48 protein-coding genes, 2 pseudogenes and 1 riboswitch (2 of these 51 running past the window's edge) are annotated in these 57,671 nt (G+C 72.0%); of the genes and pseudogenes, 32 read left to right on the top strand and 18 right to left on the bottom strand.

The window, feature by feature from the left end; genetic code table 11:
• Positions 1-914: the 5' portion of a S1 family peptidase gene (locus tag AC0VY3_RS27155; RefSeq protein ID WP_475550806.1), read on the bottom strand. The gene continues 286 nt to the left of window position 1, outside the view; the window shows 914 of its 1,200 coding nt (coding positions 1-914); the start codon lies at positions 912-914; its stop codon lies beyond the left edge, outside the window.
• A 211-nt stretch (positions 915-1,125) separates the two neighbouring features.
• The gene (locus AC0VY3_RS27150; RefSeq protein ID WP_475550805.1) at positions 1,126-2,115 is read right to left on the bottom strand and encodes an ABC transporter substrate-binding protein; all 990 of its coding nucleotides are present in this window, start codon (positions 2,113-2,115) and stop codon (positions 1,126-1,128) included.
• 434 nt (positions 2,116-2,549) lie between these two features.
• Here AC0VY3_RS27150 and AC0VY3_RS27145 point away from each other — a divergent pair, with 434 nt between their 5' ends.
• Positions 2,550-2,873, top strand: a complete 324-nt coding sequence (locus AC0VY3_RS27145; RefSeq protein ID WP_103511984.1) for a hypothetical protein — start codon at positions 2,550-2,552, stop codon at positions 2,871-2,873.
• Here AC0VY3_RS27145 and AC0VY3_RS27140 read toward each other — a convergent pair.
• The 5 genes from AC0VY3_RS27140 to gcvT form a co-directional block, all read right to left on the bottom strand.
• Positions 2,861-5,683 carry a helix-turn-helix transcriptional regulator gene (locus AC0VY3_RS27140; RefSeq protein WP_475550804.1) on the bottom strand — a complete coding sequence of 941 codons (2,823 nt, stop codon included), beginning with the start codon at positions 5,681-5,683 and terminating at the stop codon, positions 2,861-2,863. The two genes, AC0VY3_RS27145 and AC0VY3_RS27140, sit on opposite strands and share 13 nt — an antisense overlap.
• 395 nt (positions 5,684-6,078) lie before the next feature.
• Positions 6,079-7,464, bottom strand: coding sequence for an L-serine ammonia-lyase (locus AC0VY3_RS27135; RefSeq protein WP_103511986.1), 1,386 nt, complete (start codon positions 7,462-7,464; stop codon positions 6,079-6,081).
• A gap of 168 nt (positions 7,465-7,632) precedes the next feature.
• Positions 7,633-8,892 (bottom strand): serine hydroxymethyltransferase, encoded by a 1,260-nt coding sequence (gene glyA, locus AC0VY3_RS27130; protein ID WP_242741052.1) that lies wholly within the window; start codon positions 8,890-8,892, stop codon positions 7,633-7,635.
• Between the two features lie 19 nt (positions 8,893-8,911).
• Positions 8,912-9,289, bottom strand: coding sequence for a glycine cleavage system protein GcvH (gene gcvH / locus AC0VY3_RS27125; RefSeq protein WP_006127740.1), 378 nt, complete (start codon positions 9,287-9,289; stop codon positions 8,912-8,914).
• A 130-nt stretch (positions 9,290-9,419) separates the two neighbouring features.
• Positions 9,420-10,535, bottom strand: a complete 1,116-nt coding sequence (gene gcvT, locus AC0VY3_RS27120) for a glycine cleavage system aminomethyltransferase GcvT (protein WP_103511987.1) — start codon at positions 10,533-10,535, stop codon at positions 9,420-9,422.
• Between the two features lie 176 nt (positions 10,536-10,711).
• A riboswitch (glycine riboswitch) is annotated at positions 10,712-10,809 on the bottom strand.
• Between the two features lie 162 nt (positions 10,810-10,971).
• Here gcvT and AC0VY3_RS27115 point away from each other — a divergent pair.
• The 10 genes from AC0VY3_RS27115 (at position 10,972) to AC0VY3_RS27070 (ending at position 21,570) form a co-directional block, all read left to right on the top strand.
• A complete protein-coding gene (locus tag AC0VY3_RS27115; protein WP_103511988.1) occupies positions 10,972-11,664 on the top strand; it encodes an AAA family ATPase in 693 nt (230 codons plus the stop codon).
• 73 nt (positions 11,665-11,737) lie between these two features.
• Positions 11,738-12,508: an enhanced serine sensitivity protein SseB gene (locus AC0VY3_RS27110; RefSeq protein ID WP_103511989.1), complete on the top strand. Its 771-nt coding sequence runs from the start codon at positions 11,738-11,740 to the stop codon at positions 12,506-12,508.
• 167 nt (positions 12,509-12,675) lie between these two features.
• The gene (locus AC0VY3_RS27105; protein ID WP_030079031.1) at positions 12,676-13,464 is read left to right on the top strand and encodes an enhanced serine sensitivity protein SseB C-terminal domain-containing protein; all 789 of its coding nucleotides are present in this window, start codon (positions 12,676-12,678) and stop codon (positions 13,462-13,464) included.
• A gap of 477 nt (positions 13,465-13,941) precedes the next feature.
• Complete coding sequence (locus AC0VY3_RS27100; protein ID WP_103511990.1) at positions 13,942-15,612, top strand: ABC transporter substrate-binding protein; 1,671 nt, start codon at positions 13,942-13,944, stop codon at positions 15,610-15,612.
• A gap of 85 nt (positions 15,613-15,697) precedes the next feature.
• Positions 15,698-16,702, top strand: a complete 1,005-nt coding sequence (locus AC0VY3_RS27095) for an ABC transporter permease (protein ID WP_103511991.1) — start codon at positions 15,698-15,700, stop codon at positions 16,700-16,702.
• Position 16,703: 1 nt separating this feature from the next.
• Positions 16,704-17,666 (top strand): ABC transporter permease, encoded by a 963-nt coding sequence (locus AC0VY3_RS27090; protein ID WP_103511992.1) that lies wholly within the window; start codon positions 16,704-16,706, stop codon positions 17,664-17,666.
• A 6-nt stretch (positions 17,667-17,672) separates the two neighbouring features.
• A complete protein-coding gene (locus AC0VY3_RS27085) occupies positions 17,673-18,665 on the top strand; it encodes an ABC transporter ATP-binding protein (RefSeq protein WP_242741049.1) in 993 nt (330 codons plus the stop codon).
• Complete coding sequence (locus AC0VY3_RS27080; protein ID WP_475550803.1) at positions 18,662-19,849, top strand: ABC transporter ATP-binding protein; 1,188 nt, start codon at positions 18,662-18,664, stop codon at positions 19,847-19,849. Before AC0VY3_RS27085 ends, AC0VY3_RS27080 begins: the two co-directional genes overlap by 4 nt.
• A gap of 18 nt (positions 19,850-19,867) precedes the next feature.
• Positions 19,868-20,539 carry a trimeric intracellular cation channel family protein gene (locus AC0VY3_RS27075; protein ID WP_030079015.1) on the top strand — a complete coding sequence of 224 codons (672 nt, stop codon included), beginning with the start codon at positions 19,868-19,870 and terminating at the stop codon, positions 20,537-20,539.
• Positions 20,540-20,688: 149 nt separating this feature from the next.
• Positions 20,689-21,570 carry a thioesterase family protein gene (locus tag AC0VY3_RS27070; protein WP_475550802.1) on the top strand — a complete coding sequence of 294 codons (882 nt, stop codon included), beginning with the start codon at positions 20,689-20,691 and terminating at the stop codon, positions 21,568-21,570.
• Positions 21,571-21,683: 113 nt separating this feature from the next.
• On the opposite strand, the gene AC0VY3_RS27065 is transcribed toward AC0VY3_RS27070, so the two are convergent.
• The 3 genes from AC0VY3_RS27065 to AC0VY3_RS27055 all read right to left on the bottom strand — a co-directional run bounded on the left by AC0VY3_RS27065 (position 21,684) and on the right by AC0VY3_RS27055 (position 24,145).
• Positions 21,684-22,514, bottom strand: a complete 831-nt coding sequence (locus AC0VY3_RS27065; RefSeq protein ID WP_475550801.1) for a MerR family transcriptional regulator — start codon at positions 22,512-22,514, stop codon at positions 21,684-21,686.
• Positions 22,515-22,543: 29 nt separating this feature from the next.
• Entirely contained in the window at positions 22,544-23,428 is an 885-nt protein-coding gene (locus tag AC0VY3_RS27060; RefSeq protein ID WP_475550800.1) for a DUF2268 domain-containing putative Zn-dependent protease, read from the bottom strand.
• 90 nt (positions 23,429-23,518) lie between these two features.
• Positions 23,519-24,145 carry a TetR family transcriptional regulator gene (locus AC0VY3_RS27055; protein WP_475550799.1) on the bottom strand — a complete coding sequence of 209 codons (627 nt, stop codon included), beginning with the start codon at positions 24,143-24,145 and terminating at the stop codon, positions 23,519-23,521.
• 138 nt (positions 24,146-24,283) lie between these two features.
• Here AC0VY3_RS27055 and AC0VY3_RS27050 point away from each other — a divergent pair, with 138 nt between their 5' ends.
• From AC0VY3_RS27050 to AC0VY3_RS27040, 3 genes are all read left to right on the top strand, one after another.
• The gene (locus AC0VY3_RS27050) at positions 24,284-24,439 is read left to right on the top strand and encodes a hypothetical protein (RefSeq protein WP_475550798.1); all 156 of its coding nucleotides are present in this window, start codon (positions 24,284-24,286) and stop codon (positions 24,437-24,439) included.
• A gap of 62 nt (positions 24,440-24,501) precedes the next feature.
• On the top strand, positions 24,502-24,882 hold the full coding sequence (locus AC0VY3_RS27045) for a hypothetical protein (protein ID WP_103511999.1): 381 nt from the start codon (positions 24,502-24,504) through the stop codon (positions 24,880-24,882).
• 176 nt (positions 24,883-25,058) lie between these two features.
• Positions 25,059-26,228, top strand: coding sequence for a cysteine desulfurase family protein (locus tag AC0VY3_RS27040; RefSeq protein ID WP_242741043.1), 1,170 nt, complete (start codon positions 25,059-25,061; stop codon positions 26,226-26,228).
• Positions 26,229-26,234: 6 nt separating this feature from the next.
• On the opposite strand, the gene AC0VY3_RS27035 is transcribed toward AC0VY3_RS27040, so the two are convergent.
• Positions 26,235-27,014 carry an N-acetylmuramoyl-L-alanine amidase gene (locus AC0VY3_RS27035; RefSeq protein ID WP_103512001.1) on the bottom strand — a complete coding sequence of 260 codons (780 nt, stop codon included), beginning with the start codon at positions 27,012-27,014 and terminating at the stop codon, positions 26,235-26,237.
• A 61-nt stretch (positions 27,015-27,075) separates the two neighbouring features.
• On the opposite strand from AC0VY3_RS27035, the gene mnmA reads away from it, so the two are divergent.
• On the top strand, positions 27,076-28,212 hold the full coding sequence (mnmA, locus tag AC0VY3_RS27030; RefSeq protein WP_030632699.1) for a tRNA 2-thiouridine(34) synthase MnmA: 1,137 nt from the start codon (positions 27,076-27,078) through the stop codon (positions 28,210-28,212).
• 44 nt (positions 28,213-28,256) lie between these two features.
• Here the strand turns inward: mnmA and AC0VY3_RS27025 are convergent, their stop codons facing one another.
• Positions 28,257-29,060, bottom strand: a complete 804-nt coding sequence (locus AC0VY3_RS27025) for an alpha/beta fold hydrolase (RefSeq protein WP_475550797.1) — start codon at positions 29,058-29,060, stop codon at positions 28,257-28,259.
• Positions 29,061-29,136: 76 nt separating this feature from the next.
• Positions 29,137-29,471: pseudogene (locus tag AC0VY3_RS27020) on the bottom strand (DUF427 domain-containing protein).
• A gap of 107 nt (positions 29,472-29,578) precedes the next feature.
• Between AC0VY3_RS27020 and AC0VY3_RS27015 the strand changes: the two are divergent.
• The 16 genes and pseudogenes from AC0VY3_RS27015 (at position 29,579) to AC0VY3_RS26940 (ending at position 51,493) form a co-directional block, all read left to right on the top strand.
• Positions 29,579-30,118 (top strand): LOG family protein, encoded by a 540-nt coding sequence (locus tag AC0VY3_RS27015; protein ID WP_103507207.1) that lies wholly within the window; start codon positions 29,579-29,581, stop codon positions 30,116-30,118.
• A 24-nt stretch (positions 30,119-30,142) separates the two neighbouring features.
• The gene (locus AC0VY3_RS27010) at positions 30,143-30,832 is read left to right on the top strand and encodes an SDR family oxidoreductase (protein WP_103507206.1); all 690 of its coding nucleotides are present in this window, start codon (positions 30,143-30,145) and stop codon (positions 30,830-30,832) included.
• Positions 30,833-30,877: 45 nt separating this feature from the next.
• Positions 30,878-31,906 carry a methionine synthase gene (locus AC0VY3_RS27005; protein WP_475550796.1) on the top strand — a complete coding sequence of 343 codons (1,029 nt, stop codon included), beginning with the start codon at positions 30,878-30,880 and terminating at the stop codon, positions 31,904-31,906.
• A 32-nt stretch (positions 31,907-31,938) separates the two neighbouring features.
• Positions 31,939-34,170, top strand: a complete 2,232-nt coding sequence (ligA, locus tag AC0VY3_RS27000; protein WP_475551739.1) for an NAD-dependent DNA ligase LigA — start codon at positions 31,939-31,941, stop codon at positions 34,168-34,170.
• 360 nt (positions 34,171-34,530) lie between these two features.
• Positions 34,531-36,711: a putative bifunctional diguanylate cyclase/phosphodiesterase gene (locus AC0VY3_RS26995; protein ID WP_475550795.1), complete on the top strand. Its 2,181-nt coding sequence runs from the start codon at positions 34,531-34,533 to the stop codon at positions 36,709-36,711.
• 292 nt (positions 36,712-37,003) lie between these two features.
• Entirely contained in the window at positions 37,004-37,300 is a 297-nt protein-coding gene (gene gatC, locus AC0VY3_RS26990) for an Asp-tRNA(Asn)/Glu-tRNA(Gln) amidotransferase subunit GatC (RefSeq protein ID WP_003966094.1), read from the top strand.
• Between the two features lie 5 nt (positions 37,301-37,305).
• Entirely contained in the window at positions 37,306-38,808 is a 1,503-nt protein-coding gene (gatA, locus tag AC0VY3_RS26985) for an Asp-tRNA(Asn)/Glu-tRNA(Gln) amidotransferase subunit GatA (RefSeq protein ID WP_103507202.1), read from the top strand.
• Positions 38,809-38,813: 5 nt separating this feature from the next.
• A complete protein-coding gene (locus AC0VY3_RS26980; protein WP_030078978.1) occupies positions 38,814-39,047 on the top strand; it encodes a hypothetical protein in 234 nt (77 codons plus the stop codon).
• Between the two features lie 16 nt (positions 39,048-39,063).
• Positions 39,064-40,572, top strand: a complete 1,509-nt coding sequence (gatB, locus tag AC0VY3_RS26975; protein WP_475550794.1) for an Asp-tRNA(Asn)/Glu-tRNA(Gln) amidotransferase subunit GatB — start codon at positions 39,064-39,066, stop codon at positions 40,570-40,572.
• A 79-nt stretch (positions 40,573-40,651) separates the two neighbouring features.
• Positions 40,652-41,910, top strand: a pseudogene (locus tag AC0VY3_RS26970) (SLC13 family permease).
• A 134-nt stretch (positions 41,911-42,044) separates the two neighbouring features.
• Entirely contained in the window at positions 42,045-44,147 is a 2,103-nt protein-coding gene (locus AC0VY3_RS26965; RefSeq protein WP_475550793.1) for a phosphocholine-specific phospholipase C, read from the top strand.
• Positions 44,148-44,336: 189 nt separating this feature from the next.
• On the top strand, positions 44,337-46,577 hold the full coding sequence (locus AC0VY3_RS26960; RefSeq protein ID WP_475550792.1) for an MMPL family transporter: 2,241 nt from the start codon (positions 44,337-44,339) through the stop codon (positions 46,575-46,577).
• Positions 46,555-47,112 (top strand): GNAT family N-acetyltransferase, encoded by a 558-nt coding sequence (locus AC0VY3_RS26955; protein ID WP_137234551.1) that lies wholly within the window; start codon positions 46,555-46,557, stop codon positions 47,110-47,112. Before AC0VY3_RS26960 ends, AC0VY3_RS26955 begins: the two co-directional genes overlap by 23 nt.
• A 59-nt stretch (positions 47,113-47,171) precedes the next feature.
• Positions 47,172-47,882, top strand: coding sequence for a hypothetical protein (locus tag AC0VY3_RS26950; RefSeq protein ID WP_103507196.1), 711 nt, complete (start codon positions 47,172-47,174; stop codon positions 47,880-47,882).
• A gap of 231 nt (positions 47,883-48,113) precedes the next feature.
• A complete protein-coding gene (locus AC0VY3_RS26945) occupies positions 48,114-48,290 on the top strand; it encodes a hypothetical protein (RefSeq protein ID WP_181010701.1) in 177 nt (58 codons plus the stop codon).
• A 53-nt stretch (positions 48,291-48,343) separates the two neighbouring features.
• A complete protein-coding gene (locus AC0VY3_RS26940; RefSeq protein WP_475550791.1) occupies positions 48,344-51,493 on the top strand; it encodes a helix-turn-helix transcriptional regulator in 3,150 nt (1,049 codons plus the stop codon).
• 59 nt (positions 51,494-51,552) lie between these two features.
• On the opposite strand, the gene AC0VY3_RS26935 is transcribed toward AC0VY3_RS26940, so the two are convergent.
• The 3 genes from AC0VY3_RS26935 to AC0VY3_RS26925 all read right to left on the bottom strand — a co-directional run bounded on the left by AC0VY3_RS26935 (position 51,553) and on the right by AC0VY3_RS26925 (position 54,207).
• Entirely contained in the window at positions 51,553-51,849 is a 297-nt protein-coding gene (locus AC0VY3_RS26935; RefSeq protein WP_475550790.1) for a DUF6191 domain-containing protein, read from the bottom strand.
• 38 nt (positions 51,850-51,887) lie between these two features.
• Complete coding sequence (locus tag AC0VY3_RS26930; protein ID WP_475550789.1) at positions 51,888-53,096, bottom strand: PQQ-dependent sugar dehydrogenase; 1,209 nt, start codon at positions 53,094-53,096, stop codon at positions 51,888-51,890.
• 154 nt (positions 53,097-53,250) lie between these two features.
• The gene (locus AC0VY3_RS26925; protein WP_103507193.1) at positions 53,251-54,207 is read right to left on the bottom strand and encodes an aldo/keto reductase; all 957 of its coding nucleotides are present in this window, start codon (positions 54,205-54,207) and stop codon (positions 53,251-53,253) included.
• 233 nt (positions 54,208-54,440) lie between these two features.
• Between AC0VY3_RS26925 and AC0VY3_RS26920 the strand changes: the two genes are divergently transcribed.
• Entirely contained in the window at positions 54,441-55,559 is a 1,119-nt protein-coding gene (locus AC0VY3_RS26920) for a PucR family transcriptional regulator (RefSeq protein ID WP_475550788.1), read from the top strand.
• Between the two features lie 5 nt (positions 55,560-55,564).
• On the opposite strand, the gene AC0VY3_RS26915 is transcribed toward AC0VY3_RS26920, so the two are convergent.
• Complete coding sequence (locus tag AC0VY3_RS26915; protein WP_475550787.1) at positions 55,565-57,055, bottom strand: carboxylesterase/lipase family protein; 1,491 nt, start codon at positions 57,053-57,055, stop codon at positions 55,565-55,567.
• 24 nt (positions 57,056-57,079) lie between these two features.
• Positions 57,080-57,671: the 3' portion of an alpha/beta hydrolase family protein gene (locus AC0VY3_RS26910; protein WP_475550786.1), read on the bottom strand. Its footprint extends 290 nt past the window's final position; only the last 592 of its 882 coding nucleotides appear in the window; its start codon lies off the right edge, out of view — the gene reads right to left on this strand; it ends in the stop codon at positions 57,080-57,082.

The following is a 57,671-nucleotide window of genomic DNA, read 5'->3' as shown; positions in this document are numbered from 1 at the left end:
GTGGTGGCACCGGACTTGCAGACCGCGGCGCCGGACGAGGCGCGGCTGCCGCCCCGGACGGCGACCGGGTTGGTGTTCCCCCAGGTTCCGACGCTGGTGGTGATGGAGTGACCGGAGTTGATGGTCAGGATGCCCATGTCGACGCTGCGGGTGCCGAGTGCGTACCGGGTCCTGTAGCCCTGGGCGAACGCCGCACCGTCGTAGCGCAGGGTGTTCGTGACGCAGTGCCCGGCGGTCACCAGGTACTGCTTGCCGGCGCTGTCACGGGCGCCGTAGCCGACGGAGCACCACCGGGTGGTGTTGTTGAACGTCATCTTGCTGCCGGGGTAGATGGCGGCCTTGGCCTCCAGTTTCTCCTGGCCCCGCACGATCCGGACGGCGGAGCCGTGTTCGGCGGCCTTGGCGAGGAAGGCCTTGGCGGCGGCGCCCCGGTCGTTGTTGACCTTCACGGTCACCTGGTCGGCGGGCAGGTCCACGGACCAGGCGACCACACCGGAGGGAGTCTTCCCGGCGGCGAGGCGGTCCAGCTCGGCCTTGATCCCGTCGAGTACGGCCTGGCCTCTGGCCGGCACGCGGGCGTCGAGGCCGGCCTTCTCGATCCGGGCCGCCTCGGCCCGGTCGTCGGCGTTGACGGTCAGTCGGCCCGAGGTGTCGAAGAACGCCCCGTCGCCGGCTATGCCGCGCTTCCGCAGTCCGGCGAGCTTGGCCTGCTGGGCGTCCTGCCGGTCCAGCCGGTCGACCGCCGCCTGCTCGCTCACACCGAGCGAAGCGGCCAACGCCCGGACCATCTCGGGCTGGTAGCGGGGAGTGGCCGTCCCGTCCTGCGCCTGGGCCATGGTCTGTGTTCCCAGAACCGTGGCGGCCGAGAGCAGGACGCCCGCGGCGGCAAGGCTGTACTTACGAGTGTTGCGCACGCTGATTCCTTCCGGATGACAGCCAGAGACCCGTATGGGGGGTGAAGCGCCGGGCCCTGTCCGACGGTGAGTTCAGAACTCGCCGCGAGCCGAACTATTGAGGCCCGGCGTCCGGCGGGATACTCGGATCGACGCATTCACGGATACGCAGATAATGCGAGGGGATCCGTATCGGCCCCGGGGTTCAGAGCCGGCGGAGTTCCCACAGTCGTCAGATCGCGTCATCGGCCAGGAGATGCCCGCCCAGGACGGTGGAACGCCCCACCACTTGGCGCTGTCTGTGCCGGACGGGGATCAGGGGAGCGTCCTTCGCGATCGTGTCCTGGACCGCCCGGAACCGCTGCATGGCTTTGCCGCGGTCGGTGAACCGCTGGGTGTCCCTGATGGCGTGGTCGACCTCGGCCGACGTGTAGCCGTTGCCCAGGACGTTGCCGGTCCCCACCAGCGGCTGGACAAAGGTGTCCGCGTCCGGGAAATCAGGTATCCACTGGTAGAGGTTGACGTCGAACTCGCCCTTCTGACCGCGCTTCTGATACGTGGTGAAGTCGCGCTCCTCGACCAGCTCCACCCGGAACAGGCCGTCCTTCTCCCACTGTTCCTTCAGTTCGCGTGCCTCGACGGCGGCGATACCGGTCTGGTGGCCGAGTCTGATGCGCACCGGAGTGGTGACGCCGGCGGACCGCAGGCGCTCGGCCGCATACACGGGATCCGCCTCCGGGTAGGGCCAGGTGGCATCCGCGGTCGCGAGATGGAAGGTCACCAGCGAACCCTTGGCGTCCACGGAGAGAAGGTCCGCGAACAGCGGTCCCGGCCCCAGCGGATCGCGGATGCGCAGAATGCGTTCGAAGGACCGCTCCACCGCCGTCGCGGTGAGGGGATTTCCGTTGGAGAACGTGAGGCCGTCACGGAGCTCGCACCGATAGGTGGTGAGTGCGGCGGAGGTGAAGGCGCAGGACTCGGCCGCGTCGGGCTTCGGGGTGGGCGACCCCGGCTCGAAGGTGAGCAGGTTCTGACAGATGTTCGTGAAGACCGCCCAGGAGCCGGCGTCGTACACCCCGGCGGGGTCCAGTCCCGCCGGAACACTGGACGTCCCGATGGTGATCGGCTTTTCGTCCGCGGTCTCGGCCGGAGATGACTGGCAGCCACTGGCGAACAGCAGTACGAAGGATCCTGCCACGAGTCCGGGGCTGATGAATGTCATGGAGGTGCCCATGGTCCTTGGTCATGGGCATGGCGACGTTGTGCGTCGGTGGGTGGAACCTGGTGACCGAGCGTGCGCATTTTTTATCCGTAGGCGGGAATCACGGATACGGCGTTGTACGCCCCGGCCCGCCGGCTCCGGTACGGGCCGGATGCGGTGGACGCGCCGCCCGCCCGCCGTCGCCGGGCTCCGGTCGCCCGGATGTACGGCGAGCGCGGCCGGGACCGCCCGTGGGGTGCCGGGGTACGTACGGGACGCGCACGAGATACGTATAGGTGATCGGGTCATTCCGGATATTGAGGACCGGACGCACCTCGTACGTTGGGAGAACCTGCCAGGGGCGGATCCGGCGCGAGGAAACAGCCCCGTCGGCGAGCATCCGTCGCAGCCCGCGCCGGAAGGGCAGGAAACCGCGACACCGAGGAGATGGCGTCATGGGCGAGCTCTACTTCCAGGTCAATGTCCCCACCCGGAACGCTCTGCAGCCCGAGCGGTGCGGCCTGCACGTCTTCACCGGGTGCGCGGAGACCGGGTCGGATGCCCTGCGCATCGCACGCGAGGCGTGCGACGCGGCGGTCGCCGCACAGAAGGCCGGCTTCGCCATTCCGCGCCGGCGTCCGGACGGCTGGGGAGCGCGCGGGGTGCGGTCCGGCTGGGTGTTCGACTGGACGGCCGCGACCGTGGCCGTATGGGAGCACGACCGGAGCTTCCGGGCCGGCCGGACCTTTCTGCCCCTGGGGCCTCGTCAGAGCCGGTGAACGAGATCGCGGCGGGAGAGCGCGCCGGTCTTCCGCATGGCACCGGCGATGTGCTGCTCCACGGTCCGCGGGGAGAGATGCAGGGTCGCGGCGATCTCCCGGTTGGTCAGGCCGGAGGACGCGAGCTGCGCGACCTCCGCCTCCCGGGGGGACAGCTGGTCGGAGTGCGACGGGCGTCCGGGCGGCCGGCCCTTCCTGGCCGGCTGCCGGGTGCGCAGCAGGGCTCTGGCCCGCGTCGCGTCCCAGACCGCGCCCAGGTCGGTGAAGTGCTGGGCACAGGACTCCAGTTCGGCGATCGCGGACGCGGTGGAGGAGCCGTCGCCGGCCGGGGCAGCCGCATCGCCCGCCGCTGACGCTCCGGCGCCGTCGGTTTCCGCGCCGCCGGCCGCATCGCCTTCGGTCGATCCCGCACCGCCCGCCCCGTCGGTACCGCCCGCCTCGCCTGCGGCGTCCGCCGCGAGCACACAGCGTCCGGCGCACTCCGTGGCCAGCGCCTGGCTGTAGGGGCGGGGCAGTTCCGCGTAAGCCGCCGCCGCCTTCCGGTACGACTCCGCGGCCGTCAGCAGACCACTCGGATTCCCCTGGGCCAGCGCCTCGCTCTCGGCGAGGACGGCCCGGCTCCAGACCAGCGCGGCCCTGGCCGCGGGCGCGTCCGCCGCCCCGAGACCCTGGGCGAAGTCGCGGACCATGGCGTGCGCTCCGGTCGTGTCGCCCGCGCGCGCCAGCGCCTCCACGGCCCACGGCGCGAGTTCCGCGGCCCAGGGCCACACCCCCTTCTCGGCCACCACCGTCCACGCGGCCCGCGCCTGTTCCGCCGCGTCCGCCACCTCCTGGCGGGCCAGCGTCAGACGGATCACCGCGCCGGCCGCGGTCGCGCCCAGGGGCACCGGCAGATTCTCCGTCCCGAAGGTACCCCGCTGGGACAGCCAGGACCGGGCCTCCCCCCAGTCCCCTTGGGCCACGGCGAGCAAGCCGCGTACGACGTAGGCGTCGGAGGCGAGGAACGGCATGTCCGCGGTGTCGGCGATGAATTCCTCGCACCTCCGTGCCAGGCCCAGCCACTGGCCGGTCCACCACTCCTGGAGCAGCCGGGTCCCCGACGCGCTGTGCTCGGTGTACGGTGCGCCGCTGCGGGCGGCCAGCTCACGCCCCTCGGCCAGCAGCCGGTCCGCGCGCCGGTAGAAGCCGAGCCAGACGGCGGAGTCCGCGGCGTTGCACAGACCGCGCGCCGCCTGCCGGACGCACGCGGGGTCAGTACTCTGCACGGGCAGCCGCTCCACCAGGTCCCACGCCTCGGGATCGGCCCAACTCATGGCGAGACCGACATGGTTGGCGAGTACGGCGGTTCGCATGGCCTCGTCCCCGCTGTCGTCCGCCGCGGCCACGGCCTTGATCAGCCACCCCCGGTGGACGTCGAGGGAGGCGCCCGGCCAGTACGGGGTGACCAGGGCCGCCATGGCGCGGGCGGCCAGCACGGACCGCACCTCGCGCAGTTCGGCGGCGGCGATCTCCAGCACCCGCCAGCCGTCGGCGAACCGGCCCATCTGGTTGGAGAGCATCAGCCCCAGGTCGAGCCGCAGTTCACCGCGTACGGCCGGGGGAAGGTCCGCGTCCTGCACGATCTGCGCGAGCACCTCCACGGTCTGGTCCGAGCGCAGCCCGGTCACCGCGTTGCGGGCCAGCAGCGGCGCCAGCCGGGCCCGGGCCTGCGGCGGGATGCCGGGGGCGGCGAGCGTCCGCTCCAGGAGGGTGATCGCCTCCTGGTGCCGGCCGGACGCGGCCGCCGACTCGGCCGCCTTCTCCACCGCCCTGAGCCACCGGCGGTCGTCACCGGCCGCCCGGTGGTGCTCGCCCACGGCCGCCCAGACCACCGGCTGCCTGCGGCTGAGCACACCGGCCGCCCGCCGGTGCAGATCCTGCCGTACGGGCCCGGGCACGGTGTCCCGTACGGCGGTGGCCGCCAGCGGGGCGGCGAAGCCGTAGCGCCCCTCGCCCAGCTCCGCCAGGGCCGCGCTCTCCAGGGCCCGCAGCAGCGCGTCGCTCCCGGGCACGGCCCCGAGCCCCGACACCGCGATCAGCTCGTCCCGGGCGGCGGGCCCGTCGAGGACGGCGGCCGCCCAGACCAGCGGCCGGTGCGCCGAGGGCAACGCGTACGTACGGCTGAGCACCAGCTCCGCCAGGCGGGTCGGCACCCCGGCCGCGGCCACCTCGGCGGCCGTGCCGGTGAAGGCCGGCCGCTGTTCCCGCAGCAGGGCCAGCAGATCGACGACCACCCGGGGCACCCCACCGGTGCGTTCGTGCAGCGTGCCCACGGCCTCGGCCGTACAGCCGCTCTCGCCCAGGACCTCCGCGGCCGCCTGCCGGACGCGTTCCTGGTCCCAGGGCGTCGGCCGGTGCGTCAGCACCGTCAGCCGGAAGGGATAGGCCATCGCCGCACCGCCCAGCGGCAGGCCGGGAACGGGGAGCTCCTCGGGGCGATAGGTCACCGCGGCCGCCGAGCCCGGCTGCAGCCCTTCCAGCACCCGCCGCAGCCGCCGCAGCTCGTCCTCGTCCGCCCGATGGACGTCGTCCACCAGCAGCAGGGTCGGCTTCCCCCAGGGGTCGTCCGCCATCTGCTGCCCGTCCCCGGCTCCGCACCGCCACCACAGGCGTGCCACATCCGGGGTCTCGGGCAGGCCGGCCAGCTCTCGCAGCAGATGACTCTTGCCCAGCCCGGCGGCGCCCTCTACGTACAACAGCACGGGCCCGGCGTCCGGGTCGGCGAAAGCGCGGACGAGGGACCGCAGGGCAGAACCACACGTCGCGATCACGTCGCCACCCTCGCTCTCCGTCGTCCCGTGGCCCGGACCCACCACAGTGCGCCCAGGCCCATTCTGGGCGAACGACAACGGACGCACCTCTTCACGGACGGTCGCCCGCGGTCACGGCCCGCGCGCGGGGGAGGATGCCGGTGCCGGGCGTACGGAAGGCCTTCGGCGGAACGGCGCGCAGCGGAACGCACCCGGCCGACTGCCACACGCAGGGCGCAGTGCCCTTCCGGCTGGGACCCCGAAGGACGACGCGCGCAGGTTCCCTCCGTAAGCCCGGTCACCGCGGCCCGAAGCTATGCCACGGCCGCGCCCGCCGATATCCGAGGAGGCGGATTCACGGATACCCGATCAATGCCGGGCACCCGGCCGTCATGCTCAGCACCCGGCCTCCACCCTCAGCACTCGATGATGTTCACCGCGAGCCCGCCGCGCGCCGTCTCCTTGTACTTGACGCTCATGTCCGCCCCGGTCTCCTTCATGGTCTTGATGACCTTGTCGAGGGAGACCTTGTGGCTGCCGTCGCCCCGCAGCGCCATCCGCGCCGCGGTGACCGCCTTCACCGCCGCCATGCCGTTGCGCTCGATGCAGGGGATCTGGACGAGGCCGCCGACCGGGTCGCAGGTCAGGCCCAGGTTGTGCTCCATGCCGATCTCGGCGGCGTTCTCCACCTGTTCGGGGGAGCCGCCGAGCACCTCGGCCAGGGCTCCGGCCGCCATCGAGCAGGCCGAGCCGACCTCGCCCTGGCAGCCGACCTCGGCGCCGGAGATCGAGGCGTTCTCCTTGAACAGCATGCCGATCGCACCGGCCGCGAGGAGGAAGCGCACGACGCTGTCCTCCTTCTCCGTCTCGGTGCAGCCGCCCGCCGCGAAGTTCATGTAGTAGTGCAGAACGGCGGGGATGATGCCCGCGGCGCCGTTGGTGGGGGCCGTGACGACGCGGCCGCCCGCCGCGTTCTCCTCGTTGACCGCCATCGCGTAGAGGGTGATCCACTCCATCGCGTGGGCCTGCGGGTCACCCTCGGCGCGCAGTTGGCGGGCCGAGTTCGCGGCGCGGCGGCGGACCTTGAGGCCGCCGGGGAGGATGCCCTCGCGCGACATGCCGCGCGAGACGCAGGCCTGCATGACCCGCCAGATGTCCAGCAGCCCGGCGCGGATCTCCGCCTCGGTGCGCCAGGCCAGCTCGTTCTCCAGCATCATCGAGGAGATGGACAGGCCGGTCTCGCGGGACAGGCGCAGCAGCTCGTCGCCGGTGCGGAAGGGGTGCCGCAGGACGGTGTCGTCCGGGACGATCGGGTTCTCGCCGGCCACCGCGTCCTCGTCGACGACGAAGCCGCCGCCGACCGAGTAGTACGTCTTCTCCAGGACCGGCGCGCCCTCGGTGTCGGACGCGAGGATCGTCATGCCGTTGGCGTGGTACGGGAGCGCCTTGCGGCGGTGCAGGATCAGGTCGTCGTCGAAGGCGAACGGGATCTCGTGCATGCCGAGCAGATTGATCCGGCCGGTGGAGCGGATCGTCTCGACCCGGGCGTCGGCCGTCTCCACGTCGACGGTCTGCGGGGACTCGCCCTCCAGGCCGAGCAGGACCGCTTTGGGCGTGCCGTGCCCGTGTCCGGTCGCGCCGAGGGAGCCGTACAGCTCGGCCCGTATCGACGCGGTGTGCGCGAGCAGGCCCTCGTTCTTCAGGCGGCGCGCGAACATCCGGGCGGCGCGCATCGGGCCCACCGTGTGGGAGCTGGACGGGCCGATGCCGACCGAGAAGAGGTCGAAGACCGAGATGGCCACGGGAGTACTCCTTGGGGTTGGAAGACGCCGTTGTCTGCCTGGATGGTGCGGGACAAGCGGGGCAAGCGGAACAAGAAGGATCATCGGGGACACGGATCGGGGCACCGCGCTCACTCTGTTCAGTGTGCGCGGTGCCCCGTCCGAACGTGCGGAACCGCAGGTCAGCTGTTACTTCAGGCCGGGGTAGAGCGGGAACTTCTCGGCCAGCGCGACCACGCGGGCCTTGAGGTCGTCCGCGTCGTAGGACGGCTTGAGGGCGGACGCGATGATCTCCGCGACCTCTGCGAAGTCCTCGGCGCCGAAGCCGCGGGTGGCCAGCGCCGGGGTGCCGATCCGCAGGCCCGAGGTGACCATCGGGGGACGCGGGTCGTTCGGGATGGCGTTCCGGTTGACCGTGATGCCCAGCTCGTGGAGCCGGTCCTCGGCCTGCTGGCCGTCCAGCTCGGAGTTGCGCAGGTCGACCAGGACCAGGTGCACGTCGGTGCCGCCGGAGAGGACGGAGACGCCCACCTCGGTGACGTCCGGCTGGACCAGGCGCTCGGCCAGGATGCGCGCGCCGTCCAGGGTGCGCTGCTGGCGCTCCTTGAACTCCTCGCCCGCCGCGATCTTGAACGAGACCGCCTTGGCCGCGATCACGTGCTCCAGCGGGCCGCCCTGCTGACCCGGGAAGACCGCCGAGTTGATCTTCTTGGCGAGCTCCTGGGTGGAGAGGATCACGCCGCCGCGCGGACCGCCGAGGGTCTTGTGCGTGGTGGTGGTGACGACATGGGCGTGCGGCACCGGGTTGGGGTGCAGCCCGGCCGCTACCAGGCCCGCGAAGTGCGCCATGTCGACCATCAGGTACGCGCCGACCTCGTCCGCGATCCGGCGGAAGGCGGCGAAGTCCAGCTGGCGCGGGTAGGCGGACCAGCCGGCCACGATCAGCTTCGGCTGGGACTCCTTGGCGAGGCGCTCGACCTCCTCCATGTCCACGGTGCCGCTCTCGTCGACGTGGTACGGGACCACGTTGTAGAGCTTGCCGGAGAAGTTGATCTTCATGCCGTGGGTCAGGTGACCGCCGTGGGCCAGGTTCAGGCCCATGATCGTGTCGCCCGGCTTCAGCAGCGCGAACATCGCGGCGGCGTTCGCCTGCGCACCGGAGTGCGGCTGGACGTTCGCGGCCTCGGCGCCGAACAGGGCCTTGATCCGGTCGATCGCGATCTGCTCGACGACGTCGACGTGCTCACAGCCGCCGTAGTAGCGGCGGCCGGGGTAGCCCTCGGCGTACTTGTTGGTGAGGACGGAGCCCTGCGCCTCCATGACGGCGACCGGAGCGAAGTTCTCCGAGGCGATCATTTCGAGGGTGGACTGCTGACGGTGGAGCTCGGCGTCGACGGCGGCGGCGACGTCCGGGTCCAGCTCGTGGAGGGAGGAGTTCAGAAGCGACATCAGGGGGTCCCTTAAGGTCTCAGTTGCCGGAGAACGCGGTGTACTCGTCGGCGGAGAGCAGATCGGCCGGCTCCTCCGCGACGCGCACCTTGAACAGCCAGCCGCCCTCGAAGGGAGCGGAGTTCACCAGCGAGGGGTCGTCCACGACGTCCTGGTTGGCCGCCGTCACCTCACCGGTCACCGGCGAGTACAGATCGCTGACGGACTTGGTCGACTCCAGCTCGCCGCAGGTCTCACCCGCGGTCACCGTGTCGCCGACCTCCGGGAGCTGGGCGTAGACGACGTCACCGAGCGCGTTGGCCGCGTACTCCGTGATGCCGATCGTGGCCACGCCGTCCTCGACGGCCGACAGCCACTCGTGCTCCTTGCTGTACCGCAGCTGCTGGGGGTTGCTCATGACCTGAATTCTCCTGTACGCGGGGGAGTGCTGATGAACGGTGGTCTTGCGGTGTGAGACGGAGGTACGTCACTTCTGTGACGCCTGCGTGCGGTGAGAAGGCCCGGAAACTACTGGTTCTTCCGGGATATCACTTCTGGCGCTTGTAGAACGGCAGCGCGACGACCTCGTACGGCTCGTGCGTGCCCCGGATGTCCACGCCCACGCCCTCGGTGCCCGGGGCGGCGAAGGCCGCGTCCACGTAGGCCATGGCGATCGGCTTGCCCAGGGTCGGGGAGGGGGCGCCGGAGGTGACCTCGCCGATCACCTTGCCGTCGGCCACGACCGGGAAGCCCGCGCGCGGGACCCGGCGGCCCTCGGCGACCAGGCCGACCAGCTTGCGCGGCGGGGCGGTCTCGGCGCGCTCGGCGGCGGCCTTCAGCGCCTCCCGGCCGACGAAGTCGCCCTCCTTCTCGAACTTCACGACCCGGCCGAGGCCCGCGTCGAACGGGGTCAGCGCGGTCGTCAGCTCGTGCCCGTACAGCGGCATGCCCGCCTCCAGGCGCAGCGTGTCCCGGCAGGAGAGGCCGCAGGGGATCAGGCCGTGCGCGGAGCCGGCCTCGGTCAGTGCCCGCCACAGCTGCTCGGCGTGCTCGGGCGCGACGAACAGCTCGAAGCCGTCCTCGCCGGTGTAGCCGGTACGGGCGATGAGCGCCGGAACCCCGGCGACCGTGCCCGGCAGGCCCGCGTAGTACTTCAGCCCGTCCAGGTCGGCGTCGGTGACGGCCTTCATGATGGCGGGCGACTCCGGGCCCTGGACCGCGAGCAGCGCGTACGCGTCCCGGTCGTCGCGCACCTGGGCGTCGAAGCCGCCGACGCGCTCGGTCAGCGCGTCCAGCACGATCTGGGCGTTGCCCGCGTTGGCGACCACCATGTACTCGGTCTCGCCCAAGCGGTAGACGATCAGGTCGTCCACGATCCCGCCGTCCTCCTGGACGATCATCGTGTAGCGGGCCCGGCCGTTGCCGACGGTGGCGATGTTGCCCACCAGCGCGTAGCTCAGGAAGGCCGCGGCCTCGGGACCGGTGACGGTGATCTCGCCCATGTGCGACAGGTCGAAGAGCCCGGCGCGGGTGCGTACGGCGTTGTGCTCGTCGCGCTCACTGGCGTACCGCAGCGGCATGTCCCAGCCCGCGAAGTCGGTCATGGTGGCGCCGAGCGAGCGGTGCAGCGCGTCGAGGGCGGTGAGACGGGGGGCAGTGCTCATGGATACGGCTCCAGGGCATGACGACGTCAGGACGGAAAATCCTCCCCATCTGTCATCGGAACCTGAGAGGTTCGCCGATAGCCCCTGACGGGGTATGCCCCTGGGGGCGCCCCTGTTCACAGGGCTCGGCTTGCACCTTGGGTGGAGCCGCGGGGCGGCTCGCTTTTCAGATCTGCCTCATCCACGCGGTACGGGGCCTGAGAGATTCAAGGGAGGATCTTGCTCCTTCGGCGCCCGGCTCACACTGTGGCCGGAACTCTCCCGCGCGGATTCGAACGGCCGGTATGCAGTTGGCGGGGTCATCATCGCACGCATCGGGGGAGAGTGGGGGCCCGGTCCCCACGCGGGGGAAGACGGCGAGGTCGGTTGTGCCGTATTGCCTTTTCTTTACACTTCAGGAGCAGGCGTGGGTGACCCGACGGCAGGGGGATGGGCGATGACGTTGCAGCGGTCGGTACCGACCGCGGGGGTCGCGCATGACGCGATGCCCGCACAACCCGGCGCACCCGTAAGAGAGCAGCTCACACGGGGTGCGCCGGTGGTACGTGATCTGCGCGGGCGCGTCCGCTGCGCCCCGTACTGCCTCGATTTCACCGCCGGTGACGTCGTGGTCGTCTCCGGGCTCCCCGGCAGCGGGAAGTCGACCCTCATCCGGCGGGCCGTGCGCGGCCGCGCCATTGACTCCCAGAACACCCGCGACAGCTGGGCCGCGGCCCTGCCCCGCTTACTTCCCTACGCCCTCTACCGCCCCCTGGTGCGCGCCGCGCACTACCTCGGCCTCTGGAACGCCCTGCGCTCCGGTGAATCCGTCGTCGTGCACGACTGCGGCACCCAGGTCTGGGTACGCCGCTGGCTCGCCCGGCACGCGGTGAGCCGGGGCAGCGCCCTTCATCTGATCCTGCTGGACGTGACGCCCGAGGTGGCCCGGCAGGGGCAGCGCGAGCGCGGCCGCGGGGTCTCCGGCTACGCCTTCGCCCGCCACCGGAACGCGGTGGCCCGGCTGCTCCGCGACACCGAGCAGGGGCTGCTGCCCGCCGGCTGTGCCTCCGCGGTACTGCTGGACCGGCCGGCTGCGGGGGCGCTCGGACGGATCTCCTTCACGGAGGCCGAGGCCGCCGCAAGCCGCTGAAGGTTAGGGTGCTGGCCGGAGCACGACGGCCGCCGCGCGCGGCGGCCGAGGGGCGAGAGAGGGCACAGAGGCAGTGGACATTCCGGCACCCGCACCGGCGCACCCCCAGCAGGGGTGGCCCGCCAACGAGCTCGAAGAGGTGCTGACGGCCTCGCTCGGCGTCCCGGACGCGGGCGGCCGCCTCGTCGAGGTGCTCGGCCGCAGCTCCGTCTGGGTGCCGCTGCCGAGCGGCGGCAGCCCCGCGAGCGCGGACCTCGACCTGCCGATGATGGAGATCGACGGCGCGGCCTTCGTCCCCGTCTTCAGCTCCGAGGCCCAGTTCCTCAGCTGCGTCGGCAGCCACATGTCCTTCGCCGTCGCACCCGCCCGCGACTTCGCCCGGGGCCTGCCCCCGCAGGTCGGCATCGCGGTGAACCCCGGCGGCGCGGTCGGCATACCGCTTCCGCCGCCCGCCGTCGCCGAGCTCTGCCGGGCCGGGCGCACCGCCCTGGACGGGCCCGCCACCGGCGGCCGGGTCAAGCTGTACGAACCGGACTGGCAGCACGACCCGGTCGACTTCCTCACCGCCGTGTCCGAGGAGTTCGAGGCCACCGGCGTGGTGAGCACCGCCCGCCGGTCGCTGGCCAGCATCGAGGGCGGTGACCCGGTCCTCTTCGTCGGCGTCGAGTTCGCCACCTGGGACGGTGCGGGCCAGAGCGTGCCCATGGACGCCATCGGCCGGGCGCTGGGCCGGGTCCAGGTGCCCTGGCCGGTGAACCTGGTCCTGCTGGACGTGGCCCAGGACCTCGTCGGCGACTGGATGCGGGAGAAGGTGCGCCCGTTCTACCGGCGCGAGGGCCACTGATCCACCGGTACGAGGCCCGACGGCGGCGACCGGACCGGGTGCCGCCGGACCGTGGCGTCAAGTCGGTGTCAGAAGTGGCGCATAAGCTGGTTTGATGGCGTGGTCGCTCCCGTGTGCCCGGGAGCGGTGGCGCGAACGCGATGGATCGACGAGGGGCGGGACCCAGGGTGAGTGCGTCAGGCACCGCGGCGGCCGGGAAGGTCGAGCACATGCTGCGCCAGGTGACCCCCGGGCGTTACGACACCTACGAGGCGCTGCTCGCCGCGGTCGCCGAGGGCCGGATCTGGATGCTGCTCTGGCACGGCACGGCGGGCTCGCCGGACGCCCAGTACGGCAACATGGAGATCGAGGGCCTGGGGTACGCGCCCTGCGTCACCTCCGCCCAGGAGCTCTCCGCCAGTGGCTGGAACCGTTCCCACGAGCTGGTCACCGGACGCGATATCGCCCGCGCCCTCTTCCCCGACCGCTGGGGCATCTGGCTCAACCCGCACGCCCCGGGCGGCGGCGTCGGCATCCCCTGGCTCGACCTGCGGCGCATCGCCACCGGCCTGGACCGGCTGCCCGCCGGACCGCTCCGGCTCTCCGAACCCGCCATCGAGCTCCCGCAGTTCTACGCCCTGCTCACCCAGAACGCCCACCGCACCCCCGCGATCCGCTCGCTGCGCCGCGCCTGGGTGCACCCGGCGGTCGGCGTCCCGTATCTCGCGATCGGCCTGGACCTCTACGACACCGGCCGCGCCGCCGTCGAATCGGTGCGCGAGATGATGCGGCAGTCGGTCGCGGCGGTCCCCGACGGGCTGCCCGTCTCCACCGTCGCCCTGTCCGACGAGTACGACCCGGTCGGCATGTGGCTGCGCGCGAACGCCCGCCCCTTCTACGACCGCGAGGCCCACGCCCCCGCCGGCCCGCCGCCCCTCGCCGCCCCCGGATACGGCTACCCGCCCCAGCCCCGCTGAGCCCCGGAGCGCCCGGCCGGTCACTCCGGCCGGCCCCGCGCAGGACTCCTCGACGGCGTTCTGACGGGTGACCCGAGCGGCGTGGTCGGCGGTTCGCAGCGTGGATGTGCCCGAGGCGTACAGCGCCGCGCCTGCGGAACTCCCTGTCGCGCACCTGCGCGTGTGAACCGATGAGCGGAAGCGTGCGGCGAAGCCGGCGCAGGCGGGCCGGCCCGGACCAGGGTCGAGCGGTCGGGCGCGCCCGCCGTCTCCGCCCCTGTGTGCCCGCCGTCTCCGTCCCCGGTCACCCTCCGTCGAACACCCCTCGATGTCCGGCTTGTTAACTTCCCCCGGGAGGATGTCCCGGAACTGGACGGTTTGTTAACTGTCCGGGTCTCGACTAGGTCTCACCGCTATCCGGACTGTTCTCTTGCGGCGGGCACCGTCTGTAGTGTGCGGCCATCAAACCTCACCACATGGCGAACCAGGGGTGGACCCATGCGAATATTCAAGTCCCGGGCTGTCCGGGCGATCACGACAGCGGTCGCTGTCGGGCTGATCGCCACGGGCTGTTCCAGCGAGCGGGACGAAGGCGGCTCCAAGGGGGGCGAGAAGGACACCTTCGTCTTCGCCGGAGCCGGTGACCCCGGTTCCCTCGACCCGGCCCTCGCGAGCGACGGCGAGACGTTCCGCGTCACCCGTCAGGCGTTCGAGGCGCTCCTGGAGCACGAGCCCGGTGGGAGCAAGCTCGTCGGCGGCCTCGCCGAGACGTGGGAGAGCGACCCGGCCGGCAAGGTCTGGACGTTCAACCTGCGCAAGGGCGTGAAGTTCCACGACGGCGAGGCGTTCAACGCCGCCGCGGTCTGCGCGAACTACGACTACTGGTTCAACTGGACCGGCACGTACCAGTCCAGCGCGGTCTCCTACTACTGGCAGACCATCATGGGCGGGTTCGCGAAGAACGAGGACCCCGAGACGCCCAAGGCGAACTACAAGTCCTGCACCGCCAAGGACGACAACACGGCGGTCATCGAGGTCAACGAGCCCTCGGCGAACCTCCCGGGCGGCTTCTCGCTCCAGGCCCTGGCGATCCACTCGCCGAAGGCCCTCAAGGAGTACGCGAAGCAGAACGCGACCGCCAAGGGCGACGCGATCACGTACCCGAAGTACAGCCAGGAGGCCGGCACGGTCGCCGGCACCGGCCCGTACAAGATCGTGAAGTGGAACAAGGGCAACAAGGAGGTCTCCCTGGAGGCCTTCGACGGCTACTGGGGCGAAAAGGCCAAGGTGAAGAACCTGGTCTTCCGCACCATCTCCACCGAGGAGACCCGCCGCCAGGCGCTCCAGGCCGGTGACATCGACGGCTACGACCTGGTCGCGCCGGCCGATGTGACGACCCTGGAGAAGGAGGGTTACGAGGTTCCGACCCGTGACGTCTTCAACATCTTCTACCTCGGCATGAGCCAGTCGGCCAACCCGGCGCTGAAGAAGCCCGAGGTCCGTCAGGCGATCACGCACGCCATCGACCGCGAGAACCTCGTCAACACCCAGCTGCCCGAGGGCGGCAAGGTCGCGACCCAGTTCATGCCCGACACGGTCGCCGGCTTCTCGGACAAGGTGAAGACGTACCCGTTCGACACCGCCAAGGCGAAGGACCTCCTCAAGCAGGCCGGCGAGGAGAAGCTCAGCATCGACTTCTGCTACCCGACCGAGGTCACCCGCCCGTACATGCCTGCCCCGCAGGACATGTTCGAGCTGATGAAGGCCGACCTGGAGAAGGCCGGCATCACCATCAAGCCGAAGGCCATGAAGTGGGCCCCGGACTACCTGGACGCCACCGAGGCGGGCTCCTGCGCCCTGCACATGCTCGGCTGGACCGGTGACTTCAACGACGGCTACAACTTCATCGGCACCTGGTTCGCCGGACCGGACAAGCAGTGGGGCTTCAAGGACCAGAAGGTCTTCGACGCCGTGAACGCCGCTTCCAAGGTCACCGACCCGGCCGCCCGCACCGAGGCCTACAAGAAGGCCAACGAGGCGATCGCGGAGTACGTCCCCGGCGTGCCGATCTCGTCGTCGCCGCCGGCCATCGCGTTCGCCAAGAACGTCAACCCGCCGAAGGTCTCCCCGCTGACGCAGGAGAACTTCGCCGAGGTCTCCTTCAAGTAATCGCACACCAGCGGGTCCGCCCGGCCACAGCAACCAGGTGGCCGGGCGGACCCGCATCGACGCACGTGAGAAAGGGGCATGCGGGGTGCTGCGACTCGTCGTAAGAAGACTTCTCCAGCTCATTCCCACCCTGCTCGGCCTGTCGGTCCTGCTGTTCCTCTGGCTGAACCGACTGCCCGGCGGACCCGCCTCAGCGATCCTGGGCGAGCGGGCCACCGAAGCCGAAGTAGCGAGAATCAACCGGGCACTCGGGCTCGACGAGCCGGTCCACGTCCAGTACTGGCGGTTCCTCAAGCGCATCTTCGAGCTCGACCTCGGAACCTCCACCCAGACCGGCCAGCCGGTGTGGGACGAATTCACCCTGCGCTTCCCGGCCACCGTGGAGCTCAGCGTCGCAGCCATCCTGATCGCCGTGGCCGTGGGCATCCCGATGGGCTACCTGGCGGCCAAGCACCGCGGCGGATGGCTGGACGTCGCCTCCGTCTCCGGATCCCTCCTCGGCATCTGCATCCCGGTCTTCTTCCTGGCCATGCTGCTGCGCGGGATCTTCTCCGTGGAACTGGGCTGGTTCCCGAGCCAGGGCCGGCTGACCACCGGACTCAACGCCACCGACATCACCGGATTCTCCGTACTGGACGGGTTGTTGACCGGCGAATTCGACGCGAGCTGGGACGCGATCATGCACTTGATCCTGCCCGCCGTCGCGCTGGCCTCGATCCCGCTCGCCGTGATCGTCCGGATGACCCGCGCCAGCGTCCTGGAGGTGCTCGGCGAGGACTACATCCGCACCGCCGAGTCCAAGGGCCTGGACAAGAAGACCGTGCGCGGCCGCCACGTGCTGCGCAACGCCCTGCTGCCCGTGATCACCGCGGTCGGCCTGCTGACCGGCAGCCTGCTCTCCGGAGCGGTGCTCACCGAGTCCGTGTTCGACTTCGGCGGCATCGGCTCCTTCATCCGTACCGCGATCGACGGCCGTGACTACCCGGTCCTCGTCGGATTCATTCTCTTCATCGCGATGGTGTACGTGCTCATCAACCTCCTGGTCGACCTCGCGTACAGCATCATCGACCCGAGAGTGCGGGTGCACTGACGTGACGATCATGACCAACAAAGCAGACAAGATCGACCGTCTCGCCGAGCTGACCCAGAGCTCCGAGACCGTCACCGGCACCAGCCTGTGGCGCGAGGCGTTCCGCAGGATGCGGTCCAGCAAGATGGCCGTCATCGGCGCGGCGATCATCGCCGTGTTCGTCGTCGTCGCGATCGTCGGTCCCTGGGTCGCCCCGCACGGGCCCACCGCGCAGAACTGGCGCAGTGAAGTCTTCCCCAACCAGGGCAAGTTCGTCGGCATGCGCGGCGAGAACTGGTTCGGCCTGGACCACCTGGGCCGCGACATGTTCTCCCGCTGGCTCGTCGGAGCCCGGCAGACGCTGCTCGTCGGTGTCGTCTCCATGCTCATCGGCCTGATCGTCGGTGCGCTGGTCGGGGTGGGCTCCGGCGCCGCCGCCACCCTCGGCGGCAAGATCGGCCAGCGCGTCGACACCGTGATCATGCGCTTCACCGACATCATGCTGTCCCTGCCCTCGCTGCTGCTCGCCGTCTCCATCGCCGCGGTCCTCGGCCAGTCTCTGACCACCGTGATGATCGCCGTGGGTGTCGTCCAGATCCCCATCTTCGCCCGCCTGTTGCGCGGTTCGATGCTGGTCCAGGGCGGTGCGGACTACGTGCTCGCCGCGAAGGCGGTCGGCATCCGGCGCAAGCGGATCGTGCTCACGCAGATCCTGCCGAACTCGCTGAGCCCCGTGATCGTCCAGGCCACGCTCAGCCTCGCCACCGCGATCATCGAGGCCGCGGCCCTGTCCTACCTGGGCCTCGGCAACCCCGACCCGGCCGTTCCCGAGTGGGGCGTGATGCTCTCCCAGGCGCAGCGCTTCTTCGACAACGAGCCGATGATGGCCGCCTATCCGGCCGTCGGGATCATCATCACGGCCCTCGGCTTCACCCTGCTCGGCGAGTCCATGCGCGAGGCCCTCGACCCGAAGTTGCGAGGCTGAAGTCCCATGTCACTGCTCTCCGTTGAGGAACTCAGCGTCACCTTCACCGCCCGCGGCCGCAAGGACGCCACGGCCGTGGACGGCGTCTCCTTCGAGGTCGACCAGGGCCAGGTCGTGGGCCTGGTCGGCGAGTCGGGCTGCGGCAAGTCCGTCACCTCGCTCGCCCTGATGGGGCTGCTGCCCCGCAAGGGCGCGAGGATCGGCGGCCGTGCCGAGTTCGACGGCCAGAACCTGCTGACCATGAGCGAGCGCAAGCTCCGCGACATGCGCGGCAGCCAGCTGGCGATGATCTTCCAGGACCCGCTCTCCTCGCTGAACCCGGTCGTCCCCATCGGGATCCAGGTCACCGAGATCCTCCAGCGCCACCGCGGGCTGAAGGGCGAGAAGGCCCGCAAGGAAGCCGCGTCCCTGCTCGACCGGGTCGGCATCCCCGACCCGGACCGGCGGCTCAAGGAGTACCCGCACCAGCTCTCCGGCGGTATGCGCCAGCGCGCGCTGATCGCCATGGCGGTCGCCTGCGCCCCCCGGCTGCTGATCGCCGACGAGCCGACGACCGCGCTGGACGTGACCATCCAGGCGCAGATCCTGGAGCTCCTGAAGGAGCTGGTCGACCAGGAGGGCACCGCCCTGCTGATGATCACGCACGACCTCGGTGTCGTCGCCGGCCTCTGCGACGAGGTCAACGTCCTCTACGCCGGCCGGGCGGTGGAATCGGCGGGCCGCCGCGAGCTGTTCGCCCATCCCACCCACCCGTACGCGCACGGGCTGCTCGGCTCCATCCCGCGCCTCGACGCGCCGCGCGGCGAGCCGCTGCACCCGATCCGCGGGTCCATCAACGACAAGATCGCCTGGGCCGACGGCTGCGCGTTCGCACCCCGGTGCGACCACTACACGATGGAGTGCCTCACCGGCACCCCCGAACTGACCGAACCACGCACGGCCGGACACCAGGTGCGCTGCGTCAACCCGGTCCTGCCCAAGGCGGAGGTCCCGGCATGAGCCTTCTCGAACTGGACGACGTCAAAGTCCACTTCCCGGTCAAGAAGGGCCTCTTCTTCGACCGTACGGTGGGCCACGTCTACGCGGTCGACGGCGTCTCGCTGACCATCGAGGCCGGCCAGACGTACGGGCTCGTGGGTGAGTCGGGCTGCGGCAAGACGACGCTCGGCCGCGCGGTCCTGCGGCTGAACGACATCACCGACGGCGGGGTCGTCTTCGACGGCACCGACCTGGCGAAGCTGCCCTCCGAGGAGATGCGGGCCTTCCGCCGCCGCCTCCAGATGGTCTTCCAGGACCCGCTGGGCAGCCTCAACCCCCGGCAGAACATCGAGTCCATCCTGGCCGAGGGCATGGCCGCCCACGGCATCGGCAAGGACGCGGCGGAGCGCCGGGAGAAGATCAAGGACATCCTCGCCAAGGTCGGCCTGCCGTCCAACGCGATGTCCCGCTACCCGCACGAGTTCTCCGGCGGCCAGCGCCAGCGCATCGGCATCGCCCGTGCGCTGGTCCTGGAGCCGGACGTGATCATCTGCGACGAGCCGGTCTCCGCGCTCGACGTCTCGGTCCAGGCGCAGGTCATCAACCTGCTGGAGGAGCTCCAGGAGTCCCTCGGCCTGACCTACCTGGTCATCGCGCACGACCTAGCGGTGGTCCGGCACATCTCGGACGTCATCGGGGTGATGTACCTCGGCGGGCTCGTCGAGGAGGCCCCGAGCGACGCGCTGTACGCGGGGCCCCGGCATCCGTACACCAAGGCGCTGATGTCGGCCGTCCCGGTGCCCGACCCCGAGGTGGAGGACCGCCGCGAGCGGATCCTGCTCCACGGCGACCTGCCCTCCCCGGCGAACCCGCCGGCCGGCTGCCGTTTCCACACCCGCTGCCCGTGGGTGCAGGAGACCAAGTGCGCCACGGAGCGTCCGCCGCTGCTGGACACCGGCGACGGGCACAAGGTGGCCTGCCACTTCACGGCCGAGATCGAGGCCGGCACCGTGAAGCAGACTCTGGCGACCGGCATCGAGGCGGTCACCGCGACGGAGACGGTGGAGGTCGAGGCGGTGGAGGTGTCCGAGAGCGACACCGCGGTCCGGGAGGCCGACAAGGAAGAGTCGGAGGAGCCCGCGGCCGTACCGGCTCAGGCCGAAGCGGACGCGGGGGAGAAAGCGGAGGACGGCCCGAAGGTCTAGTACCGGCACAATTGCCCGGTGCTCACCGAACTGTTCACGCCCTCCGTCCAGCATGCGCTCGATCTCGTCGGGATCTTCGTCTTCGCGATCTCGGGCGCCCTGCTCGCCGTCCGCAAGAACTTCGATGTCTTCGGCATCGCGGTCCTCGCGGAGGTGACAGCGCTGGGCGGAGGGTTGTTCCGCGATGTGATGATCGGCGCGATCCCGCCCGCCGCTTTCACCGACCTCGGCTACTTCATCACCCCGCTCTTCGCCGCCGTGCTGGTCTTCTTCCTCCACCCGCACGTGGAACGCATCCAGGTCGGCGTCAACGTCTTCGACGCGGCGGGGCTCGGCCTGTTCTGTGTGACCGGCACGGTCAAGGCGTACGAGTACGGCCTCGGGCTCACCGCGTCGGCGGCGCTCGGCCTGGCCACGGCGGTCGGCGGCGGTGTGCTGCGCGACGTCCTGGCCAACGAGGTGCCCTCGCTGTTGCGCTGGGACCGCGACCTGTACGCGGTGCCCGCGATCGTCGGCGCGACCATGGTGGTCCTGTGCATCCGCTTCGACACCCTCAACGCCCTGACCAGCGGCCTGGCGGTGATCGCCGCGTTCGTCCTGCGGCTGCTGGCGCTGCGCTTCCACTGGCGGGCGCCGCGTGCGTACAACCGTTCCTCCGCGCGGGCCGAGGAGGGTTCGGCGGCGACCTAGCTAGGACCTGCCGTCGGACTGCCGCCTGCCGGGCGACGGCGGCAGCCTGACGACAGGCCCTGGGGGCGGCTTGGGCCGTGATCCGCCCGCCATGATTCGGCAACGAAAAAGCTACCGCTCAGTAATTCAATGGATGTACCGTGCATGCCATGGCACAGGCAGCGACTGAGGCAGTGACCGGAGCGGCGCGGACCGCACCGGCGACCATCGGCGACAGCGAGTTCGACCGGGACACCGCGGTCACCCTGCGCGAGGAGGGCGTCTACGACGCCGAGCTCTCCGCGGGCTGGACCATCATCCACGCGGTCAACGGCGGCTATCTGCTCGCGCTGCTCGGCCGCGCGCTCGGCGAGGCCCTGCCGCACCCCGACCCGTTCTCCGTCACGGCGCACTACCTCACCGCCTCCGTGCCGGGCCCCGCCGTGATCCGGACCCAGGCCGTCCGCACCGGTCGCACCCTCTCCACGGGCCAGGCCTCCCTCTTCCAGTACGCCGAGGACGGCAGCGAGGTCGAGCGCATCCGGGTGCTGGCCACCTACGGCGACCTGGACACGCTCCCCGACGACGTCCGCACGACGGCCCTGCCGCCCGCGATGCCCGACCGCGAACACTGCCTCGGCCCGAGCGACGGCGCGCCCAGGATCCCCGGCAGCTCCGCCATCACCGACCGCCTCGACATCAAGCTCGACCCGGCGACCGTCGGCTGGGCGATCGGAGCCCCGTCCGGCAAGGGCGAGATGCGCGGCTGGTTCGGCCTGGCCGACGGCCGCGACCCGGACCCGCTGTCGCTGCTGCTCACCGTGGACGCCCTGCCGCCGACCTCCTTCGAGCTGGGCCTGACCGGCTGGACCCCCACCGTCGAGCTGACCACCCACATCCGCTGCCGCCCCGCCCCGGGCCCGCTGCGCGTCTCCATCACCACCCGCAACCTCGCGGGCGGCTTTCTGGAGGAGGACGCCGAGGTCTGGGACAGCGCCGACCGCCTCGTCGCCCAGTCCCGCCAGCTGGCCAAGGCCCCGCGCGCCACGTAGCCGCGGCCGGCGGCAACCGGTGGCGGCACCCGGAGGTCCGGCCATCGTGGGCCGGTGAAATCCGACCGGCTGCTCTCCGTCCTCCTGCTGCTCCGGACCCGGCCCGCCGCCCCTCACTCCCAGCTCGCGGACTCCGGATCGACGCCGTGGGCCCGGGCGTTCGCGGCGATCACCGCGCACAGCCAGTCGTTGAGCCCGGGGGCGATCGCGTCGTAGTACGCGGCGTACCCGGGGTCGGTGACATACGTCCGGCCGATGCAGACCTGCATGGCGTACGTGCAGTCGAAGTACGTCGAGATCTGCGCCCGGTGCCGCTCCGCGAGGGCGTTCGCCCGGTCCGAGCCGACGGCGACGCCGGTCCGGCAGGCCTCCGCGAGGTCGGCGGTCAGGTCCTCGGTGGCCGCCGCCACGTCCCTCCAGTCCTCGGCGCTCATCCCGGCCGCCCGCTCCGTGTACTGCGCCCACTGGTCCGTGCCGCCCCAGCGCTCCTCGCCCTCCTCGGCCCAGCCGGGCTGCCAGTCGGCCCCGAAGATCTCCACCTGCTCCTCGGGCGTCAGCCGGATCCCGGGGTTCGACTCCAGCAGCATCCGGTCCACCGCCCCGACCATCCGCTCCAGCCGGGAGATCCGGTCCGCGAGCTCCCCCCGCTGCCGGCGCAGATGCTCGCGCGCGTCGACCTCCGGGTCGTCCAGGAGCCGCCCGATCTCGGCGAGCGGGATGCCGATCTCGCGGTAGACGAGGACCCGGTGGAGCCGGGCGACGTCGTCGTCCCCGTACACCCGGTAGCCGGACCGGTTGCGTCCGCCCGGCCGCACGAGACCGATCGCGTCCCAGTGGTGCAGCGTCTTCACGCTGACCCCGACGAGCGCGGCGGTCCGCCCGACGGTCAGCCCGTCGGCGTCCCCGGCGGGCGGCTCCCCGGGGCGGCGCTCCTCGTTGCTCACCGGCCCAGTCTCCCGCAGCCGGAGCCGGGTCACGCGGCGGTCGGCACGCCGGCGTCGGCCAGGATCTCCCGTGCGGGCAGGGCCACGCTCGCGGCGGCGGTCAGCCCGGTGGCCGCGAGGTGCGCGTCCACGAAGCGCAGCCCGGCCGCGTAGCCGGCGAAGTCCGGCAGCCCGACCGGTTCCTGCCCCAGCCGAAGGGCGGTGCGGTCGCCGAACACGTACGGAGACAGGTTCGCCATGCCCGCCACATCGATCCCGGCCGCCACCTTCGCGCAGGCCTCGTCCAGCTCCGGGCCGTGCAGCGACGTCGCCCAGGGGCCCATGGCGGCCTCGCCCGCCAGCTCCCGCACGAACGCCTCGGCCAGCCCCTCGGCCACGACCTGCTCGCCGACCGTGACCGCCATCGGGTCCCAGACCACGTTGGCGTAGCGGACGTTGTGGTGCAGCTCATGGGCGGCGGCGTGCCCGATCTTGGCCAGGCCCGTTTCGGTGGGCCACATCATCAGCAGGATCGCGCCCGGGATGCCGCCGAGGCCGAAGTACCCCTGGTTGAGGCCCATCAGCGGGTCGTCCGGGTCGCCGAGCACCAGGACCACCTGCACGGTGTCGGCGGTCCGCGCCCCGGGCGCCGCCGCGCCCAGCCGTTCCTGTGCGGCGGCGAGCGACTCCTCGACCCGCTGCCACACCCGGGCCTCCCGCATCCGCTCCAGGGCCGGCCGAAGGCGCGGGTCGTCCCGGTCGAGCGGGAAGCCGCTGCCCGCGCGGTGCGTCTCGACCAGGTCTCCGACCCCCACCGGGGACATCACCTCCTGCAACGGGGCGTACATCTCGCGCAGCGCGTCGGGTCGTTGGGCCACAGGGCGGCCGAGGAGGTCGAGCAGGGCGGAGGCGGTGTCATGGACGACGATCTTCATACCGGGGGACCGTAGAGCCTCCTGTTGCGGGAGGGTCAAGGGCCGCCGGGGGCGCTCAAGGACGGTCCACGGCCGTCGAGGGCGCCGCGGTCAGCCTTCGTCCAGCCAGTGTTCGCGGCCGATGGAGACCAGCCGCAGCCGACGCCGCGCCACCCGGACGACCTCCGCCTCGCCCTCGGGCCCGGCCTCCAGCAGGGTCGACGTGGTGATCACCATGTGGTCCACATAGAGCCCGCCGAGCATCAGCAGATCCTCCTCGCTCCACCCGGCCGCCCCCGGCTCCTGGCCGAGCGCGCAGGCCACCTCCTCCGCGAACCGCCGCAGCTGGGCCGCGATGGCCTCGCGCACCGGGCCCACCCCGCCGTGCTGCTCGCGGGCGATGAACCGGAAGTGGGCGGGCTGCGCGCCGACATGACGCGCTATCACCTCCACACTGCGGTCCAGCCGCTCCTCGCTGTCGCCCGTCTCCGCGAGCACCGCGCCGATCAGCCCGTGCAGGCTGCCCAGGGTCTCCTCGACCAGGGCGACGCCGAGCGCGGCGGTGTCCTCGAAGTGCCGGTAGAAGGCCGTCGGGGTGACCCCGGTGGCCCGGGTGACCTCCCGCAGGCCCAGGCTGCTCAGGCTCTGGTGCTCCAGCAGGACGAGCGCGGCGTCCAGGAGGGCCTGGCGGGTCCTGAGCTTCTGGGTCTGGCGGATTCCGACGGAGGTGTGACTCATGCCATTCAGTAAACAACCGTTCTCCGAGTCGAGGAAGGGGCCGGGGGTTTAGACTTCCAAGTCAGTGAACACTCGTACTCCGAAAGGCGTTCGGCCCGCTTCCGGACGTCATTCGTCGTCGCACAGAGAGGTTCCGCCGTGCTCGTCCTCGTCGCCGCGCTGCTCCTGCTGGGGATCGCCCTCGGGACGGTCGCCCACATCCCGCTGCCGCTGACCCTGGCCGCCGCGGCCGTGATCGGCTGCTGGCTGCTGATCTTCGCCGTACGCGAGCGCGCGTCGCGCCGCACCCACTGACCCGCCGCACCCGCACCCGCCGAGCCTGCCCTTTCCTGGAACGATCCGAAGGAGCTCGCACCATGACCCTCACCCTCATCGACCGCACCCGCCGCACGGGCGCCGCCGCCCTCGGCAAGGACGTCGTCGACCCGGGCACAGCGCCGGAGAGGACCCCCGACTCCGAGTCCGGCGCCGGCTCCGACCCCGCTCCGCGCCGGGCCGCCGGACGCGAGGCGGACGGTCTCGCCGTCGCCTCGTTCGTCCTCGGCCTCGTCGGGCTGCTGGTCTTCAACATCCTGCTCGGGCCCACCGCGATCGTGATGGCGCTGCTGGCCCTGGCCCGCGGCACCCGCCGCCGGGGACGCGCCTGGCTCGGCCTCGCCCTGGGCGTCGCCGACCTCGCCGTGCTCGCCGTCCTGGTCACCGCCAACGGCACGGTCGCCTGGAGCATCGGCGGCTGACCCGCACCCCCGACGCGGCCCCGCGAGCCGCTCACCCCGTGCCGGATCGGGCTCCGGACCGGGGCCCCGACCGGCCATCGAGCCGGTCCGCCGCGCCCCGTACGGGCGTGCGCGGGTACCTGGCCGTGACGCGCCCGGCATGCGCCCCACCCGGGGCTCGTAGAATCGGCCCCACCATGGCCTACCTCGACCACGCCGCGACCACCCCGATGCTTCCCGAAGCGATCGGGGCGATGACCGCCCAGCTCTCCGTCACCGGCAACGCGTCCTCACTGCACGCCGCCGGACGCCGGGCCCGCCGTACCGTCGAGGAGTCCAGAGAAGCCCTCGCCGACGCCCTCGGCGCACGCCCCAGCGAAGTCGTCCTCACCTCCGGCGGCACGGAGGCCGACAACCTCGCCGTGAAGGGCCTCTACTGGTCCCGCCGCGACGCCGACCCCCGCCGCACCCGGGTCCTCGCCGGCCCCGTCGAACACCACGCCGTCCTGGACGCCGTCGACTGGCTGGCCGAGCACGAGGGCGCGACCGTCGACTACCTCCCGGTCGACCGCTACGGCCGGGTGCACCCCGAAGACCTGCGCGAGGCGATCCTCCGCAACCCCGACGACGTCGCGATGATCACGGTCATGTGGGCCAACAACGAGATCGGCACCATCATGCCGGTCCGTGAACTGGCGGAGGTGGCCGCGGAGTTCGCCATCCCCATGCACGCCGACGCGGTGCAGGCCTTCGGGCAGCTGGAGGTCGACTTCGCCCGCTCCGGACTGGCCGCGATGACGGTCAGCGGGCACAAGATCGGCGGCCCGTTCGGCATCGGCGCGCTGCTGCTGGGCCGTGACCACACCCCCGTACCCGTGCTGCACGGCGGCGGCCAGGAGCGGCATGTGCGCTCGGGCACCCTGGACGTGCCCGCCGTCGCCTCCTTCGCGGTCGCCGGGCGGCTGGCCGCCGAGCGGCGCGAGCAGTTCGCCCGCCGCGTGGGCTCGCTGCGCGACGACCTGGTGGCCGCCGTACGCCGGGCCGTGCCGGATGCCGTCCTCGGCGGCGACCCGGACCCGGCCGGACGCCTCCCGGCCAACGCCCACTTCAGCTTCCCGGGCTGCGAGGGCGACTCCCTCCTGCTGCTGCTGGACGCCCAGGGCATCGAATGCTCCACCGGCTCCGCCTGCACCGCCGGGATCGCCCAGCCCAGCCACGTCCTGCTCGCCACCGGCACCGACCCGGACCTGGCCCGGGGCACCCTGCGCTTCTCGCTCGGCCACACCTCCACCGAGGAGGACGTCAAGGCGCTCGCCGAGGCGATCGGCCCGGCGGTCGAGCGGGCGAGGACCGCCGGACTCAGCTGAGGGCCTTCACCCCGAGACCTTCGCGGAAGAGGAAGCGGAAGCGGAGGCCGAGGAGGCAGGCGTGGGGGAGGGCGGCGCGCTCGCGGCCCGGCGCACCAGCTCCATGTACCGGTCCCAGTCCCAGTGCGGACCCGGATCGGTGTGGTCGGTGCCCGGCACCTCCACATGCCCGATGACGTGCTTCCGGTCGATGGGTATGCCGTGCCGGGCGCAGATCGACGCGGTGAGCCGCGCCGAGGACTCGTACATCGCCTTGGTGAGGTCCTTCGGCCGGTCCACGAACCCCTCGTGCTCGATGCCGACGGCCCGCTCGTTGAAGGAGCGGTTGCCCGCCTGGTACGCCACGTCCAGCTCGCGGATCATCTGCACCACCCGCCCGTCCTGCCCCACGATGTAGTGCGTCGCGGCCTGGTGGGCGGGGTCCTGGAACACCTTCACGGCGCTGTCGAAGCTGCCCTGGGTGACATGGATGATCACGCGGTCGATCGGGAAGTCGTCGGGCCGGTCCGCACGCCGCCAGTTCGCCTCCGACGCGGCCACCCAGGTCGCCCCCGCGTAATCCAGCTCGCCCGGCTTCCGCGGCTTCTCGATGCCCGGCACCTGCCACCACAGCCGCTTCACCTGGTCGCGCGCGAGCACGGCGACCGTGCCGGCGGTCACCACCGCACCGCCGCCGACCAGCAGCGCGCGCCGGCTGACGCCCTCGGCGGGCTTCTTCCGCGACGACTTGCCCGACGACTTGCCCGAGGGCCTGTCCGACGCCCGGGTGCTCCCGTTGTTCCCCATGTGGACGTCAACGCATATCCGCGAGCGTTCGGTTCCCGGGGACCCGTACCCTGGAGAGGCTATGACTCAGACTTCCCAGCGCCCCCTGCGTGTTCTCGCCGCGATGTCGGGCGGCGTGGACTCCGCCGTCGCCGCGGCCCGTGCCGCCGAGGCGGGCCACGACGTGACCGGTGTCCACCTCGCCCTGTCCGCGAATCCCCAGTCCTTCCGGACCGGGGCGCGCGGCTGTTGCACCATCGAGGACTCCCGGGACGCCCGCCGCGCGGCCGACGTCATCGGTATCCCGTTCTACGTCTGGGACCTGGCGGAACGCTTCCGCGAGGACGTCGTCGAGGACTTCGTCGCGGAGTACGAGGCCGGGCGCACGCCCAACCCCTGCCTGCGCTGCAACGAGAAGATCAAGTTCGCCGCGCTCCTCGACAAGGCGCTCGCCCTCGGCTTCGACGCCGTGTGCACCGGCCACTACGCCACCGTCGTGCTCACCGAGGACGGCAGCCGTGAGCTGCACCGCGCCTCCGACATGGCCAAGGACCAGAGCTATGTGCTCGGCGTCCTGGACGAGAAGCAGCTCGCCCACGCCATGTTCCCGCTCGGCGACACCCTCACCACCAAGGACGAGATCCGCGCCGAGGCCGAGCGCCGGGGCCTGGCCGTCGCCAAGAAGCCCGACAGCCACGACATCTGCTTCATCGCCGACGGCGACACCCAGGGCTTCCTCGCGAACCGCCTCGGCGGCCCGGCCGAGGGCGACATCCTCGACGAGTCCGGTACGAAGCTGGGCACCCACGAGGGCGCCTTCGGCTTCACCATCGGCCAGCGCAAGGGCCTGAAGATCGGCCACCCGGCCCCCGACGGCAAGCCGCGCTACGTCCTCGACATCTCCCCGGTGAACAACACCGTCACCGTCGGCCCCGTCGAGGCCCTCGACGTGACCTCGCTGACCGCCATCAAGCCCCGCTGGTGCGGAACGCCGCCGTCCGGGCCGGGCACGTACACCGCCCAGCTGCGCGCCCACGGCGGCGAGACCGAGGTCACGGCCGAGCTGGTCGACGGTTCCGAGCTGAACGTCACCTTCACCGAGCCGGTCAGGGGCGTGGCCCCCGGCCAGGCGGTCGTCCTGTACGACGGCACCCGCGTGGTCGGCTCGGCCACCATCGCGACGACCGTCCGCCGCGAGCGGGTGGCCGCGGGCGGCTGAGCCCGGTCCGCGGGCGGCTTACGACGCTCGGGTCCACAGTCGGCTCACGACGCCTGTCGGTACGTGTACACGTTCCTGGCGAAGAAGTCCGTCAGCACCGGGGCGATCACCTGGGGGGCCACCTCGCGCATCTGGCCCGTCAGCGTGCGGTGCCGGCCGCGCGGGAGGGCCTCGGCCAGGGTGCGGGTCGCCGCGCGGGCCGGGGCGCTGCTGAAACCGCCGCAGATCACCAGCGTCCGGGCGGCGACCGCCCCGAACCGCTCGGCCGGAACGGATCCGTCGCCCAGCAGCGCGTCGTCGTACGCCAGGGTGTGCGCCATCGCCTCCAGTTCCGCCCACGCCGGGGTGCGCCGCATCAGGGCGGCCGTCTCCGCCGCGACGCCCGTCAGGGACAGGAACAGCTCCACCGCGCCGGCCCGGTCCCCGGCCGCCAGCAAGCGGTGCAGCCGGGCCGTGCAACGGGCCTTGAACAGCAGGCCGGAGGCGCCCGGTGTGTAGGGCGGCTCGTACACGGCGAGCAGCTCCACCGGGAGCCCGGCGGCCACCGCCTCCAGCGCCAGCGCCCCGCCGGACGACATCCCGAAGACCGCAGCGCCCGCCCCGGCCGCGCCGACGACGGCGGCCAGATCCTCGACCTCGCGCGCCACGGTGCAGCGCCCGGCGGCACCGCTCGCGCCCCGGCCCCGGCGGTCGTAGGTGAGCACCGTGAAGCGCGGCGCGAGCAGGGCGGCCAGCGGCGCGTCGGCCGCGGCGGTGCTCAGCGCCCCGCCGACCAGCACCAGCGGCGGCCCCTCGCCCTGGCGGCGGTAGGCGATCGGCGTGCCGTCGGCGGAGAGAATCCTGTCCATGGGAGAGGAGACCGGGGCGGTCCGCGAAACTCATCGCTCCGGCGGAAAAAACTTCCGTGGACCGCCCCGGTGCAGGTCAGTCGGCGACCGTCTCCGTCGCGTAGAAGCAGAAGTGGTCCTTGATCGCGGCGACTTCGGGCTTCGGGTCCGGATAGGCCCAGACGAGATCGGCGGCCCCGGGCAGCGACCAGTAGGAGGCGTCCCCTTGAACGGGCAGTGGGTGGAGGTGTCCGACGGGGAGAGCAGCTCGGTACGGACGTCCTCGGGCGGCAGGTAGTAGCGGACCGGACAGCCGGTCTCGCGGAGCACGAGCGGGCGGCGGCTCTCGGCCAGCACCTGGCCCTCGTGCACCGCCCGCACGTGCTCGGTGCCCTGTTCGACGGTGATGCGGTGTCCTCGGATGGCAGTCATGCCTGTTTCAGCGGCGTACGGGGCCGTCTTCTTCCCGTACGCCGATCCCGTACGTCGATCCGTCCCCGGAACGGGGGAGTGTCCGATGCGGATCGTACGGTTGCTCCATGAACATCTGCGTCTTCCTCTCCGCCGCCGACCTCGACGACCGCTACACCGTGCCCGCCCGGGAGTTCGCCGAGCTGCTCGGCAGAGGCGGCCACACCCTCGTCTGGGGCGGATCGGAGAGCGGGCTGATGAAGGTCGTCGCGGACGGCGTGCAGTCGGCGGGCGGGCGGCTCGTGGGCGTCTCGGTCGACTTCCTCGCCGCGAAGGCCCGGACCCATGCCGACGAGATGGTCATCGCCCGCGATCTCGCCGAGCGCAAGGCGCTCCTCCTGGAGAAGGCCGACGCCGTCGTGATCATGGTCGGCGGGACCGGGACGCTCGACGAGGCAACCGAGATCCTGGAGCTGAAGAAGCACGGCAAGCACACCAAGCCGGTCGTCCTGCTGAACACGGCGGGCTTCTACGACGGGCTGCGCCAGCAGTTCCAGCGCATGGAGGACGAGGGCTTCCTGCCGCTGCCCCTGACCGACCTGGTCTTCTTCGCCAAGGACGGCGTCGGCGCGCTCGCCTACCTGGAGGAGTCCGCCGGTCTCCGGTAGAGGACCCGGATCTAGGATCGCCCCATGGCTACCCACCTCATCACCGGCGCCGGATCCGGCATCGGCGCCGCTGTCGCCCGCCGTCTCCTGGAGCGCGGCGACGAACTCGTCCTGCTCGCCCGTGACGCGGGCCGCGCCAAGGAGTTCGCCGACCGCTACCCCGGCGCGCGCACCCTCGTCGGCGACCTCGGCAACCCGGACCGGCTGTCCTGGGCGTTCGGCCAGCAGGCCATGCCCGAGCGGATCGACACCCTGCTGCACGTCGCGGGCGTCGTCGAACTCGGCGAGGTCGGCGAGCTCACCCCCAAGGCCTGGCACTTCCAGCTCAACGCCAACCTCATCGCCCCCGCCGAGATCACCCGCCTCCTGATCCCGCAGCTCCGCGCCGCCCGGGGCCACGTCCTGTTCGTGAACTCCGGCGCCGGGCTCAACGCCCACGCCGGGTGGAGCGCGTACGCCGCGAGCAAGCACGGCCTCAAGGCGCTCGCCGACTCCCTGCGCCACGAGGAGCACGCCAACGGCGTGCGCGTCACGTCCGTCTACCCGGGCCGCACCGCCAGCCCGATGCAGGCCAAGGTCCACCAGCAGGAGGGCAAGGAGTACGACGCGGAGCGCTGGATCGACCCCGAGTCGGTGGCGACCACGATCCTGATGGCGCTCGACCTGCCGCGCGACGCCGAGGTCAACGACCTCACCGTCCGCCCCGGCCGCTGACGCCCTGAGGAGCAGACGCCCCGCCGGTGACCGTAGGCTTCCCGGGTGAGCGAGAAGAGCAAGTTCAGCGGGTGTCCGGCGACCGGCATCGGGTCGATGCCCGGGGGAGACGCGAGGGAGGCGGCGAAGACCGTCACCGGCTCCTTCGCCGACGGCCAGGGCATGCCGTACCTGGCGGAGCTGCCCGCGCGCGGGCCCGGAGCCGACATGATCGGCCGGACCATCGGCATGCTCGTCGAGATGTACGGGCACGTCGAGCCGAGCGGCTGGCGGACGAGCGACCGGCCCGGCCGCGACACCCGTCGCGCCCGCTCCTGGCTGGGGGAGGACCTGGACGCCCTGGAGGAGTTCACCCAGGGGTACGAGGGGCTGCTCAAGGTCCAGGCGGTCGGGCCCTGGACGCTCGCCGCCGCCCTGGAACTGCGCGGCGGCGAAGCCATGCTGGCCGACCCCGGCGCCTGCCGCGACCTCGCCGGATCCCTGGCCGAAGGACTCCGCGCGCACCTCGCGGAGGTCCGCCGCCGGATGCCCGGGGCGAAGGTCGTCCTCCAACTCGACGAACCCTCCCTGACCGCCGTCCTGCTGGGCCGGATCCGCTCCGCCAGCGGCTACCGCACCTACCGCGCCGTCGACCGCCAGATCGTCGAGTCGGCCCTGCGTGACGTCCTCGCGGTGGCGGGCGAGGACGGCACGACGCTCGTCCACTCCTGCGCCCCCGAAGTGCCGTTCGCGCTGCTGCGCCGGGCCGGGGCCGACGGCATCTCCTTCGACTTCTCCTTGCTCACCGAGCGTGAGGAGGAGGCGATCGGGGAAGCCGTCGAGGGCGGCACCCAGCTCTTCCTCGGCGTGGTGCCCTCCACGGACGCGGCTTCGGAGGGATTGTCGGACCCGGGCGGTAGCGTCATGGGAGTCAGGACGCTGTGGAGCAGGCTGGGGCTGAATCCGGGGACTCTCGCCGAGTCCGTCACGATCACCCCGTCGTGCGGTCTCGCGGGTGCGTCGCCCGCGTACGCCCGTACCGCGCTCGCCCACAGCGCCCGGGCGGCGAGGTCGCTCGCGGACAACCCTGAGTGACGGGGATGACGGGTACACAGGAGGACGGGACGATGGCGGGCGAACAGCGGGTGGAGCAGGAGAGTTCGGTCCCGGCGGGCGTGCGGGAGACCCACGCGCTGCTGGCCGAGCAGATCGAGGAGCACCGCTTCCGGTACTACGTGAAGGACCAGCCGGTCGTCAGCGACGCCGAGTTCGACCGGCTGATGCGTTCGCTGGAGGCCCTGGAGGAGGAGTATCCCCAGCTCCGCACCCCGGACTCGCCGACCCAGAAGGTCGCGGGGCCCTATGTCACGGAGTTCACCTCCGTCGAACACCGCGAACGCATGCTCTCGCTGGACAACGCCTTCGACGCCGACGAGCTGGCAGCCTGGGCCGAGCGCGTCGCCAAGGACGTCGGCACCCCCGACCACCACTTCCTGTGCGAGCTGAAGGTCGACGGCCTCGCCGTCAACCTCACCTACGAGCACGGCCGCCTCACCCGGGCGGCGACCCGCGGCGACGGCCGCACCGGCGAGGACATCACCCCCAACGTCCGGACGATCGCCGAGATCCCGCACCGCCTGAAGGGCGAGGACATCCCGGCGCTCGTCGAGATCCGCGGCGAGGTCTTCTTCCCCATGGAGGACTTCGAGGAGCTCAACGCCCGGCTGGTCGCCGCCGACGACAAGCCCTTCGCCAACCCCCGTAACGCGGCGGCCGGTTCGCTGCGCCAGAAGGACCCCAAGGTCACCGCCACCCGCCCGCTGCACATGGTGGTGCACGGCATCGGCGCCCACGAGGGCCTGAGCATCGACCGCCTCTCCCAGGCATACGACCTCCTGCACTCCTGGGGCCTGCCCACCGCCCGGCACAACAAGGTCGTCGACTCCCTGGAAGGCGTACGGGAGTTCATCGCGTACTACGGCGAGAACCGGCACTCCGTGGAGCACGAGATCGACGGCGTCGTCGTCAAGCTCGACGAGATCCCGCTCCAGGGGCGCCTCGGCTCCACCTCGCGCGCCCCGCGCTGGGCCATCGCCTGGAAGTACGCCCCCGAAGAGGTCAACACCAAGCTGGTCAACATCCGCGTCGGCGTCGGCCGCACCGGCCGCGTCACCCCGTACGCCCAGGTCGAGCCGGTCGAAGTGGCCGGTTCCGAGGTCGAGTTCGCCACCCTGCACAACCAGAACGTGGTCAAGGCCAAGGGCGTCCTCATCGGCGACACCGTCGTCCTCCGCAAGGCCGGCGAGGTCATCCCGGAGATCCTCGGCCCCGTCGTCGATCTGCGCGACGGCACCGAGAAGGCCTTCGAGATGCCGACCCACTGCCCCGAGTGCGGGACGGAGCTGCGCCCCATGAAGGAGGGCGACATCGACCTCCGCTGTCCCAACGCCCGGACCTGCCCGGCCCAGTTGCGCGAGCGGGTCTTCTACCTCGCCGGGCGCAAGTGCCTGGACATCGACCACTTCGGCTATGTGGCCGCCGCCGCGCTCACCCGGCCGCTGGAGCCCGCCGAGCCGGTCCTCAAGGACGAGAGCGATCTGTTCTCGCTCACCGTCGAGCAGCTGCTGCCGATCCGGGCGTACGTCCTGGACCAGGACAGCGGGCTGCCCAAGCGCGACCCGAAGACCGGCGAGGAGAAGATCGCGACGGTCTTCGCCAACCAGCAGGGCGAGCCCAAGAAGAACGCCGTCGCCATGCTGGAGGGTATCGCCGCCGCCAAGGACGCCCCCCTCGCCCGGATCCTCACCGGGCTCTCCATCCGGCATGTGGGCCCGGTCGCCGCCCAGGAACTGGCCCGTCAGTTCCGTTCCGTCGACCGGATCGACGAGGCGACCGAGGAGGAGCTGGCCGCCGCCGACGGTGTCGGCCCGACCATCGCCGCCTCCGTCAAGCAGTGGTTCGCCGAGGAATGGCACCGCGAGATCCTGCGCAAGTGGCGCGAGGCCGGGGTGCGGATGGCGGACGAGGGCTCCGACGAGGACGAGGGTCCCCGCCCCCTCGAAGGACACACCGTCGTCGTCACCGGCACCCTCGCGGGCCACACCCGCGACGGAGCCAAGGAGGCGCTCCAGGCCCTCGGCGCGAAGGTCGCCGGATCGGTGTCGAAGAAGACCGCCTTCGTCGTCGTCGGCGACAACCCCGGCTCCAAGTACGACAAGGCGATGCAGCTGAAGGTGCCCGTGCTCGACGAGGACGGATTCGCGATCCTGCTCGAAGACGGACCCGAACGCGCCCGGGAGGCAGCCCTTCCCGTACCGGAATCCGAGCCCGGAACGGCCCCGGCGGACACCGCGGAGTAGACGCGGAGTAACCGACCGCCGGGCCGCACGTCGCCCGCTGTTCTCCGGATCGAGACGCCTTCGAGACGCTGCCCCGGCGTGGCGCGGCCCGGGCGGGGAAGGAAACGGGGCAGAGGGGTGAAGAAGGGTCGGCCGTTCCCCGAATGGCCCTGGCACACCACCCGTTCGGGCCATTAGCAGATGGTGACGGGTGGTCGGCTCGCATTCGGGCAAGAGCTGTAGAGCGCTGCCCCCGGACGCCTTTCGCGGCCTACTGTTGAGAGGTGCGCCCGCCGTGCACGGCTGCTCGACCGGGCCGTGACGTCACGGGAGCGGGCGCCACCGAGGGACATCGGCACCGCCGGCTGTGAGAGGGACGGAATGAAACCGACCGAGAGCGCCGCACCGGTGTCACGGCTGCAAGGTTTCGTCGGCCTCACGCCCCCCGTGGGCGCCGCCGTCGTAGGGATCGCCGCGTTACTGCTGGCGGTCGGGTCCTACCGGACCGTCCAGCAGGGCCACGCGCTCTTCCCGGACGGGGCGGTGGGCTGGTCGCTGGCCGTGCTCACCGGAATCATCGTCGGCCATCTGGTGGCGCTCGGCCGCGACCGCTGGTGGGGCGGCACGGGCTCCGGGGCCGCCCTCACCCTCGCCGTGCTGCTGCTGTACGGCTGGCTGCCGGCCGTGCTGGTCAGCCTCGCCGTCGTGGTGCTCGTCGGGACCGCCCGCAGACACCGCTGGTGGCAGGGGCTGCTGCACGGCGGGGTCGACATGCTGGGCATCGGCGCGGCCGCCCTGGTGCTGGCCGCCTTCGGCGAGGTGCCCACCGTCGAGGAGCCCTGGCAGCCACTCGACTGGGGCATCGCGGCCGTCCCGGAACTGCTCCTGACGGCGTCCACGTATCTGCTCGTCACCCGGGTCCTGCTGTGGTACGCCCAGGCCCCGCACAACGGCGGGCTGCCCACCATCGCCCGGACCGCGATGCTGCGGCAGGGCCTCGTCGCCGTCGCGCTCCTCGGGCTCGCCCCGCTGATCTGCGCCGTCGCGATGTCCATGCCCGTCCTGCTGCCGCTCTTCGCGGTGCCGCTGATCGCCCTGGACTCCACGCTCTGGATCGCCCGCGCCCGCGCCGAGGAGCAGCTGCGCGACCCGCTGACCGGGCTGCCCAACCGCCAGTGGCTGCTGGAGCGCACCTGGTCGGCGCTGGAGGACGCGGAGTCCATCGGCACCCGCTCCGCGCTGGTCCTCATCGACCTGGACCGCTTCCGCGCGGTCAACGACACCCTGGGCCACCTGGCCGGCGACCGGCTGCTGCTGCAGATAGCGGAGCGCCTGCGGCTCGCCCTGCCGCGCGGTGCCGAGGCGGCGCGGCTCGGCGGCGACGAGTTCGCCGTCCTGCTGCCGCACACCGACTCCACCACCAGCGCCCAGCAGGTCGCCCGCCATCTGGTCGCCGAGCTGTCCTCGCCGCTCGACCTGGACGGGCTGACCCTCGTCCTGGAGGCCAGCGCCGGGGTCGCGGTCTACCCCGACCACGCCCTGGACGCCGAGGGCCTCCTGCGCCGGGCGGACGTCGCGATGTACCAGGCCAAGCGGGACCGCACGGCCGTGGAGGTCTACGAGTCCAAGCGGGACAGCAACACCCCCGACCGGCTCGGGCTCCTCGGCGACCTGCGCCGCGCGCTGGACGCGTCCGAGGTCGAGCTGCACTACCAGCCCAAGGTCCGCTTCGACGGGCAGGTCGCCGGTCTTGAGGCGCTGGTGCGCTGGGTGCACCCGGAGCGCGGCCGGGTCCCCCCGGACGAGTTCATCGCCATCGCCGAGTCCTCCGGCCTGATGCCGCACCTCACGGAGTACGTCCTGGAGACGGCGCTCGCCCAGGTGGCCCGCTGGCGGGCGCAGGGCCTGTTCGTGCCCGTCGCGGTCAACGTCTCCCCGCGCGACGTCCACACCCCCGGCTTCGCGGGAGGCGTCGCGGCCCGCCTCGCCCGCCACGGCGTGCCCGCGGGAGCGCTCCAACTGGAGATCACCGAGCATGTGCTGCTGGAGGATCCGCAGCGCGCCGCCGACACCCTGGCCGGGCTCACCGCGCACGGCGTGAAGATGTCCCTCGACGACTTCGGCACCGGCTACTCCTCCCTCGTCCACCTGCGCAGGCTTCCGGTCAGCGAGCTGAAGATCGACCGGTCCTTCGTGGCCCGCCTCGCCGTCGACCACGAGGACGCGGAGATCGTCCGCTGCACCATCGACCTGGCCCACTCGCTCGGCCTGGTCGTCGTCGCCGAGGGAGTCGAGGACGACGAGACCTGGGAGCGGTTGCGGGACCTCAGGTGCGACGCGGTGCAGGGCTGGCTGGTGGCGGCCGCGATGCCGCCCCAGGAGACGACGGCCTGGCTGCGGGCGCGCGGCGAGCACGGCTGGCGCAGGCCCGCCGAGCTGAAGGCCCAGGCGGCGGCCGCCGCACGGTCGGCGACCGCCTCGGCGACCGGCTCGATGAACGGGTCGCTGAACGGCGCGGTGAACGGCACGGTGAACGGCACGGCGGAGACCGACACCCCCTGAAGATCCCGGGAAGCGGAGCCCGCGGAGGCATAGCCCCATCGGGCCGGGGCACCCGGCGTCGACGGACCCCATAGGATTAGGGGGCCGGTGGCACATTTCCACCCGCCGCGCGACGCCTGGCACGCACGCTCGCCGCGTTGCCGAAACGCCCACGTGGCTCCGCCACGAGGGCGCTCCGGCGCCTTGCGATCAACACGCACCAGACGCCGCGCGGCCCGTCCTTCGGACGGACGGTGGAAATGTGCCACCGGCCCCCAGCCAAAACCACACACCAACCCCTGAGGATCGCTGCATGCCTGGCATCACGCGCGAGGAGGTCGCCCACCTCGCCCGGCTGGCGCGTCTGGAGCTGAAGGGCGAAGAGCTCGATCACTTCGCCGGTCAGCTCGACGACATCATCGGCGCGGTCGCCCGCGTCTCCGAGGTCGCCGACCAAGACGTACCGCCGACCTCCCACCCGCTGCCGCTGACCAACGTCATGCGCGCGGACGAGGTCCGTCCGTCGCTCACCCCCGCGCAGGCGCTCTCCGGCGCCCCGGCCCAGGAGCAGCAGCGTTTCAAGGTGCCGCAGATCCTGGGGGAGGACTAATCGCCATGACGGACATCAGCACCATCATCAAGCTCACCGCGGCCGAGATCGCCGGGAAGATCGCCTCCGGCGAACTGACCGCCGTCGAGGTCACCGAGGCCCACCTGGCCCGGATCGACGCGGTCGACGAGAAGGTCCACGCCTTCCTGCACATCGACCGCGAGGGCGCGCTCGCCCAGGCCCGTGCCGTGGACGCCAAGCGCGAGGCGGGCGAGAAGCTCGGCCCGCTGGCCGGCGTCCCGCTCGCGCTGAAGGACATCTTCACCACCAAGGACATGCCGACCACCGTCGGTTCCAAGATCCTTGAAGGCTGGGTCCCGCCGTACGACGCCACGCTCACGCGGAAGCTGCGCGACGCCGACGTCGTCATCCTCGGCAAGACCAACATGGACGAGTTCGCCATGGGGTCCTCCACCGAGAACAGCGCCTACGGCCCCACCGGCAACCCCTGGGACCTCACTCGCATCCCCGGCGGCTCCGGCGGCGGCTCCTCCGCCGCCCTCGCCTCCTACGAGGCCCCGCTCGCCATCGGCACGGACACCGGCGGCTCGATCCGCCAGCCCGCCGCCGTCACCGGCACCGTCGGCGTCAAGCCCACCTACGGCGGCGTCTCCCGCTACGGCATGGTCGCCTTCTCGTCCTCCCTCGACCAGGGCGGGCCCTGCGCCCGTACGGTCCTGGACGCGGCGCTGCTGCACGAGGCCATCGCCGGGCACGACCCGATGGACTCGACGTCCATCGACGCCCCGGTCCCGCCGGTCGTCGAGGCCGCCCGCAACGGTTCCGTCCAGGGCATGCGCGTCGGCGTCGTCAAGCAGTTCCGCGGCGAGGGCTACCAGGCCGGTGTGCTCCAGCGCTTCGACGAGTCGGTCGAGCTGCTGAAGTCGCTGGGCGCGGACATCGTCGAGCTGGACTGCCCGTCCTTCGACCTGGCGCTCTCCGCGTACTACCTGATCGCGCCCTCCGAGTGCTCCTCCAACCTGGCCCGCTTCGACGCCATGCGCTACGGCCTGCGGGTCGGCGACGACGGCACGAAGTCGGCCGAGGAGGTCACCGCGCTCACCCGCGAGGCCGGCTTCGGCGACGAGGTCAAGCGCCGCATCATCCTGGGTACGTACGCGCTCAGCTCCGGCTACTACGACGCGTACTACGGCTCCGCCCAGAAGGTCCGCACCCTCATCACCCAGGACTTCGCGAAGGCCTTCGAGCAGGTCGACGTGATCGTCTCGCCGACGACCCCGACCACCGCCTTCCCGATCGGCGAGCGCGCCGACGACCCGATGGCGATGTACCTCGCGGACCTGTGCACCATCCCCACCAACCTGGCCGGCAACTCCGCCATGTCGCTGCCCTGCGGCCTGGCCCCGGAGGACGGTCTGCCGGTCGGACTGCAGATCATCGCCCCCGCCATGAAGGACGACCGGCTCTACAAGGTCGGAGCGGCCGTCGAGGCCGCGTTCGTGGAAAAGTGGGGGCATCCGCTGCTTGAGGAGGCTCCGTCGCTGTGAGTGCCATGGCAAAGAAGGCCAAGAACTTCAAGAAGTCCAAGACGGGCGCGTACATCGCGATGGGCAGTACCGCGTTCGGCGCCATCAGTGTCGTCAAGCAGGCGAAGCTCGCCCGCAACGACAACGACATCCTGCGCCTCGTCGACGCGGCCGTCTCCGCGGCCGCCATCGTCACCGGACTCGCGATCCTCTATCGCGAACTGAAGCGTCTCGGCGACGACGACGTCCTGCTGGGCTGAGAGGGAAAGTTTCACCGTGACTGTCACTGACCTGGTGTCGTACGAGGACGCGCTCGCGTCCTACGACCCCGTCATGGGCCTCGAAGTCCATGTCGAGCTCGGCACCAAGACCAAGATGTTCTGCGGCTGCTCCACGGAGCTGAAGCAGGACGCCAACTCCCAGACCTGCCCGGTCTGTCTCGGACTGCCCGGCGCGCTGCCGGTCGTCAACGAGATCGGCGTGGAGTCGGCCATCAAGATCGGTCTCGCGCTCAACTGCGAGATCGCCGACTGGTGCCGTTTCGCCCGGAAGAACTACTTCTATCCGGACATGCCGAAGAACTTCCAGACCTCCCAGTACGACGAGCCGATCGCCTTCAACGGCTATCTGGACGTCCAGCTGGAGGACGGCGAGATCTTCCGGGTACAGATCGAGCGTGCCCACATGGAGGAGGACACCGGCAAGTCGACGCACGTCGGCGGAGCCACCGGCCGTATCCACGGCGCGTCCCACTCCCTGCTCGACTACAACCGGGCCGGCATCCCGCTCATCGAGATCGTCACCAAGCCGATCGAGGGCGCCGACGCCCGTGCCCCCGAGGTCGCCAAGGCGTACGTCGCCGAGCTCCGCGAGCTGATCAAGGCGCTCGGGGTCTCCGAGGCGCGCATGGAGATGGGCCAGATGCGCTGCGACGTGAACCTGTCGCTGCGCCCCAACGGCACCGAGACCTTCGGTACCCGCTCCGAGACGAAGAACGTGAACTCGCTGCGCTCCGTCGAGCGGGCCGCGCGCTTCGAGATCCAGCGGCACGCCGCCGTGCTGTCCTCGGGCGGCACGATCGTGCAGGAGACCCGGCACTTCCACGAGGAGGACGGCTCCACCACGGCCGGCCGCATCAAGGACAACGCCGAGGACTACCGCTACTTCCCCGAGCCGGACCTGGTGCCCGTGGCACCGGCCCGCGAGTGGGTCGAGGAGCTCCGCAAGGGCCTCCCCGAGCTGCCCCGGCTGCGCCGGGCGCGGCTCAAGGAGGAGTGGGGCGTCTCCGAGCACGACATGCAGTCCATCCTCAACGCGGGCGCGGTCGACCTGATCGTCGCCACGATCGAGGCGGGCGCACCTTCGGACCAGGCCCGCAAGTGGTGGATGGGCGAGCTGGCCCGTAACGCCAACGAGACCGGCCGCGGTCTGGACGAGCTGCCGATCACCCCGGCGCAGGTCGCCCGGGTGGCCGCGCTCGTCGCCAAGGGCGACCTCAACGACAAGCTGGCCCGCCAGGTCATCGAGGGCGTCCTCGCGGGCGAGGGCGACCCGGACACCGTCGTGGAGAAGCGCGGCCTGAAGGTCGTCTCGGACGAGGGCGCGCTGTCCACGGCCGTGGACGAGGCCATCGCGGGCAACGCGGCCATCGCGGACAAGATCCGCGCCGGCAAGGTCGCGGCGGCGGGCGCGCTCGTCGGCGCGGTCATGAAGGCCACCCGCGGGCAGGCCGACGCGGCGCGCGTGCGCGAGCTGATCCTGGAGAAGCTCGGCGTCGAGGGCTGATCACGCCGATCACCACCCGGAGGGGCGGTGCACCCGTGTCACGGGTGCACCGCCCCTCCACCCGTCCGGGGAGAACCCGCTGAACACCGTCACCGCCGAGCTCGTCTCCTTCGCCCTGCTGCTGGGCGTCCTCGCCTTCGCCGTCGTACGCCCCCGGGGCCTGCCGGAGGCGACCGTCGCCGTGCCCGCGGCCGTCCTGGTCGTGGTGGTCGGTGCGGTCTCCTGGCCCGAGGCCCGGGAGCAGGTGGGCGAGCTGCTGCCGGTCGTCGGCTTCCTCGCCGCGATCCTGGTGCTGGCGCAGCTCTGCGCCGACGAGGGGCTGTTCCGGGCCGCCGGTGACTGGGTGGCCCGCGCCTGCCGGGGGCAGACCCGGCCCCTGCTCGGCGGCGTCTTCGTCGTCGCCTCGATCATCACCGCCGTCCTCAGCCTGGACGCCACCGTCGTCCTGCTCACTCCGGTCGTCCTCGCCACCGCCGCCCGGGTCGGCGCGCGGCCCCGCCCGTACGTGTACGCCTGCGCGCACCTGGCCAACTCCGCCTCCCTCCTGCTCCCCGTCTCCAACCTCACCAATCTGCTGGCGTTCACCGCGAGCGGTCTCTCCTTCACCCGGTTCGCCGCGCTGATGGCGCTGCCCTGGCTCGCCGCCATCGCCGTCGAGTACGCCGTGTTCCGCCGCGCTTTTCGGGCCGACCTGGCCGCCGGGGCGCACGCGCCTGATCCCGTGGCGGAGCGCACCCCGGTTCCCGTCTTCACGCTGGTCGTGCTGGCGCTGACCCTGGCCGGGTTCGTCGTGACCTCGTTCGAAGGGGCCGAGCCGCTGTGGGCGGCGCTGGCGGGGGCCCTGGTGCTCGCCGTACGGGCGCTCGCCAAGCGCGAGACCACACCGATCGCGTCGTCCGCTCGGCCAACCCGCTGTTCTGCCTCTTCGTCCTCGCGCTCGGCGTCGTCGTCAAGGCGGTCGTCGACAACGGCCTCGGCGACGGCATCGCCGCCCTGCTGCCCGACGGCGACACCCTGCCCGCCCTGCTCGGCGTCGCCGTGGTCGCCGCCCTGCTGGCCAATCTGATCAACAACCTGCCCGCGATCCTGGCCCTGCTGCCGATCGTCGCGGCGGCCGGGCCGGGACCGCTGCTCGCCGCCCTGATCGGGGTGAACCTCGGGCCGAACCTCACCTACGTCGGCTCGCTGGCCACGCTCCTGTGGCGGCGCATCCTGCACGCCCACGGGGACGCCCCGGAGCTGGGCCACTTCACCCGGCTGGGGATCGCGACCGTACCGGCGACGCTGCTCGCCGCCACCCTCGCGCTGTGGGGGTCGCTGCACCTCGTCGGGGTGTGAGGAGGCCGTGACTCCGGGTTGGACTTTCGGGCAGCACCTCTTGGACGTTCACCACCGGGCCGTACGCAGTCCTTCCCGACGCCACCCGGTCTGACTAGCTTCCCGGCTGTAACCACCGGAACCAGGAGGCTCTCTTGACCACGGACATGTCACGGCGACGGCTCTTCGCGCTGGGCGGCGGCGCACTCGGTGCCGCTGCGGCCGGATCGTTCCTGCCGCCGTCGCTCCAGGCCGCCATCGCCGCGCAGCCCGCCCACGCGGGGTCCGGTGGGCTCGGGTCGATCAAGCATGTGGTGATCCTGATGCAGGAGAACCGTTCCTTCGACCACTACTTCGGCACCCTGCGCGGGGTCCGCGGCTTCGGCGACCGCAACGCCATCGAGCTGCCCACCGGCTCCACGGTGTTCGAGCAGCCCGGCGCGGCCGGCTCCGCCGTGCTGCCCTTCCCGGTGCGCGGCGCGGCCGAGGAGCAGAAGAAGGACCTCCAGTACATCGGCGCCCTCGACCACTCCTGGAACGGCGGCGCGAAGGCCTGGGGCGGCGGCTGGATGAACGGCTGGATCAGCGCGAAGACCGCGGCCACGATGGCGTACTACGACCGCCGTGACATCCCGCTCCACTACGAGCTGGCCGACACCTTCACCGTCTGCGACGCGTACCACTCCTCGATCCACACCTCCACCAGCCCCAACCGCAACCACCTCTGGAGCGGGAAGACCGGGTTCGAGGCGAACGGGAAACGGGCCGTCGGCAACGACGCGTACAGCGAGGGCACCCACCCCGGCTACGACTGGTCCACCTACGCCGAGCGGCTGGAGAAGGCCGGGCGCAGCTGGCGCACGTACACCGAGTGGGAGAACTTCACCGACAACCAGATCGAGTTCTACGCCACCTTCAAGGCGATCGCCCGCAAGGCACTGGCCAAGACCGGCGGCCACACGTACATGGAGGCCTTCTACGCCGAGGTCCGGGGCGCGTCCGATGCCGAGCGCACCCGGCTCCTCGGGCTGCTGGAGGAGGGCGTCGCCACCCTCACGAAGCGGGAGCGCAGCCTGTTCGAGAGGGCGCTGCGCCGGGTGCCGACCGGAACGCTGGCGGACGAGTTCGCCAAGGACGTGGCGGCCGGGACGCTCCCGGCGGTCTCCTACCTGGTGCCCTCGGCGATCGACTCCGAGCACCCGAGCACCTCGTCGCCGGTGCACAGCGCCACCATCGTCTACAAGATCCTCGACGCGCTCGGCAAACACCCGGACGTCTGGCGGCACACCGCCGTACTGATCAACTACGACGAGAACGACGGCTTCTTCGACCACGTCCCGCCGCCCGTCGCACCGCCCGAGGTCACCGACGAGCACTGGGAGGGCCGGCCCACCGGCCTCGGCATCCGGGTGCCGCTGCTGGTCGTCTCGCCGTGGACCGTCGGCGGATACGTCTGCTCCGAGGTCTTCGACCACACCTCCGTCATCCGCTTCCTGGAGCGCTGGACCGGGGTGAAGGAACCCAACATCAGCGACTGGCGGCGGCGCGTCACCGGCGACCTCACCTCCGCCTTCGACTTCACCCGGGCCCGGCGGCAGCCCGCCGTGGAGCAGCCCGGCGCGATCCCCCCGCTCAGCGGACGCTGGCAGCCGAAGCCGCCGGCGGTCCAGCAACTGCCCGAGCAGGAGCCCGGCGCACGACCGGCGCGCCCGCTGCCCTACCGGCCGGACGCCCGGGCACGGCGGTCGGGCGACGCGCTGCGGGTGGAGCTCGACAACACCGGCCGGTCCTCGGCGCACTTCGCGCTGTACCCGTACGCGGGCGAGTTCCCGGCCCCGCAGCACCGGGACGTCCGGGGCAGCGCGCACTGGACCGTGCCGCTGACCGGCGAGGCGTACCGCTTCACGGTCACCGGCCCGAACGGCTTCAGGCGCGAGTTCGCCGGACCGGCAGACGGGGGAGCGGAGGTGGCCAGCCGCATCGACCACCGCGACCGCGACATCCACCTCACCCTGCGCAACACCGGCCGCCAGCCCCTGACCTTCCTGGTGCGGCCGCTCGGTTACGTCGACGAGGACGACGTACGGGACTGGACCCGCCGGGTCACGGTCAAGCCGGGCCGCAGCCGGTCGCTCGTGCACTCGGCGGCCGACGCCCACGGCTGGTACGACATCGAGGTCACCGTCGACGGGGAGGACGGCTTCCGGCGACGGCTCATGGGGCACATCGAGAACGGCCGCGCCAGCGTCTCCGGCTGACCGGCCCCGAGGGTCGCAGGGCCTGATCCATCCCGTGTAGGGAGCAGATCAAGCCCTGTGACCATGGCCACGAAACGGACAAAGGATCACGTTCTGCTGACAGAGTGACGGTCTCAGGTCATGAGACGTTTGCGGGCAGATCACGTTATCTGCGGGTAAAGGTCCACGAACCCGCAGGGAGCTCATCCGTTGGCTGCCATCGCCCGCTGGTGCATCAGGCACCGCCTCGTCGCCGTCCTCATCTGGCTCGCCGCCCTCGGCGGAACCACCGCCGCGGCGGGCATCGTGGGTTCGGCGTACTCCAACGACTACGAGGTCCCCGGCACGGAATCCGGCCGGGCCACCGAACTCCTCTCGCGCGGCTTCACCGACCTCGGCGGCGACACCGACACCGTCGTCTGGCACACCACCGGCTCCACGGTCCGTGCCGCCGACGTCGAGCAGACCATGACCCGCACGCTCCACACGATCGAGGGCCTGCCCGGCGTCGGCGGGGTCACCGGCCCCTACGGAGCCGCCGGCCCCGGCCAGATCAGCGAGGACGGCCACACCGCCTACGCCACGGTCACCTTCGACAAGCCCGCCGACGAGATCCCCGCCGCCCAGGCGCAGACCCTCGTCGACACCGCGAAGGCCGCCGAGGCCGACGGGCTCCAGGTCGAGCTGGGCGGCACTGCCGTCGCCCTCACCGAAGCGCCCTCCGTCCACCTAGCCGAGGGCATCGGCGTCGTCGTCGCGGCCGTCGTGCTCTTCCTCGCCTTCGGCTCGCTCGCCGCCAGCCTGCTGCCCATCGCCACCGCGCTGGTCTCCGTGGGCACGGCCTACGCGGGCATCGTGCTGCTCGGCCATGTGATGACCGTCGCCGACTTCGCCCCGATGCTCGGCATGCTCATCGGGCTCGGCGTGGGCATCGACTACGCGCTGTTCATCGTCACCAGACACCGCAGAGGCCTCCGGCGCGGGATGTCGGTCGACGAAGCGGCGCAGAACGCGGTCACCACCACCGGCCGGGCCGTCGTCTTCGCCGGGGCGACCGTCTGTATCGCCCTGCTCGGCATGCTGATCCTGCGGCTCGGCTTCCTCAACGGCGTCGCCATCGCCGCCTCGCTCACCGTCGTCCTCACCGTGATGGCCTCGGTCACCCTGCTGCCCGCCCTGCTCTCGCTCATCGGGATGTGGGCGCTCAGCCGCCGCGAGCGGCGCGAGCTCGCCGAACACGGACCGCGGCCCGAGCTGCCCACCGGCTTCGCCGCCCGCTGGTCCGCCTTCGTCGAGCGCCATCCCAAGCTGCTCGGAGGCATCGCGGCCGTTGTCATGGTGGTGCTCGCGCTGCCCGCCCTCGGACTCCACCTGGGCACCTCCGACCAGGGCAACAACCCGGCCACGGCCACCACCCGGCAGGCCTACGACCTGCTCGCCGACGGCTTCGGGCCCGGCGTCAACGGCCCCCTCACCATCGCCGCCCAGCTCGACGGCGCGGACGACCGGCTGGCGCTGGACTCGCTGCCCGAGGAGCTACGCACCACCGAGGGCGTCGCCTCCGTCAGCCCGGTCACCTACAACGCGGGCGGCGACACGGCCTTCCTCACCGTCGTACCCGACTCGTCACCGCAGTCGCAGGACACCAGCGAGCTGGTCGACCGGATCCGCGCCGACGTGCTCCCGCAGGTCCAGGACACGACTTCGCTGGAGGCCCATGTCGGCGGGGTGACGGCGAGCTACGACGACTTCGCCGAGATCATCGTCGGCAAGCTGCCGCTCTTCGTCGGCGTCGTCATCGGACTCGGCTGCCTGCTGCTGCTCCTGGCCTTCCGCTCCATCGGCATCCCGCTCAAGGCCGCCGTGATGAACGTGGCCGCCGTCGCCTCCTCCTTCGGCGTCGTCGTGGCCGTCTTCCAGTGGGGCTGGGGCAGCGAACTGCTCGGCCTCGGCAGCGCCGGGCCCATCGAACCCTTCCTGCCCGTGATCATGGTCTCGGTCCTCTTCGGCCTCTCCATGGACTACCAGGTCTTCCTGGTCGGGCGGATGTACGAGGAGTGGCTGGAGACCGGCGACAACCGGCGGGCCGTCCGGGTCGGTCTCGCCGAGACCGGCCGGGTGATCAACTCCGCCGCCGTGATCATGATCTCCGTCTTCCTCGCCTTCGTGCTCAGCGGCGACCGGGTCATCGCCATGTTCGGCATCGCGCTCGCCACCGCCGTGGCGCTGGACGCCTTCGTCCTGCGCACCCTGCTGGTGCCCGCCCTGATGCACATGCTCGGCGGGGCGAACTGGTGGCTGCCGGGCTGGCTGGAGCGCCAGCTGCCCAGGATCAGCATCGAGCCGCCCGACTGCGTACCGCTCCATGCGAAGATCCCGGGGGCGCGCGCCACGGAGGAGAGCGCCGCGCACGCTGAGGAGGAGCACGATGTTCGCCATATCGCTGGGTGACGACACGGCGGAGCTGCGCCCGCTGGAGCCCTGGCAGGCCGTGGAGTTCCTGGCCCACATGGACCGGGCCCGGGAGCTGCTCGACCCGTGGATCCCGTTCGCCTCCTACGCCACCGACCTGGACTCCGCGCGCGCCCTGCTCCAGAAGTACGCGGACAAGCAGGCGGCGGACACCGGAAGGCTGTACGGCATCTGGCTGGCGGGCACCCTCGTCGGCGGCGTCCTCTTCCCGTCCTTCGACGCCGAGCGGGGCAACTGCGAGGTCGGCGTCTGGCTGGAGCCCGCAGCCCAGGGCCGCGGGCTCATCACCCGCGCCGCCGAGCGCCTGATCGACTGGGCGGTGTACGAACGCGGCATGCACCGCGTGGAGTGGGACGCCTCTCCCGGGAACACCCGGTCGATCGCGGTGGCGAAGCGGCTCGGGATGACCCGGGACGGAGTGCTCCGGCAGAGCTACTTCTACCGGGGGGAGCGCCACGACTCGGAGATCTGGTCCGTCCTCGCCCCGGAGTGGAAGGCCCGCGCGGGGCGCTGAGGCCCGGCGCACGCCCGGCGTTAAGGGGGCTCTCATCCGGGCCCCCTAGCGTGCGGCGCATGAACACCACCCCCTCCAGGACGACGACCCCGTCCACGACCACCCCGCCCGCCGGGACGACCGGCCCCGCCGAGGGCACCGCCGACCCCGTTGCGGAGAACGCGACCGGACAGGACGCGACCGGACAGGACGCCACGGCGAAGGACCCGCTCGCGAAGGACGCCACCGGTACGCCGTCGGACGCGTCCGACGCCACCACGGCCTCCGACGACCTCGCCGACCGGACCGACCATGCCGCCGAGGCCGAGGCCGAGGCCGACGACGAGGACCTGGAGCCCGACCCCTTCACCGAGGCCCGGCACGGCGTCGGCGCGGGTGCGGCCGCCGTCGTCTCCGCCGCCCTGGGCGTCGTCGCCCTGACCGGCGCGTGGACCGGCCGGGTCGCCGCCGAGCGCGAGACGCTCATCGGCCAGATCAAGACCTCCGGCGGCGGCAGCGCGGCCCAGCAGATCTCCGAGATCTACGGCGACGCCTGGCACACCACCGCCCTGGTCAACGGTGTCTTCGCCGTCCTGGCCCTGCTCGTCGGCGTCCTCGTCCTGGTCCGGCCCGCCTTCGGCGTCCCCTCCGAGAGGCCGCAGCCCGCCTGGGTCCGCGCGGTCGCCCTGGCCGGTGTCGCCCTCGGCGCGCTCGGCGTCCTGATCTCCGTGGGCATGTACTTCGACCTCTTCGTCGCGCTGCCCACCGCGGGCACTCCGGCCGCCGGCTGACCCGGGCCGCCTCGTGCGGCCCCGTACGGCACACGTCCAAGGCCCCCGCTCATCCCTCGGACACGGGGTGAGCCCGCCTAAGGCCCCCACCGCCGCGAAGATGCGGAACTCGCCCGATGCGGCACCCCCTCCTGGCCGACGACAGTGGACACACAGCGAACACAGGGCCCCGGCCGACCGGCCGGGCAACCCTCCGGTCCGCTGCCACGACCAGGAATCGGGGAGTACCTCATGTACGCGTACGAGCTCTACCGCTACACCTCCGCCGAGCTGATCCGCCGGGCCGACGCCGAGCGCGAGATCGGCCGGGCCCGCCTCGTCCGCCGCGCCGCCCGCCGTACCGGACGCGGCGATCCGGGAGGGAAGGTGATGGAGGCCGACCGCACCCGCTTCGCCCCGGCCGCCTGAGCGTGTCCGGGCCCGGGACGACCGCCGAGCCGGGACCGGACCGCGCCCGGAGCATGATCACCGTCGGCGAAAAACATCCCGCCGCCTCGTACGCGTATGCGATGCTCGGCGGCGTGGAGACCAGGTCAGTGAGCCCCGTGTTCGTCGGGCGCGCCGAAGAGCTCGCCTCGCTCACCGAGGCGCTCGGGCGGGCCGCGTCCGGCGACCCCCAGGCGCTGCTGATCGGCGGCGAGGCGGGCGTCGGCAAGACCCGGCTGGTCGAGCAGTTCGTCACGGCGGCCGAGCGGCGCGAAGCCGTGGTGGCCGTCGGGTCCTGCGTCGAGATCGGGGCCGACGGACTGCCGTTCGCCCCCTTCCCGACCGCCCTGCGCGCCCTGCGCTGGGCCCTGCCCGAGGAGATGGCCGCCGCCGTCGCCGGGCAGGAGGGCGAACTGGCCCGCCTGCTGCCCGAGCTGGGCGAGGCCCACCGGGACGCGACCGACGAACACAGCACCGCCCGCCTCTTCGAGCTCACCGTCCGGCTGCTGGAGCGGATCTCCGCCGACCGGGCGGTCGTCCTCGTCCTGGAGGACCTGCACTGGGCGGACACCTCCACCCGGCATCTGCTCGCCTATCTCTTCCGCACCCTGAGCACCGGCCGCCTCATGGTCGTCGGCACCTACCGCGCCGACGACATCCACCGCCGCCACCCGCTGCGCCCGCTCCTCGCCGAGCTGGACCGGCTGCGCACCGTCACCCGCGTCGAACTCGACCGGTTCAGCCACGACGAGGTCGGCCACCAGCTCGCCGGCATCCTCGCCGAGACGCCCGAGGCCGCACTCGTCGACGAGATCTTCGACCGCTCCGACGGCAACGCCTTCTTCGTCGAGGAGCTCGCCCGCTCCCTGGAGTGCTGCGGCGACAGTTCCGGGCTGACCGAATCGCTCCGCGACCTCCTGCTCGTCCGCGTGGAGGCGCTTCCCGAGCACGCCCAGCGGGTCGCCAGGATCGTCGCCGAGGGCGGCTCCTTCGTCGAACACGAACTGCTCGCCGCCGTCGCCGGACTCGGCGAGGACGAGCTCGACGACGCCCTGCGCGCGGCCGTCGGCGCCAACCTGCTGCAACCCGCCCCCGACAGCGACGGTTACCGCTTCCGGCACTCGCTGGTCCGCGAGGCCGTCAGCGACGACCTGCTCCCCGGCGAACGCACCCGCGTCAACCGCCGGTACGCCGAAGCCCTGGAGGCCGACCCCTCCCTCGTACGGGACGACGAACGCGCCACCCGCCTCGCCAGCTACTGGTACGCCGCCCACGACGCCCCCAAGGCCCTGCCCGCCGTCCTCCGGGCGGCCGTCGAGGCCCGCCGCCGCTACGCCTACTCCGAGCAACTTCGGCTCCTGGAGCGGGCGATGGAGCTGTGGGACGACGTTCCCGACGCGGTGCGTGCCACCCTGCGCCCCTTCGACTACGCGGAGGTCTACCCGGCCTCCGCGTGCGACCCGGAGAACACCCCGCTGCGCTACCTGGACGTGATGGCCGAGGCCACCGTCGCCGCCCACTTCGGCGGCGATCGCAAACGCGCCCTGGCCATCTCCAAGAAGGCCATGCGGGTCCTGGCCTCCGAGTCCGACCCGCTGCGCGAGGCCTGGTTCCTGGTGCAGCGCAGCCGGCTGGCGCAGGCCCTCGACAAGGGGGACGGCTGGGAGGAGCTGGCCACCGCGCAGGAACTGGTACGCGGACTGCCGCCGTCCCCCGTACAGGCCGACGTCCTGACCAACGTGGCCAGTTGGAAGGCGCTGCACCGACCGGGCCCGGAGGCGCTGGCCGACAGCGACCGCGCGGTGGAGTACGCCCGGCTCGTCGGCGACGAGTACATCGAGCTGCACGCCCGCCTCACCCGGGGCTGGCTCACCGCCGAAGCGGGCAGCGTCGAGGACGGCCTCGCCGAGATGTACGCCGTCCGCGACCGCGCCGAGAAACTGCACCTGATGAACCTGCTGGGCCGGGTCAGCGTCAACCTGCCCTCCTCGCTGGAGGCGATGGGCCGCTCGCTGGAGGCCGTCGCCGCCGCCGACCACGGCATCCGGATCTGCCACAGCCACGGTCTGGCCGACTCCGGGGCCTGGGTGTACGCCAACCAGTCCCAGTCCCTGTTCTCCCTCGGCCACTGGACCCAGAGCGAGACCGCCGCCGCCTCCGCCGCCCGGCTGGCGCTGGGCCCCAGGGGCAAGGGCCTCGCCGCCCTCCGCCGTACCGAACTGGCCGTCTCCCGCGGTGATTTCGCCGAGGGCGAGGAGCTGCTCGCCCAGGTCCGCAAGCTCTTCGGGCACCGCGATCCGCAGCACCAGCATGTGATCGACCCCGTCCGGCACGGCATGGTGCTGGCCGCCCTCCAGGGCAGGCTCGCCGAGGCCCGGACCGCGTTCGAGGAGCTGGCCGAGGCGGGCTTCCCGCCCGGCACCCAGCGCTACGCCCTGCCGCTGCTCCAGACCGCCGCCATGATCGAGGCGGACGCCCGCGGACTGCCCGCCGCCGAACCGGACCGCCCGAGGCTGCTCGCCCTGATCCGCCGGTGCGTCAAGAGCCTCCCGATGCTCGTCCCCGTGTGGGGAGCCTACGGCGTCTTCATCGAGGCGGAGCTGGCCCGGGCGCAGGGCACGGACACCCCCGGCCACTGGGCCCGCGCCGCCGAGGCCTTCGGCCCGCTGTGCCGCCCGTACCATCTGGCCCAGATCCACCGCCGCTGGGCGGAGTCGCTGCTCATCGCCCCCGGCGACCGGTCCACCGCCACAGCCCTGCTGCACCGCTCCCTGGAGACCGCCCGCCGGCTCGGCGCCCGCCCGCTCGCCGAGGCGGTCGAACAACTGGCGGCCCGGGCCCGCATCACCCTGGACGGCTCCGGCACGGCGCCCGGCCACGACGACGGGATCCATCCGGCCGTCCTGGCCGCCGAGCCGGGCGAAGAGGGCCGGGAACGGGCGCCGGGGGAGGAGCGGGACCCGGCCGTCGCCGCCGTGGCATCCTTCGGGCTGACCCCGCGCGAGCAGGATGTGCACCGGCTCGTCGCGGCGGGGCACACCAACCGCAGGATCGCCGAGGAGCTGTTCATCTCGCCGAAGACCGCGAGCGTGCACGTCTCCAACATCCTGGCCAAGCTCGGCGTCTCCAGCCGCGGCGAGGCGGCCGCCCTCGCCCACCGCCTCCGGCTCTACCCGGCCGCGTAGGACCCTCTCCCGGCCGCGCAGGACTCTCCCGGGGGCCGTAGGCCGTCCCCCTCGCCCTCCTACCCCTCGGGATCCTCCTCGGCCCGGCGCTCCGGCCCGCTCACCGGCTTCCCGGCCCGGGGCCGGTCCAACACGGCGTCCTGCTCGGGCGCGACCGGCCGCATACGCCCGTTCCGGGGCTCGGAAGCAGCGTCCAGCACCGGGGCGCGCACGGTCACCTTCCCGGAGGTCAGGTCTATCGGCCCCCGGTTCGGATCGCCGATGCCGAGATCCACCCGGCTCAGCTCCAGCCGCTTCTGCTCGTCGGAGACGTGTTTGCGTCCCGGGGCGAAAAGCTCCTCGAAGAAATTGAACACCGGCCGTGCTCCCTCCGACATGCCGCGCGGGCGAGCGGCTACTCCACTTCCACCAGGAGGACCCTGTCGTCCCCGGGCTTCGGCGTGCCCCGTCCGTCCGTGTTGCTGGTGACCAGCCACAAGCGGTCGCTCCCCGCACTCACCACAGTGCGCAGGCGGCCGTGCTTCTCATCGAGGAACGACTGGGGGTCGGCATAAGGTTCCTCCGCCTTCTCGCCCGCCAGCGGAATCCGCCACAGCCGCTCACCGCGCAGCCCGGCCATCCAGATCGAGCCCTCCGCGTACGCGATCCCGCTGGGGGAGGCCTCCGAGGTCTTCCACTGCGCCACCGGGTCGATGAACCCGTCCTCGCCCTCCCGGCCCTCGACCTCGGGCCAGCCGTAGTTCCCGCCGGGCTCGATCAGATTCAGCTCGTCCCAGGTGTTCTGGCCGAACTCGGCGGCCCACAGCCGCTTCTGCGCGTCCCAGGCGAGCCCTTGCACATTGCGGTGCCCGTACGAATACACCACCGAGTCCGCCTCCGGATTGCCGTGCACCGGCTCGCCGTCGGGGGTCATCCGCAGGATCTTGCCCGCCAGCGACTCCTTGTCCTGGGCCAGCCCGGTGTCCCCGGTCTCGCCCGTGCCCGCGTACAGCATCTTGTCCGGGCCGAAGGCGATCCGGCCGCCGTTGTGGATGCTGCCCTTGGGGATGCCGCGCAGGACGGTGTCCGGAGCGCCGAGCTGCTGCCCCGCCGGGCGCTTCTCGTCGTAACTCATGCGGACGATCCGGTTGTCGGACGTGGTGGTGAAGTAGGCGTACACCAGCTGGTCCGCGCCGAACGTGGAGGAGACGGCGAGCCCGAGCAGCCCGCCCTCGCCGGCCGGGGCCACCCCGGGCACCGAGCCCAGCAGCGTCTGCTTCCCGCTCTCGCCGTCGATCCGGTGCACCGTGCCCTCGTCCCGCGAGGACACCAGCAGATCACCGCCCGGCAGCGCGGCCAGACCCCACGGCGACTCCAGCTCCTCGGTCAGCGTCGAGACGACCTTCGCCGACCCCTTCGCAGGCGGCAGATCGGCCGAGCGGCTCGGCGAGGCCGGCGGAGCGGAGCCCTCCGAGGCGGTCGGGGCACCCGCGGGCCGCTCGGACCCACCCCCGTCCCCGTCGGCGGAACACGCGGCCGACAGCAGCAGGGCGGCCGACGCCAGCGCCACCACCCCCCTGCGCATCGCCCGGGGCTGCACAGGTCCGAACTGAGCACCACGCACGGAACCGATTCCTTTCGACGCTTGCCCGACTACCTGCTCCCGCACCCTGTTCCTACACCTCGGCAGGCCCAGGAGTTCCCGATCCGCCCATTCTCCCGCCGTACGGGCCGTGACGCCCGCTCCACCGGAGCCCGAGCGGGCCGGCCCGCCACCATCAGTCCCACGATTCGCGGGCGGCGGGCAGAGCGTCGATCTCCGCCAGATCCCGGTCCTCCAGGACCACCCGTGCCGCCCCGGCGTTCTCCACCGCCCACTGCTCCCGCTTCGCCCCCGGCACCGGCACCACATGAGGACCCTGGCGCAGCACCCACGCCAGCGCCACCTGGGCCACGGTCGCCCCCCGGCGCTCCGCGACCCGCCGCAGACCGGCCACCACCGGCTGGTTCGCCGCCATCACCTCCGCCGTGAACCGCGGATGCCTGGCCCGCAGATCCTCCGGCTCGAAACCCTGGCCCGGCTTCAGCGTCCCGGTCAGATAACCACTGCCCAGCGGCATCGCGGCCAGCAGCCCGACCCCGCGTGCCACACACCACGGCAGCAGCTCCGCGAGCGCCTCGCGCGACCACACCGACAGCTCCGCCTCCACGGCGCTGACCGGGAAGACCTGCTGGATCCGCTCCAGTTGCCGGATCGTTCCCTCATGCGGCCCCTCGCCCGAGCGGCGCGGGGCCCGCGCCCCCACCGCGCACAGTCCGAGCGAGCGCACCTTGCCCGCGGTCACCAGCTCCGCCAGCGCACCCCAGGTCTCCTCCACCGGCACCTCGGGGTCGGCCCGGTGCAGCTGGTACAGGTCGATCACATCGGTCTGGAGCCGCCGCAGCGAGGCGTCGCAGGCCCGGCGGACGTACCCGGGACGGCCGTTGGCGACGATGTGCTGATCGCCCACCAGCAGACCGCACTTGGTGGAGACGAACGCCTCCTGGCGGCGGCCCTTCAGCGCCCGCCCCACCAGCAGCTCATTGGTGAACGGGCCGTACATGTCCGCGGTGTCGAGCAGCCGGACGCCCGCGTCCAGAGCCGCGTGCACCGTCCGCACCGAACGGTCGCCGAGCTGCTGCGACGCGCTGTAACCCCAGCTCATCGGCATACAGCCGAGACCGACCGTGCCCACGGCAAGCCCCGCCGCCCCGATTGTCCTGCTCTCCAACTCCCCGAACCCTTTCCTGGACGAGCCGTTCCGCCTTTCCCCTCCGCCGCGGTCCACGGGCGGCTCCTCCGGGAACGGCGCGAGAACGCGGTCCCGGACCCGGACGGCCGCGCCCGTCCGATCCACGACGCAGGTCCCTGTCGGGGGAGTTCGGGGAGTGATTGACGGAAGCGTTTGGGCGATGTGACGATACGCCGATGCCCGCCCTACACGCACGGATGGCTGCTCGCAGCGGTGACCTCACCGCTGCCGTGGTCGCTCGGTGCGCGGCGGAGATCCCGTTCTACGGGGAGTTGCCGCGCCGCACGCTGGAGGGCGAGGTGACCCGCTCGGTCGCGGCCGTGAACGATCTGCTGCTGCGGGCGCTGCGTCAGGACGGCGTGATGAGCCCGGGAGAGCTGACCCGGCTCATCGAGTGGTCGGGGCGCCGGGCCGAGGAGCGGGTGCCGCTGGAGGCGGTGATCGCCGCCTACCTCGTCGGCGCGGAAGTCTGGTGGCAGGCGCTGGCCGAGACGGCGGAGCCCGAGGAGCTGACCGGCGCCGGAGCCAAGCTGCTGGCCTGTCTGCACGCGGCGATGCCCGCCGTCGTACTCGCGCACCGCACGGCCCAGGAGGACATCCACAGCGAGGACAAGCGGGTGCGGCGGGCGCTGCTGACCGCGCTGCTGGCCGGCCGGCCGTACGAGGAACTGGCGGAGGCCGCGGGGGTCACGGTGACCGGTGGCCACGAGGTGCTCGCCCTGGCCTTCGCGTCGCATCCGCCGGCCCGGCTGGTGCAGTCGTCGATCGAGGCCCACGTGGGCGTCCCGGTGCTGATGGACCATGTCGCCGGTATCGCGCTGCTGCCGGGCGGCCGCGATCTGTCCGGCCTGCCGGAGGCGCTCGGGAAGGACATCGGGCAGCGGGTGCTCGCGGCCGCGGCCCCGGCCGCCGGACCGGAAGCCGTTCCCGGGGCGGCGGAGGAGGCCGGGCGGGTGCTTGAACTCGTCCGGCGGCTGGGCCGCCCGCCGGGGCTGTACCGGCTCGACGACGTGCTCCTGGAGTACCAGCTCGCGCGTCCCGGCGAGGCGTTGCTGCGGCTGGCCGCAAAGCTCGACCCGCTGGAGGACCATCCGTACCTGCTGGAGACGCTGCGGGTCTTCGTCGACCACGGGCACCACCGCAGCCGGAGCGCCGCGGAGCTGTGCGTCCACCGCAACACGCTGGAGTACCGGCTGCACCGGGTGAGCACCCTGACCGGTCTCGACCCGAACGTGCCCGCCGATGCGCGGCTGCTCCAGGCCGCGCTGGTCGCCCGGGACCTCAGGGGTGCCTGACGGCGCTACAGCCAGGCCCGCAGCTCTTCCTGTCGCGGCGCGAGCACCGTGGACGTACCGGGGTGGTCGAAGACCCTGACCGGCCGTCTGCTGTCCCAGGCGGTCCAGCCGGGGTCGCCCGTGGCGGCGAAGCCGACCCAGGCCCGGTGCATGGCGTCGGCCAGCGGCTGCGGGGCGTCCGGGCCGGTCAGCGCCTCGCCGTGCCGGAGGTTGTCGAAGACGAAACCGATCTCCAGCGCATGGCAGGCGCCCAGCTCCAGGACCGGCGAGCGCCAGGCGAACTCGTAGAAGAACGTCCGGGCTGGCCGGGAACCGGAGATCGCGGGGCCGCCGGGCGGGGAAGCGGCCGTCGGGGAGCCGCCGGTCCCGGCAGCGGAGAGCCCGGAGCCGGGCAGCCGGGAGTCCGCCAGCCGGTTGAGCGGCCCCCGGAGCAGCAGGTCGGTGGCGATCTCACCGAGGATCACCCCCGGCTTCGCGCCCGGCCGGCCGGCCCGGTGCAGCCGCGCCACCCGGCCGGGGATCCGGAACTTCAGCAGGGCCAGCCGCAGCGTGAGCGGGCCGACGCGGTCCACCGCCCCGCTCGGCACGAACCACAGCCGGTACTCCTCCCGGTTGCAGCCCAGCAGCAGATCGACCGAGGGAGGCGGTGGATCGGCCGGTACCACGTCGTCGTCGACCACGATGTGGAAGCCGGGACCACCGCTGATCGGATCGGCCCCGCCGACCACCTCGTGCTGGGCGTCCAGCAGCCGTTCGCGGTCCACCGCGGCGAACGCCTCCGCCGTGGCCGGCACCCGTAGCGTCTTCGCCATCGCGCGCACGGTCCGCGCGCCCCGGTCACGTGCCACGGTGTGCGGCGGGCCGCTCTGCAGGACCGCCCGGTGGAACAGACCGGCCGCGCGAGGGCTGGTCAGCAGGGCGGCGATGCTGATCGCTCCGGCGGACTCGCCGCACACCGTCACGCACGCGGGGTCTCCGCCGAACCCCGCGATGTTGTCCCGCACCCAGGTCAGGGCGGCGATCTGGTCCAGCAGACCCCGGTTGTCGGGTGCGTCGGGGAAGACGCCGAACCCCTCGACCCCGAGCCGGTAGTTGACCGATACGAGGACCACACCGTCGCGCGCGAAGGCCCCGCCGTCGTACAGGGGCATGGCGGCGGAACCGTTCCGCAGGGAGCCTCCGTGGATCCACACCAGCACCGGCAGAGGCCCGGGGGCCCTCTCGGGCGCCCAGACGTTGAGGTTGAGGCACTCGTCCCCGGGGACGTCCACCTCGGGAATCAGCCGGTCCAGCGGCGGCCGGTAGGGGCGTTGCGGCGCGGTCGGCCCGAACTCCAGCGCGTCGCGCACCCCCTCCCAGGGCTCGACGGGTGCGGGGGCGCGGAACCGGTGGACCCCGAAGGGCGCGGCGGCGTACGGGATTCCCCGGTAGGAGGCGATGCCCCGGTCGACGCGGCCGCGTACCTTCCCGTGGCGCGTCGTCGCGATGATGTCCATGCCGGTCCGATCGGTCGAGGCGGGTTACGGAGTGGTGGCCGGGAGGCCCAGGGCCAGGCTGTTCCGGCGGACGTCGGACCAGGTGGCGGTGTCGGTGCAGATGCCGCAGCCGGGCCCGAAGAACTGGGCACGGGCCGCCTGGTCGCCCATGAGATGGGCACGGAACCAAGCGGTGGTCGGCGCCGCGAACGGCCCGGGGTCGCCGACGACCGTGAAGTGGTCGGCGCCGCGCAACTCGCCGTAGAGGGACGGAATATGGTCGGCGGCGTTGTAGAAGGCCCGGACGAGGGCGGGGAAGACGATGCTGTCCTTCTGGCCGGCCAGCAGCAGCGCGGGCACGTGCACCGCGTTGATGTCGGCCAGCGGACCGGGCTGGATCGGCAGGATGGTGTCGATACGGGGATCCGCGCCGACGACGATGGCGGCCGCGCCGCCCTGCGAATGACCCGAGGCGCCGATGTGCTCCAGGTCGACGCGGTCGAAGAAGACACTGCCCGGGTCGGCGTTCCGGCCGGTGAGCAGGTCGATGCCCGCGCGCATGGAGATGCCGAGGTTGGACTGCGGGGTGTTCGCGGCGGCGACGATGAAGCCCTGCCCGGCCCAGTGGAGCAGCAGC

Source organism: Streptomyces sp. iso_384, assembly GCF_056172905.1.
Note: the sequence above shows the minus strand (reverse complement) of the source record. Positions and strands in the feature narration are given on the sequence as shown.

Excerpts from the sequence above, each read along its gene's own strand:
- AC0VY3_RS26955 (WP_137234551.1), top strand. The coding sequence starts at position 46,555 with ATGTTCGCCATATCGCTGGGTGACGACACGGCGGAGCTGCGCCCGCTG.
- AC0VY3_RS27015 (WP_103507207.1), top strand. The coding sequence starts at position 29,579 with ATGAACATCTGCGTCTTCCTCTCCGCCGCCGACCTCGACGACCGCTAC.
- ligA (WP_475551739.1), top strand. The coding sequence starts at position 31,939 with ATGGCGGGCGAACAGCGGGTGGAGCAGGAGAGTTCGGTCCCGGCGGGC.
- AC0VY3_RS26915 (WP_475550787.1), bottom strand. The coding sequence starts at position 57,055 with ATGGACATCATCGCGACGACGCGCCACGGGAAGGTACGCGGCCGCGTC.
- AC0VY3_RS26980 (WP_030078978.1), top strand. The coding sequence starts at position 38,814 with ATGGCAAAGAAGGCCAAGAACTTCAAGAAGTCCAAGACGGGCGCGTAC.
- AC0VY3_RS27060 (WP_475550800.1), bottom strand. The coding sequence starts at position 23,428 with ATGAAGATCGTCGTCCATGACACCGCCTCCGCCCTGCTCGACCTCCTC.
- AC0VY3_RS26920 (WP_475550788.1), top strand. The coding sequence starts at position 54,441 with ATGCCCGCCCTACACGCACGGATGGCTGCTCGCAGCGGTGACCTCACC.
- AC0VY3_RS27100 (WP_103511990.1), top strand. The coding sequence starts at position 13,942 with ATGCGAATATTCAAGTCCCGGGCTGTCCGGGCGATCACGACAGCGGTC.
- AC0VY3_RS27145 (WP_103511984.1), top strand. The coding sequence starts at position 2,550 with ATGGGCGAGCTCTACTTCCAGGTCAATGTCCCCACCCGGAACGCTCTG.
- AC0VY3_RS27010 (WP_103507206.1), top strand. The coding sequence starts at position 30,143 with ATGGCTACCCACCTCATCACCGGCGCCGGATCCGGCATCGGCGCCGCT.
- AC0VY3_RS27025 (WP_475550797.1), bottom strand. The coding sequence starts at position 29,060 with ATGGACAGGATTCTCTCCGCCGACGGCACGCCGATCGCCTACCGCCGC.
- glyA (WP_242741052.1), bottom strand. The coding sequence starts at position 8,892 with ATGTCGCTTCTGAACTCCTCCCTCCACGAGCTGGACCCGGACGTCGCC.
- AC0VY3_RS27150 (WP_475550805.1), bottom strand. The coding sequence starts at position 2,115 with ATGACATTCATCAGCCCCGGACTCGTGGCAGGATCCTTCGTACTGCTG.
- gcvH (WP_006127740.1), bottom strand. The coding sequence starts at position 9,289 with ATGAGCAACCCCCAGCAGCTGCGGTACAGCAAGGAGCACGAGTGGCTG.
- AC0VY3_RS27045 (WP_103511999.1), top strand. The coding sequence starts at position 24,502 with ATGACCCTCACCCTCATCGACCGCACCCGCCGCACGGGCGCCGCCGCC.
- gatA (WP_103507202.1), top strand. The coding sequence starts at position 37,306 with ATGACGGACATCAGCACCATCATCAAGCTCACCGCGGCCGAGATCGCC.
- AC0VY3_RS27035 (WP_103512001.1), bottom strand. The coding sequence starts at position 27,014 with ATGGGGAACAACGGGAGCACCCGGGCGTCGGACAGGCCCTCGGGCAAG.
- AC0VY3_RS26945 (WP_181010701.1), top strand. The coding sequence starts at position 48,114 with ATGTACGCGTACGAGCTCTACCGCTACACCTCCGCCGAGCTGATCCGC.
- AC0VY3_RS27055 (WP_475550799.1), bottom strand. The coding sequence starts at position 24,145 with ATGAGTCACACCTCCGTCGGAATCCGCCAGACCCAGAAGCTCAGGACC.
- AC0VY3_RS27115 (WP_103511988.1), top strand. The coding sequence starts at position 10,972 with ATGACGTTGCAGCGGTCGGTACCGACCGCGGGGGTCGCGCATGACGCG.
- AC0VY3_RS27085 (WP_242741049.1), top strand. The coding sequence starts at position 17,673 with ATGTCACTGCTCTCCGTTGAGGAACTCAGCGTCACCTTCACCGCCCGC.
- gatC (WP_003966094.1), top strand. The coding sequence starts at position 37,004 with ATGCCTGGCATCACGCGCGAGGAGGTCGCCCACCTCGCCCGGCTGGCG.
- AC0VY3_RS26995 (WP_475550795.1), top strand. The coding sequence starts at position 34,531 with ATGAAACCGACCGAGAGCGCCGCACCGGTGTCACGGCTGCAAGGTTTC.
- AC0VY3_RS27040 (WP_242741043.1), top strand. The coding sequence starts at position 25,059 with ATGGCCTACCTCGACCACGCCGCGACCACCCCGATGCTTCCCGAAGCG.
- AC0VY3_RS27080 (WP_475550803.1), top strand. The coding sequence starts at position 18,662 with ATGAGCCTTCTCGAACTGGACGACGTCAAAGTCCACTTCCCGGTCAAG.
- AC0VY3_RS27070 (WP_475550802.1), top strand. The coding sequence starts at position 20,689 with ATGGCACAGGCAGCGACTGAGGCAGTGACCGGAGCGGCGCGGACCGCA.
- AC0VY3_RS26940 (WP_475550791.1), top strand. The coding sequence starts at position 48,344 with ATGATCACCGTCGGCGAAAAACATCCCGCCGCCTCGTACGCGTATGCG.
- mnmA (WP_030632699.1), top strand. The coding sequence starts at position 27,076 with ATGACTCAGACTTCCCAGCGCCCCCTGCGTGTTCTCGCCGCGATGTCG.
- AC0VY3_RS26950 (WP_103507196.1), top strand. The coding sequence starts at position 47,172 with ATGAACACCACCCCCTCCAGGACGACGACCCCGTCCACGACCACCCCG.
- gcvT (WP_103511987.1), bottom strand. The coding sequence starts at position 10,535 with ATGAGCACTGCCCCCCGTCTCACCGCCCTCGACGCGCTGCACCGCTCG.